The sequence below is a fragment of the Lutibacter sp. B1 genome (assembly GCF_012524075.1).
GTDB lineage: Bacteria > Bacteroidota > Bacteroidia > Flavobacteriales > Flavobacteriaceae > Lutibacter.
The window spans coordinates 1-57,671 of sequence record NZ_JAAZUI010000008.1; the positions used below are offsets into that span (position 1 = coordinate 1).

General features: G+C 30.4%; 50 protein-coding genes (1 of these 50 running past the window's edge). 27 read left to right on the forward strand and 23 right to left on the reverse strand.

Translation table 11 applies throughout. The features are described from left to right. The 6 genes from HGB55_RS06185 to mutS all read right to left on the reverse strand — a co-directional run. Positions 1-279: transposase (locus tag HGB55_RS06185; protein ID WP_211047354.1), on the reverse strand; the 279-nt coding region annotated here is incomplete at its 3' end. Between the two features lie 140 nt (positions 280-419). Then, the gene (gene alr / locus HGB55_RS06190; protein WP_168815704.1) at positions 420-1,577 is read right to left on the reverse strand and encodes an alanine racemase; all 1,158 of its coding nucleotides are present in this window, start codon (positions 1,575-1,577) and stop codon (positions 420-422) included. Continuing rightward, on the reverse strand, positions 1,577-2,728 hold the full coding sequence (locus HGB55_RS06195) for an amidohydrolase (RefSeq protein WP_168815706.1): 1,152 nt from the start codon (positions 2,726-2,728) through the stop codon (positions 1,577-1,579). The genes alr and HGB55_RS06195 overlap by 1 nt, the downstream gene beginning before the upstream one ends. 213 nt (positions 2,729-2,941) lie before the next feature. Then, the gene (locus HGB55_RS06200; RefSeq protein ID WP_168815708.1) at positions 2,942-3,511 is read right to left on the reverse strand and encodes a phosphatase PAP2 family protein; all 570 of its coding nucleotides are present in this window, start codon (positions 3,509-3,511) and stop codon (positions 2,942-2,944) included. 2 nt (positions 3,512-3,513) lie between these two features. Further along, positions 3,514-3,831, reverse strand: a complete 318-nt coding sequence (locus HGB55_RS06205) for a twin-arginine translocase TatA/TatE family subunit (protein ID WP_168815710.1) — start codon at positions 3,829-3,831, stop codon at positions 3,514-3,516. A gap of 83 nt (positions 3,832-3,914) precedes the next feature. After that, positions 3,915-6,524 carry a DNA mismatch repair protein MutS gene (mutS, locus tag HGB55_RS06210; RefSeq protein ID WP_168815712.1) on the reverse strand — a complete coding sequence of 870 codons (2,610 nt, stop codon included), beginning with the start codon at positions 6,522-6,524 and terminating at the stop codon, positions 3,915-3,917. A 277-nt stretch (positions 6,525-6,801) separates the two neighbouring features. On the opposite strand from mutS, the gene HGB55_RS06215 reads away from it, so the two are divergent. Then, the gene (locus tag HGB55_RS06215) at positions 6,802-7,332 is read left to right on the forward strand and encodes an RNA methyltransferase (protein ID WP_168815714.1); all 531 of its coding nucleotides are present in this window, start codon (positions 6,802-6,804) and stop codon (positions 7,330-7,332) included. Here HGB55_RS06215 and mgtE read toward each other — a convergent pair. Genes mgtE through HGB55_RS06235 form a run of 4 tightly spaced genes read right to left on the reverse strand, consistent with a single transcriptional unit; the run spans position 7,329 to position 11,563 of the window. Then, on the reverse strand, positions 7,329-8,681 hold the full coding sequence (gene mgtE, locus HGB55_RS06220) for a magnesium transporter (protein ID WP_168815716.1): 1,353 nt from the start codon (positions 8,679-8,681) through the stop codon (positions 7,329-7,331). The two genes, HGB55_RS06215 and mgtE, sit on opposite strands and share 4 nt — an antisense overlap. Beyond that, entirely contained in the window at positions 8,671-9,447 is a 777-nt protein-coding gene (gene rsmA, locus HGB55_RS06225; RefSeq protein ID WP_168815719.1) for a 16S rRNA (adenine(1518)-N(6)/adenine(1519)-N(6))-dimethyltransferase RsmA, read from the reverse strand. The genes mgtE and rsmA overlap by 11 nt, the downstream gene beginning before the upstream one ends. A gap of 5 nt (positions 9,448-9,452) precedes the next feature. Further along, positions 9,453-9,785, reverse strand: a complete 333-nt coding sequence (locus tag HGB55_RS06230) for a DUF4286 family protein (protein WP_168815721.1) — start codon at positions 9,783-9,785, stop codon at positions 9,453-9,455. Between the two features lie 2 nt (positions 9,786-9,787). Beyond that, positions 9,788-11,563, reverse strand: a complete 1,776-nt coding sequence (locus HGB55_RS06235) for a tetratricopeptide repeat protein (RefSeq protein WP_168815723.1) — start codon at positions 11,561-11,563, stop codon at positions 9,788-9,790. Positions 11,564-11,702: 139 nt separating this feature from the next. Between HGB55_RS06235 and HGB55_RS06240 the strand changes: the two genes are divergently transcribed. Further along, on the forward strand, positions 11,703-11,846 hold the full coding sequence (locus tag HGB55_RS06240; protein WP_168815725.1) for a hypothetical protein: 144 nt from the start codon (positions 11,703-11,705) through the stop codon (positions 11,844-11,846). Here HGB55_RS06240 and serS read toward each other — a convergent pair. The 3 genes from serS to HGB55_RS06255 are packed head-to-tail and all read right to left on the reverse strand — an operon-like array spanning position 11,829 to position 14,655. Continuing rightward, complete coding sequence (gene serS / locus HGB55_RS06245) at positions 11,829-13,109, reverse strand: serine--tRNA ligase (protein ID WP_168815727.1); 1,281 nt, start codon at positions 13,107-13,109, stop codon at positions 11,829-11,831. The genes HGB55_RS06240 and serS overlap by 18 nt on opposite strands. 54 nt (positions 13,110-13,163) lie before the next feature. Continuing rightward, on the reverse strand, positions 13,164-13,694 hold the full coding sequence (locus tag HGB55_RS06250) for a hypothetical protein (protein ID WP_168815729.1): 531 nt from the start codon (positions 13,692-13,694) through the stop codon (positions 13,164-13,166). 22 nt (positions 13,695-13,716) lie between these two features. Further along, entirely contained in the window at positions 13,717-14,655 is a 939-nt protein-coding gene (locus HGB55_RS06255) for a bifunctional riboflavin kinase/FAD synthetase (protein ID WP_168815731.1), read from the reverse strand. Positions 14,656-14,812: 157 nt separating this feature from the next. Here HGB55_RS06255 and HGB55_RS06260 point away from each other — a divergent pair, with 157 nt between their 5' ends. From HGB55_RS06260 to HGB55_RS06275, 4 genes are all read left to right on the forward strand, one after another. Next, entirely contained in the window at positions 14,813-18,646 is a 3,834-nt protein-coding gene (locus HGB55_RS06260) for a zinc-dependent metalloprotease family protein (RefSeq protein ID WP_168815733.1), read from the forward strand. A gap of 160 nt (positions 18,647-18,806) precedes the next feature. Further along, entirely contained in the window at positions 18,807-21,593 is a 2,787-nt protein-coding gene (locus HGB55_RS06265) for a TonB-dependent receptor domain-containing protein (RefSeq protein ID WP_211047355.1), read from the forward strand. A 162-nt stretch (positions 21,594-21,755) separates the two neighbouring features. After that, positions 21,756-23,267, forward strand: coding sequence for a F0F1 ATP synthase subunit beta (gene atpD, locus HGB55_RS06270; protein WP_168815735.1), 1,512 nt, complete (start codon positions 21,756-21,758; stop codon positions 23,265-23,267). Positions 23,268-23,316: 49 nt separating this feature from the next. Next, positions 23,317-23,595, forward strand: a complete 279-nt coding sequence (locus HGB55_RS06275) for a F0F1 ATP synthase subunit epsilon (protein ID WP_168815737.1) — start codon at positions 23,317-23,319, stop codon at positions 23,593-23,595. Between the two features lie 287 nt (positions 23,596-23,882). Here the strand turns inward: HGB55_RS06275 and rseP are convergent, their stop codons facing one another. After that, the gene (gene rseP, locus HGB55_RS06280) at positions 23,883-25,202 is read right to left on the reverse strand and encodes an RIP metalloprotease RseP (RefSeq protein ID WP_168815739.1); all 1,320 of its coding nucleotides are present in this window, start codon (positions 25,200-25,202) and stop codon (positions 23,883-23,885) included. 158 nt (positions 25,203-25,360) lie between these two features. Between rseP and HGB55_RS06285 the strand changes: the two genes are divergently transcribed. The 3 genes from HGB55_RS06285 (at position 25,361) to feoB (ending at position 28,452) form a co-directional block, all read left to right on the forward strand. Further along, entirely contained in the window at positions 25,361-26,041 is a 681-nt protein-coding gene (locus HGB55_RS06285; protein WP_168815741.1) for an SCO family protein, read from the forward strand. 67 nt (positions 26,042-26,108) lie between these two features. Then, positions 26,109-26,333 (forward strand): FeoA family protein, encoded by a 225-nt coding sequence (locus tag HGB55_RS06290; RefSeq protein WP_168815742.1) that lies wholly within the window; start codon positions 26,109-26,111, stop codon positions 26,331-26,333. Between the two features lie 10 nt (positions 26,334-26,343). Next, a complete protein-coding gene (feoB, locus tag HGB55_RS06295) occupies positions 26,344-28,452 on the forward strand; it encodes a ferrous iron transport protein B (RefSeq protein WP_168815743.1) in 2,109 nt (702 codons plus the stop codon). Between the two features lie 111 nt (positions 28,453-28,563). On the opposite strand, the gene HGB55_RS06305 is transcribed toward feoB, so the two are convergent. Beyond that, positions 28,564-29,385: a ZIP family metal transporter gene (locus tag HGB55_RS06305; protein WP_168815745.1), complete on the reverse strand. Its 822-nt coding sequence runs from the start codon at positions 29,383-29,385 to the stop codon at positions 28,564-28,566. A gap of 4 nt (positions 29,386-29,389) precedes the next feature. After that, entirely contained in the window at positions 29,390-30,046 is a 657-nt protein-coding gene (locus HGB55_RS06310) for a metal-dependent transcriptional regulator (RefSeq protein WP_168815746.1), read from the reverse strand. A 115-nt stretch (positions 30,047-30,161) separates the two neighbouring features. Here HGB55_RS06310 and HGB55_RS06315 point away from each other — a divergent pair, with 115 nt between their 5' ends. Beyond that, positions 30,162-31,091, forward strand: coding sequence for a ketopantoate reductase family protein (locus HGB55_RS06315; protein ID WP_168815747.1), 930 nt, complete (start codon positions 30,162-30,164; stop codon positions 31,089-31,091). Here HGB55_RS06315 and HGB55_RS06320 read toward each other — a convergent pair. Next, positions 31,083-31,997 carry a DMT family transporter gene (locus HGB55_RS06320; RefSeq protein ID WP_168815748.1) on the reverse strand — a complete coding sequence of 305 codons (915 nt, stop codon included), beginning with the start codon at positions 31,995-31,997 and terminating at the stop codon, positions 31,083-31,085. The two genes, HGB55_RS06315 and HGB55_RS06320, sit on opposite strands and share 9 nt — an antisense overlap. A gap of 108 nt (positions 31,998-32,105) precedes the next feature. Beyond that, a complete protein-coding gene (locus HGB55_RS06325; RefSeq protein WP_168815750.1) occupies positions 32,106-32,876 on the reverse strand; it encodes a patatin-like phospholipase family protein in 771 nt (256 codons plus the stop codon). A 127-nt stretch (positions 32,877-33,003) separates the two neighbouring features. Here HGB55_RS06325 and HGB55_RS06330 point away from each other — a divergent pair, with 127 nt between their 5' ends. From HGB55_RS06330 to HGB55_RS06350, 5 genes are all read left to right on the forward strand, one after another. After that, on the forward strand, positions 33,004-36,018 hold the full coding sequence (locus tag HGB55_RS06330) for a leucine--tRNA ligase (RefSeq protein WP_168815752.1): 3,015 nt from the start codon (positions 33,004-33,006) through the stop codon (positions 36,016-36,018). A gap of 98 nt (positions 36,019-36,116) precedes the next feature. Further along, positions 36,117-37,202, forward strand: coding sequence for an alanine dehydrogenase (ald, locus tag HGB55_RS06335; RefSeq protein WP_168815754.1), 1,086 nt, complete (start codon positions 36,117-36,119; stop codon positions 37,200-37,202). Between the two features lie 54 nt (positions 37,203-37,256). Next, positions 37,257-37,514 carry a SemiSWEET family sugar transporter gene (locus HGB55_RS06340; protein WP_168815756.1) on the forward strand — a complete coding sequence of 86 codons (258 nt, stop codon included), beginning with the start codon at positions 37,257-37,259 and terminating at the stop codon, positions 37,512-37,514. A gap of 69 nt (positions 37,515-37,583) precedes the next feature. Further along, positions 37,584-39,041, forward strand: coding sequence for an ATP-binding protein (locus HGB55_RS06345; protein ID WP_168815757.1), 1,458 nt, complete (start codon positions 37,584-37,586; stop codon positions 39,039-39,041). A gap of 1 nt (position 39,042) precedes the next feature. Beyond that, entirely contained in the window at positions 39,043-39,819 is a 777-nt protein-coding gene (locus HGB55_RS06350) for an enoyl-CoA hydratase/isomerase family protein (protein WP_168815759.1), read from the forward strand. A gap of 13 nt (positions 39,820-39,832) precedes the next feature. Here HGB55_RS06350 and HGB55_RS06355 read toward each other — a convergent pair whose 3' ends face one another. The 3 genes from HGB55_RS06355 to HGB55_RS06365 all read right to left on the reverse strand — a co-directional run bounded on the left by HGB55_RS06355 (position 39,833) and on the right by HGB55_RS06365 (position 41,944). Further along, the gene (locus HGB55_RS06355; protein ID WP_168815761.1) at positions 39,833-40,720 is read right to left on the reverse strand and encodes a C40 family peptidase; all 888 of its coding nucleotides are present in this window, start codon (positions 40,718-40,720) and stop codon (positions 39,833-39,835) included. A 95-nt stretch (positions 40,721-40,815) separates the two neighbouring features. Further along, the gene (locus HGB55_RS06360) at positions 40,816-41,469 is read right to left on the reverse strand and encodes an HD domain-containing protein (RefSeq protein WP_168815763.1); all 654 of its coding nucleotides are present in this window, start codon (positions 41,467-41,469) and stop codon (positions 40,816-40,818) included. Positions 41,470-41,533: 64 nt separating this feature from the next. Beyond that, a complete protein-coding gene (locus tag HGB55_RS06365; protein ID WP_168815765.1) occupies positions 41,534-41,944 on the reverse strand; it encodes a BrxA/BrxB family bacilliredoxin in 411 nt (136 codons plus the stop codon). Positions 41,945-42,090: 146 nt separating this feature from the next. On the opposite strand from HGB55_RS06365, the gene HGB55_RS06370 reads away from it, so the two are divergent. After that, positions 42,091-42,831 carry a TerB family tellurite resistance protein gene (locus HGB55_RS06370; protein ID WP_168815767.1) on the forward strand — a complete coding sequence of 247 codons (741 nt, stop codon included), beginning with the start codon at positions 42,091-42,093 and terminating at the stop codon, positions 42,829-42,831. A 283-nt stretch (positions 42,832-43,114) separates the two neighbouring features. Here HGB55_RS06370 and HGB55_RS06375 read toward each other — a convergent pair whose 3' ends face one another. Then, a complete protein-coding gene (locus HGB55_RS06375; RefSeq protein ID WP_168815769.1) occupies positions 43,115-44,005 on the reverse strand; it encodes a metallophosphoesterase in 891 nt (296 codons plus the stop codon). A gap of 147 nt (positions 44,006-44,152) precedes the next feature. Here HGB55_RS06375 and ileS point away from each other — a divergent pair, with 147 nt between their 5' ends. The 9 genes from ileS to HGB55_RS06420 all read left to right on the forward strand — a co-directional run bounded on the left by ileS (position 44,153) and on the right by HGB55_RS06420 (position 52,654). Then, a complete protein-coding gene (gene ileS / locus HGB55_RS06380) occupies positions 44,153-47,560 on the forward strand; it encodes an isoleucine--tRNA ligase (RefSeq protein ID WP_168815771.1) in 3,408 nt (1,135 codons plus the stop codon). A 3-nt stretch (positions 47,561-47,563) separates the two neighbouring features. Beyond that, positions 47,564-47,941 (forward strand): TraR/DksA C4-type zinc finger protein, encoded by a 378-nt coding sequence (locus tag HGB55_RS06385; protein ID WP_168815772.1) that lies wholly within the window; start codon positions 47,564-47,566, stop codon positions 47,939-47,941. 70 nt (positions 47,942-48,011) lie between these two features. Next, entirely contained in the window at positions 48,012-48,614 is a 603-nt protein-coding gene (locus tag HGB55_RS06390) for a lipoprotein signal peptidase (protein WP_168815903.1), read from the forward strand. 90 nt (positions 48,615-48,704) lie between these two features. After that, a complete protein-coding gene (locus HGB55_RS06395; protein WP_168815773.1) occupies positions 48,705-49,049 on the forward strand; it encodes a helix-turn-helix transcriptional regulator in 345 nt (114 codons plus the stop codon). Between the two features lies 1 nt (position 49,050). Continuing rightward, positions 49,051-49,371 (forward strand): thioredoxin family protein, encoded by a 321-nt coding sequence (locus tag HGB55_RS06400; protein ID WP_168815774.1) that lies wholly within the window; start codon positions 49,051-49,053, stop codon positions 49,369-49,371. 24 nt (positions 49,372-49,395) lie between these two features. After that, complete coding sequence (locus tag HGB55_RS06405) at positions 49,396-50,013, forward strand: low molecular weight phosphatase family protein (protein ID WP_168815775.1); 618 nt, start codon at positions 49,396-49,398, stop codon at positions 50,011-50,013. After that, positions 50,010-51,044 (forward strand): ACR3 family arsenite efflux transporter, encoded by a 1,035-nt coding sequence (gene arsB / locus HGB55_RS06410; protein ID WP_168815776.1) that lies wholly within the window; start codon positions 50,010-50,012, stop codon positions 51,042-51,044. Before HGB55_RS06405 ends, arsB begins: the two co-directional genes overlap by 4 nt. Before the next feature lie 10 nt (positions 51,045-51,054). Then, positions 51,055-51,675: a bifunctional 2-polyprenyl-6-hydroxyphenol methylase/3-demethylubiquinol 3-O-methyltransferase UbiG gene (locus HGB55_RS06415; protein WP_168815777.1), complete on the forward strand. Its 621-nt coding sequence runs from the start codon at positions 51,055-51,057 to the stop codon at positions 51,673-51,675. Between the two features lies 1 nt (position 51,676). Continuing rightward, on the forward strand, positions 51,677-52,654 hold the full coding sequence (locus HGB55_RS06420; RefSeq protein ID WP_168815778.1) for a permease: 978 nt from the start codon (positions 51,677-51,679) through the stop codon (positions 52,652-52,654). 144 nt (positions 52,655-52,798) lie between these two features. Here HGB55_RS06420 and HGB55_RS06425 read toward each other — a convergent pair whose 3' ends face one another. Then, a complete protein-coding gene (locus tag HGB55_RS06425) occupies positions 52,799-54,031 on the reverse strand; it encodes a pyridoxal-dependent decarboxylase (RefSeq protein WP_168815779.1) in 1,233 nt (410 codons plus the stop codon). A gap of 135 nt (positions 54,032-54,166) precedes the next feature. Here HGB55_RS06425 and uvrC point away from each other — a divergent pair, with 135 nt between their 5' ends. Both uvrC and HGB55_RS06435 read left to right on the forward strand, forming a co-directional pair. Continuing rightward, positions 54,167-55,951 (forward strand): excinuclease ABC subunit UvrC, encoded by a 1,785-nt coding sequence (gene uvrC / locus HGB55_RS06430; RefSeq protein WP_168815780.1) that lies wholly within the window; start codon positions 54,167-54,169, stop codon positions 55,949-55,951. Between the two features lie 6 nt (positions 55,952-55,957). Beyond that, positions 55,958-57,671, forward strand: partial view of a patatin-like phospholipase family protein gene (locus tag HGB55_RS06435; RefSeq protein WP_168815781.1) — the 5' portion only. Its footprint extends 506 nt past the window's final position; only the first 1,714 of its 2,220 coding nucleotides appear in the window; its start codon is at positions 55,958-55,960; its stop codon lies beyond the right edge, outside the window.

Here is a 57,671-nt window from a genome sequence, read left to right on the forward strand (position 1 = left end):
TTTGGGAACGATCATGGGATTAAACGAAGCGTCACGGTCTCGGGGAACCTGTATCTTGCTTTCTCCAAGAGAAGTGCGCAGCTTCTTTTCTGTAAAACCATTGCGGGCATTGGAATTGTCTGACTTCTGGTGCTTATCATAGCCTAAATGGCTGTCAAGCTCGCCTTCAAGCATCTTTTCAATACCACGTTTCTGAATCTGTTTTAGAAAATCATTGAGCTCTTCGCCCGATGTAAACTGCTTCAGAAAATCATTACTTAATAAATCTTCTTTCTTCATGACTGTATAAAAGTTTAAAATTAAACAAAAAAATATCGGGGGTTGCAACCCCCGATATTTTTATTTACACAGTTTATGAGATAGTGCTTTTAATATATTTTCTTTTTATCCACTTGGCAAGATTTTGCAAAAAAAATATACTAATCAACTACTAATCTAGGTAAATTTGAAGGTAATCTTGTAAGTAATTCATAATTTAACTGTTCACTAAATTCACTAAATGATGAAACACTTATTTCTAAATCGCCCTGTTTTCCAATTAGTACCACTTCGTCACCTTTTTTAATTGTATTTAATTGTGTAACATCAACGGTTATCATATTCATATTTACTGTACCAATTACATTCACTCGCTGACCGTTAATTAATACAATACCTTGATTGCTTAGATTTCTACTAAAACCATGACTGTAGCCAACCGGTATTGTTGCTATTTTTAAATTTGAATTGGCAAGATAAGAGGTGCCGTAACCAATAAATTCTCCAGTCTTTACTTTATTAACATCCATAACGCTGCTTTTCCAGGAAATGAGTCGTTTTAACGGATTTTCTGTTTCTTTATTTTTAGTTAAATATTCAATTAAAATTTCTTTATTGGGAAAAAATCCATATTGAATAATTCCAAATCTTACCATATCTAGTTGAAATTTTGGATAACGTAATGCTGCAGCTGAACAAGCGGTATGTTTTTGCTCAGGATTTAACCCTGCTAAAGCCACTTTTTTCACTACTTTTTTAAAAAGTTGTTGTTGCTTTTTTATTCGATAGTAATTGGCAATACTTTCTGCTCCTGCAAAATGAGTGCAAAGACCTTTAAAACACAAATGAGAACTATTATTTTTTAGAAATTGCAGTACAGCTGGAATTTGGTCAAAAGTAAATCCGGTTCTATTCATTCCAGTTTCAACTTCTATATGAAGTTTTGCTATTTTTCCAACCCTTTTGGCTGCTTGAAGTGTTTTTTCTAAACGATCAAGTTCAAATACATAAAATTCAATATTATTTTCAATGGCCCATTCCAACTGTTCATTATCAATGTAACCCATAATCATAATTGTACTTTTTTTAGTGCTTGATTTAAGAACACGTAAAGCCTCGTCTGCACTAAATACAGAAAAATGATTGATACCACAATTTTCTGCAATGGGAACAAATACTTCAAGTCCATGACCATAAGCATTTCCTTTTACGACAGAAGATATTTGCACATTACTACCTATAAAATTTTTTAAAAATTGAAGATTATGTTCTAACGCCGATTTACTTATTTCAATATATGATGTATGCAGTATTTTCATTATAAAAGATGTAAGCTAATTTGATAAAATAATTGAATTGCAGTAGGTAAAATATCATCTGGGAAATCATAATCAGGATTATGTAGTGCCGGGCTCTTTTCTCCTGAACCAATACCAAACATGGCACCTTTAAAACTTTGTGTAAATAAACCAAAATCCTCTCCCCATTTAAATGGAAATTTTCGTTCGCAAATATCAAATTTCAAATCTTTTGCCGCTTCTTTAATAATATCAACAGCAGCAGCATAATTCTGATTTGCATAAAACTCATGTGTCCATGAATAAGTAATACGTATATTATAATTGGCTGCAGTTTTTTCAATACAATCAATTACTGCTGTTGCTAATTTTTCCATAGTATATTCATCCCAAGCACGAATAGTTAGTCTAACTTCACCATAACCTGCAGAGATTCCATAAGCAATTTCACCCATTTCAATATGCACAGGAGTTATTAATGTAAAATCATCTCTGTTGGGATCATTATTTGAAAGTTTGGCAGTTTCCTTTAAAATATCTGCAATTGCGAGTGCCGGATTTAAACCATTTTCGGGCTCTGCAGCATGCGCAGTTTTACCGTTAATTTTAATGATAATACTTTTTACAGCGGCAGTAAATGAATTGTTTTTTACAACAATTTGATTTAAAGGATATCCGGGAAGGTTGTGAAAAGCAAAAATATAATCGGGTTTTAGAGTTTTAAATTTAGGATCTGAAAAAATTGCTTTTGCGCCTTCTCCGTCTTCTTCAGCAGGTTGAAATAATAAAAATATTTTTCCGTTTTTGGGTTTTTGTTCAGATAATAATTTGGCTAATCCCAGTAAAACAGTAGTATGCCCATCATGTCCACATTTGTGTGATATGCCATTAATTTTTGAGCGATGTTGAAAAGTGTTTATTTCTTGAATTGGAAGAGCATCTAATTCAGCCCTAAACATAACTGATTTTCCTGGTTTTTCGCTGTCAAAAACAGCCACAATTCCAGTTCCTCCAATATTTTCTACTATTTTGGTTGGAGAGCAGGTTTTTAAAAATTGAGTAACATTGCTGGCAGTATTGTACTCTTTTCCTGAAACTTCAGGGTTTGCATGGAGCATTTTACGAAATGCAATGAGTTTATTTAATAATTCCTTATTGATAAGTTTTGGCATATATTTTAAATATTTAAAATATGATTATTAAGTATAAACCTTAAAAGTAAAAAATTAGATCGGAAAATGTTTTTTATAGAGGACTAAAAGAAAAAAAATTTGAAATAAGATAAGTAATTTGTTGATTTACAGTTTTAAGAGCTTAAAAAAGAGAACTATTTTTAATGTTTATTATTTCAATTCCAATTTGTGAGGGTTTGTCAATTACCAGAGTTAAGTAGTTTTTTGTTTCAGAATCAATTTTTTAATTAACCGGTAAAAAATGAATGCAAAAATATAACCTAAAAGCATTCCAACTAAAATATCTATAGGATAATGAGCTGCTAAATAAATTCTACTGTAAGCAAAAAGAATTGGAAATAAGAAAATTAAAAAAGCATATTTATAATTTTTTTTCAATATCCAAAATGAAATAAAAGCAATTGTAAAAGAAACTGTTGAATGTCCGGAAACAAAGCTAAAATCGTTTTGTTCAATTAAAATTCGAAGAGTTTCATTTATTGATTCATCATTAATAGGCCTTTTTCTTTGGATAAAGTTTTTGATGATATTTACAGTTGTTAATGATAAAAATCCTGCAATAAAGGTTAATAAACATATAAAAAATGTTTTTTTGAAATCATAGATGGTGTACACTAAATAAAAAAGTAAAAAGAACAGCGGAATCCAATTTAAAGGATTTGTTATAAAAAGCCAAAAAATATCCCAGGTTACAGATCCTTTTGAGTGTAAAAAAAGGAGTAATTGTTTATCGTATTCAATAAGTGAATGCAAAAATTCCAAAACTATTTGTTTCTCTTAACAGGTCCGGTTATTTCATCAATAACAGTGTTTTTTATTTTTTTAACAGGATCAGTAATTTCTTCAAAGTTATCTTTTACTTTGCTGAGCTCGTCTCTTACCTTAGCAGCAACATCAACATCAATATCATTTTTTTCGGCGCTATTTTTTATTTCTCGTTTAATATCGTTGGTAGCATCTTTAATTTGACGCATTCCTTTTCCTAAACCGCGAGCAATTTCAGGTAATTTATCAGCACCAAAAAGCATTACTGTAATTACCAGTACTACAAAAATTTCAGGACCACTAATAAATAAAAACATAAGTAAATTATTTAGAGTACAAAGATAATTAAAAAAGCATCATTACTAATATTGATTGTTTTTTTAACTTTAATTTCAGAAAATTAGCTTTTTTTAGTAAGCATCCGCTTAATCTCATTCAATTTCATTAAGGCTTCGATTGGCGTTAGAGTATCAATATTTGTGGTAAGAATTTCTTCTTTTATATCTTCCAATAGCGGATCGTCCAATTTAAAAAAGCTCAGTTGCATTTCTTCTTCCTGCGCATTTTTTAAAGTTTCTTTTACATCGGTGTTTGTATGATTTTTCTCTAACTGCTTTAGCATTTTCGATGCTCTATGAACAACCGAAGTTGGCATGCCGGCTAATTTTGCTACATAAATTCCAAAGCTGTGTTCACTACCACCGGGCACTAATTTTCGTAAAAAAATAACCTTATTTTTTAATTCTTTTACCGCAACGTTAAAGTTTTTAATACGCTCAAAAGTATTGGTCATATCATTTAATTCGTGGTAATGTGTAGCAAACAATGTTTTTGATTTTGAAGGATGTTCGTGTAAATATTCAGCAATAGCCCAAGCAATTGAAATACCATCATACGTACTTGTTCCTCGACCAATTTCATCCAGCAACACTAAACTTCTTTCAGAAATATTATTTAAAATACTTGCAGTTTCGTTCATTTCAACCATAAAAGTTGATTCTCCCATAGAAATATTATCACTGGCACCAACACGCGTAAATATTTTATCAACTATTCCGATTCGAGCATTTTGAGCTGGCACATAACTTCCCATTTGGGCTAGTAGAACAATTAAAGCTGTTTGGCGTAAAATAGCCGATTTACCACTCATATTAGGACCGGTAATCATAATAATTTGCTGTTGATTTCGGTTTAAAACCAAATCGTTGGCAATGTATTCTTCGCCAATTGGCAATTGTTTTTCAATAACAGGATGGCGTCCGTTTTTAATTTCTAAATCGGTTGTTTCATCCAATTGCGGACGCACGTAATTGTTGTTTTTAGCAACTTCGGCAAAAGAGCACAAGCAATCAATTTGAGCAATTAATTGTGCATTTAATTGAATAGGTTGAATATAATCCAACAAAGAGCTAATCAATTCAGCAAAAAGTTCATTTTCTAGGGAAGAAATTTTTTCTTCGGCACCTAAAATTTTGGTTTCGTATTCTTTTAATTCTTCAGTAATATATCGTTCAGCACTTACCAATGTTTGCTTACGAATCCAATCTGAAGGAACTTTGTTTTTATGTGTATTTCTAACTTCAATATAGTAGCCAAAAACGTTGTTAAAAGCTATTTTTAATGATGATATTCCAGTACGTTCCGTTTCACGAGCCAACATACTGTCTAAATACTCTTTTCCTGAAGTTGAAATAGCACGAAGCTCATCTAATTCGTTAGAAATACCATTTGAAATCGTATTTCCTTTATTGATATTTACCGGGGCATCTTCGTTTAACGTTTTGGTAATTTTTTCGCGAAGTGTGATACAACTTTGCAGTTGTTCGCCAATTAATTTTAACGATTCATTATCACTATTTTCCGCAGCTTCTTTTATAGGAATGATGGCGTTCAGTGAATTTTTTAACAAAACAACTTCTCGTGGATTTACCTTTCCTGTGGCAACTTTTGATACCAAACGTTCAATATCGCTAATTTGCTTAATTTGATAGGTTGCCAATTCAAAAAAGGCATCATTATCAATTAAATATTTAACTATATCGTGTCTATTTTTTATACGATTGATATCTTTTAAAGGTAATGCCAACCAACGTTTTAGCATCCTTCCGCCCATAGGCGAAATGGTTTTATCAATAACATCTAAAAGTGTTACTGCATTTACTGAAGTTGAATTGTATAATTCAAGATTTCTAACGGTAAACCTGTCCATCCACACATAATTATCTTCTGCAATTCGGTTAATTACTGAAATATGCTCTAATTGATTGTGTTGTGTTTCAGAAAGATAATACAATACAGCTCCGGAAGCTATAATGCCTTCATTTAAATCATCAACTCCAAAACCTTTTAGTGTTTTTACTTTAAAATGACTGGTAAGTGTTTCGTAGGCATATTCCGATTGAAAAAGCCAATCTTCTAAATAAAAAGTATAAAAGCGATCACCAAATAATTCAGAAAATTTCGATTTGTATTGTTTCTGAACTAAAACTTCACTCGGGTTAAAGTTTTGCAGTAATTTATCAATATGTTCACTATTTCCTTGAGCGGTTAAAAATTCACCTGTTGAAACATCTAAAAATGAAATCCCGATTTGTTTTTTACCAAAGTGGATTGCTGCTAAAAAGTTATTGGTTTTCGATTGTAAAACTTCATCATTTAAAGCAACTCCGGGAGTTACTAATTCTGTTACACCACGTTTTACAATGGTTTTTGTCATTTTTGGATCTTCTAACTGATCGCAAATAGCAACACGCATACCGGCTTTTACCAGCTTTGGCAAATAGGTATTTAACGAATGATGAGGGAAACCGGCCAAAGCAGTTTCGGTTTCACTTCCGGCACCGCGTTTGGTTAAAATGATTCCTAAAACTTGTGCTGCTTTTTTGGCATCTTCACCAAAAGTTTCGTAAAAATCTCCTACTCTAAATAATAACATTGCATCAGGATATTTTACCTTAATTGCATTATATTGTTTCATTAAAGGAGTTACTTTCTTGGTTTTTGCTGCCAATTTTTTAGGAAATTAAGTTAGTTTTGCGAAGTTACATTTTATATTGAAAGATTGAAAAAATTAATGATTGAAAGATTTAACAGTTATACCTTTCAACAATTAGGCAATAATTATGAGAAAATTAAAGAATAATAGTAGAATATCAGTAATTAGTAATAATTAAATTATCGTCATGCTGAACTTGTTTCAGCATCTCATAATGTTAAAATTAATGCGACCCTGAAACAAGTTCAGGGTGACGTTTACTTTATGTTTTATTGCGGATATATAAAAAATAATGAGAAAATTAAAGAATAGCGAATTAGGCAGGTTAAATGTTGAAGAGTTTAAGCAAACTGATAAAATTCCATTAATTGTTGTGCTTGATAATATTAGAAGTTTAAACAATATTGGTTCGGTTTTTAGAACAAGTGATGCTTTTTTAATAGAAAAGATTTATTTGTGTGGAATTACAGCGCAACCGCCACATAAAGAAATTCATAAAACAGCTTTGGGCGCCACAGAATCTGTTGATTGGGAATATGTAGAAGATACGGTAGCTTTAGTTGAAAAGTTAAAAGTTGAAAAGTTAAAAGTTATTGCGATAGAACAAGCTGATAACAGTACAATGTTGCAAGATTTTAAGATTCAACCTAATCAAAAATATGCAGTTGTTTTTGGAAATGAAGTTAAAGGTGTTCAGCAAAAAGTAGTTTCAGCTTCAGATTATTGTATTGAAATTCCACAATTTGGCACAAAACATTCTTTAAATATTTCAGTAAGTGCAGGTGTTGTACTTTGGGATTTGTTTAAAAAATTCAACTATTAAAATCCTAAAATTAATTTAGCGATTAAAAAATAAATCAATATTCCAAAAATATCATTGCTTGTTGTAATAAATGGTCCGGTAGCTAATGCAGGATCAATACCTCTTTTATCTAAAATTATTGGTACAAAAGTGCCAATAATGGATGCTATGATGATTACGGCTATTAAAGCTAAGGCAATGGTTAACCCAAGTTTATAATCAAAACCTAAAAAATACATACCAATAGACATTAAAATAGCGGAAAGTACTAATCCGTTTAATAAACTTAAAGAAACTTCTTTTAAAAGCCGTTTCCATAAAGAACCTCTTAAACTGTCATTTGCTAAACCTTGAACAACAATTGCTGATGATTGTACACCAACATTTCCTGCCATAGCAGCAATTAATGGGGTGAAATAAAAAAGTTCAGGAAATTTCTCCATTGCAGTTTCAAATCCTCCTAAGATAGAAACACTTACAAAACCACCAAATAGCGCTAAAATTAACCAAGGTAAACGCGCTTTAGTAAGTTCCCAAATGGTATCATCGGCTTCAACGTCTTGCGAAATACCTGCAGCCAGTTGGTAATCTTTTTCAGCTTCTTCCTTAATTACATCAACAATATCATCAATAGTAATTCTTCCTACTAAACGTCCCATTTCATCAACCACAGGGATAGCTTCAAGGTCGTACTTTTGCATTACTCTGGCTACATCTTCTGCTTTATCGTGTACATTTACATAATCTACCTGTTTAATAAAAACATCTTTAATTGCTGTTCTTGTTGAGGTAGTAAGTAAATCTTTTAATGACAATCTTCCTTTTAATTTTTCATTATCATCAACAACATAAATTGAATGTACTCTTGTAACTTCTTCTGCCTGAGCTCTCATTTCTTTAACACAAGTTAGTACATTCCAATTTTCATTTACTTTCACCAATTCTTTTGCCATTAAACCACCGGCAGTATCTTCATCATAACGTAAAAGTTCTACAATTTCTTTGGCGTGTTCAACATCTTCTATGTGAGAAATTACTTCTTCTTTCTGTTCTTCAGAAAGTTCAGCAATAATATCGGCAGCGTCATCGGTGTCTAATTCATTTAACTCATCGGCAATTTCTTTTGATGAAAGTCCTTTTAAAATTTTTTCACGAGTATCTTCATCCAGCTCTGTAATTACGTCAGAGGTTTTATCACTATCTAATAATTTAATTAAATAGATACCTTCTTCAGTTTCAAGATCTTCAATAATTTCAGCAATATCAGCATAATGAACCTCTTCCAATAAATCTAAAATAGCTTTATTGTTAGATTGTTCTATAAATTCCTGAATTTCTTGAATGTATTCTTTGGTAATTTCAAATGGCATCCTTTTCTATTTTAGCTGTAAGATTAATGAATTCTGTTACCGATAATTGTTCCGGACGTTTCGCAAAGATAGTATCTTCTCTTAAATTATCGGATAAATTCAATGTTTTTAAACTGTTACGCAATGTTTTTCTACGTTGATTAAAAGCGGTTTTTACAACTTTATAAAATAATTTTTCATCAACAGGTAAGGTGTAATTTTTTTTTCTGATTAACCGTATAACGCCAGAATCTACTTTAGGAGGTGGATTGAATACTGTTGGTGGAACGGTAAATAGATATTCTACATTATAAAAAGCCTGAGTGAGAACTGATAAAATTCCGTAGGTTTTACTGCCTTCCTTTTCGGCTATGCGCATAGCAACTTCTTTTTGGAACATTCCTGAAAATTCAGGAATTTGATCTCTGTTTTCCAGAGTTTTAAATACAATTTGAGAAGAAATATTATAGGGAAAATTTCCAATAATTGCAATGGGTTCATCATCAAAATAATCGGTAAGGTTTATTTTTAAAAAATCTTTTGAAATTATTCTGTCTGCTAAATTTAAATAATGTGCTTTTAAATAATCAACAGATTCTGTATCTATTTCAATGACATAGGTTTTAAGATTTTTTTTAAGCAAATATTTAGTTAAAACACCCATTCCCGGTCCAATTTCCAATACATTTTTATAGCCATTTTCAGTTAAACTATCCGCAATTTTTTGTGCAATTAATTCATCTTTTAAAAAATGTTGTCCAAGGTGTTTTTTTGCTTTTACGCTCATATATTTTAATTTTTCGAAGCCATACTAAATTGTTCGCTAATTACTTTTAATTCGGTGTTAAAAACAACAAATTTATCTTTAAAAAGAAGTAAACTTTCTTCCTGTAATTTTTTAGCATCTTCTAAATAATATTGTTGTAAAGTTTCAATACTGTCGGTTGTGTATTGTACGGAATATGTTATGCCTCCCATTTCTTCATTTACCAGTACCTGACTCATTTTAGCTTTGCTAAATTTACCTGTTGAAAGCATATTTGGTATATGTTTTTCTTTCATCCATTTTAGCCATACTTTATGTACAGATTCGTCGATATTTATAGTTTCATTATAGATATACATAATTAATTTATTAAATCTCCTCTAAGTTTTCTGTATTTTTTACGAGCATCAACCAAATAAATACTTGATGGATATTCGAATATTATTTTTTGATAGTATTCTTTTGCTTTTTCTGTATTATTGAACTTGTTTACATACAATTCTGCTAAACAATAAATAGCATCATCAACCAAAATATCATCTTTATTAATTTTTACGATTTGTAAATAGTTATATTCGGCTTTTTCAAAAGCGTTCATTTTTTCAAATAATTGAGCTTGTTTAAAAAGAGCTTCATCTTCAATTGGATGACCTTTAAATTTGTTTAAAATAAGTTGTAATGTATCAATTGCTTGCTGATTTTTATTTTGATACGAAAGTAAATCGGCAACGGCATATTTTTTTAAGGCAGTTTTTAGGCTGTCTTTTACAACATTGTCAGTTATAAGTAAATTTAAATCTAAAGCATCGTTAGCAATAAGTTGCGATGTAGAATTTTTTAATACTTTGAGTTGAGATTGCGCCCAATCAAAGTCTCCTTTAAAATAAGATGTTTGTGCAATTTTAAATCGAGCAGTTTGCCCAATAGTGTGATTTTTTAAATTATTTTGAACTTGTGTGTAATAAATTAAAGCACTGCTAAATTTGTTTGTAAACACCAAAATATCAGCAAGTTTAGTTTTTAAATAGCCATTTTGAAATTCGTTAACAGGTAATTTTAGGGCGTTTTTTAAAATTGAAATCGCTTTTTCGGGATCATTTTTTTTGAAGGCTAAAAATTCCGCATAAATAGCCTGAATAGTTATAGTATTTTTATTTATACCATATTGATCAAACAATTGTTGAAATTGATTTTCAAGAAGTGAAACATCGGCATTGTTTTTAATATCAATTTCAAGTAAATATAATTTTGCTTTTAATAAAATTTCAATATTATTAGTGTTTTCAATAATATAATTAAAACAATTTTTGGTTGTTATAAAATCGTTGTTTTCAAAAGCAATTTCACCTAATTCAATTAAACCTGTTAAATCGTTTAAATTGCGTTTATACAATGCTTTTTCTTGAATTAACGCTTTGTCGTATTCTTTTTGTTGAATAAATAACCAGCTTAATAAATTATTCCAACTATTTTTAGGATTGTTTAGAGAACGTTTTATAAGTAATTTTTTAAGTAAAATATTATTTTCATTTTCAGAATCATCAGTAATATACCTTCCTATATAAGTTTTAATTGCTGAAAGATAATTGTCATTTATTTCAACCATATCCAAATAAGTATTTAGCATATTATCAATTTCTGATTTTTCGCCATATATATAAGCAATTTGAAGATTGTAATTAGAGTTAGGCTTTAGTTCCATTGTTTTTTTATAAGCCAAAATTGCATAATCAAGTAAGTGATTATCTTGAAAAGTTTTTCCTATTAAATAACCTATATTTGAACTGTTATCAATGGCTTTTAGTGCTTTTTCATAATAAGGAATGGCTTTTTCTTTTTGGTGTTGCAGTTGAAAGTTATAACCCAATTCAATATATAATTGTTTTTGTTCAGGATATTCTTCTAATTGTTTTTGTATTAATGTTTCTACTTCTGTATATTTTTCTAATTGCTGATAACAATCTATTAAATAGCTTAAATAAGAGGTGTTGTAAGAATGCTTTTGAAATAAACTTTCATAAATAGATGCTGCTTTTTTGTATTCTCCATTTCTAAAATATTGATATGCCAATTGAGCTTCTTGAGCACAGATATTTAAAGAAAAAAAGCAAAGTACTATGAAAATAAATTTTTTCATTTTTTCATTTTTAATGCTATCAAATATAGCTAAACAAGTGTTAAAGTTTTTATAAATAAAGTTTATTTTGAAACAAGTGCTGTTACAAAATGGCACACAATTTGTCTTAACATTATAAAAACAACTAAATTTTACTAAAATGAAAGAGCTAATTAAACAATACGAAACTGCAAAAAAGAAATCATTAAAGTTTATGCAAAACGGTCAGTTACATGCTTATTTTGATGCTTTGATTGAAATGAATTATTACAAAAAACAAATGCAATTAGTTATTGCTAATTAATTCAAAACCACAATACGGCACTAAAACTTCAGGAATTTTAATTCCTTCAGGTGTTTGGCAATTTTCCAATAAACCGGCAAGTACTCTTGGTAATGCTAATGAGCTTCCGTTAAGTGTATGTGCCAATTCGGTTTTTCCTTCACTATTTTTAAACCGAAGTTTTAATCGGTTTGCCTGAAATGTTTCGAAGTTAGAAACAGAACTAATTTCTAACCAACGATCTTGTGCAGTTGAAAACACTTCAAAATCGTATGTTAGGGCAGAGGTAAAACCTATATCGCCGCCACATAAACGTAAAATTCTGTAAGGTAATTTTAATTCTTGTAAAATTCCTTTAACGTGATTTACCATACTATCTAAAGCAGCATAAGAATTATTAGGGTGTTCTATACGCACAATTTCAACTTTATCAAACTGGTGTAAACGATTTAAACCTCGCACATGCGCTCCATAAGAACCTGCTTCGCGTCTAAAACAAGGTGTATAACCTGTTTTACAAATAGGGAAGTCATTTTCTTGTAAAATAACATCGCGGTAAATATTAGTTACAGGAACTTCTGCAGTTGGAATTAAATATAAGTTATCTTCAGTAACATGATACATTTGTCCTTCTTTATCGGGTAATTGCCCGGTACCGTAACCAGATTCCTCATTAACCATTAAAGGAACTTGTACTTCATCATAACCTGCAGATGTATTTTTATCTAAAAAATAATTGATTAAAGCTCTTTGTAATTTTGCTCCTTTACCTTTGTAAACAGGAAAACCTGCTCCGGTTATTTTATTGCCAAGTTCAAAATCAATAATATCATATTTTTTTGCGAGTTCCCAATGTGGTAAAGCACCTTCGTGTAATACAGGAATGTCTCCTTCTTGATAAACAGTTTCGTTATCTTCTTCAGAAGAACCTGCAGGTACAATCTCATTAGGTACGTTCGGAATTTGATATAACAGTTCTTGTAATTCAGCAGCTTTATTTTGAAGACTCTCAGTTAAATCTTTTGATTTTTCTTTTAACTGAAGTGTTTTTTGTTTTAAAATTTGAGCTTTTTGAGTTTCACCAGACTTGAATAACTGACCAATATCTTTCGATAATTTATTAGATTCAGCCAAAATAGTATCCAATTCTGTTTGAATTGCCCTTCTTTCTTCATCAGCCAAAAGCGTATTACTTACAACTTCTTCGGCATTTTTAAAATTCCGTTTTGCTAAACCTTTTAAAACAGTTTCTTTATTTTCTCTAATAAACGCTACTTGTAACATTGTTTGTTATCCTTTAGTTAATGGGCAAATTTAATAAATTGCGGTTAAAAGAAGCTAATTACTTTGGGTTGATTTTAATAAAAAGGTTTCATTTATTTTGGATACAATTTGGGGAACTTCTTTAATTTTAAAATCGAAATTAATTTCTACAGTATTTTTTGAAGGTTTTGTAAGTTTAAGTTTCCCATTTTTTATAGGAAAATAACCTGTTTCGCCTTTGCAATAACATAAACGACCAAAGTATAATTTAATATTTTGCAGTTGCTCGTTAATTAATTCAATTTCAGTAATTTCTTTGTCAAATTCAGCATAAATCAGTTCAGTATAATTACTATCTTCAGTATTATTTACAGGATTTTTTTTATAAGTGTATTTTAAAATCGTTTTTCCGCCTTCAATAATTTCAGGATATGCAATTCCAAATTTATCTTTTTTAAAACTTATAGATTTATTTGGAATTAACTCAATTGTACAGTTGCCATTTTCCGGACAACTATTACTGTTTTTAAAAATAGGTTCGCTAACCATAAAAGGCGATTTACAAGAGATAAAAAATATAAACAAAAGAAATATTAATTTTTTCATATGCTGAATTTACGTTTTTTTATCATTCAAAAGAAATGCCATTTATAAATTCTATCGATTTTAATTTATCTTTACTTAATTGATTTTTTAAATCGTTAATAGATTTAAATTTTTGTTCTTCACGTAAAAAATGAAGCACGTCAATCTGAATTTCTTTACCATATAAGTTTTTATTGAAATCAAAAAAATGAATTTCAATAGTTTGATGGTTTCCACTTACTGTAGGTCTGTAACCAATGTTCATCATCCCAAAAATAGTTTTATTGTCAATTTCAGATTTAACAATATAAGCACCTGTTTTTGGTATTAATTTATAGGCTTCTTTTATAAATAAATTAGCTGTAGGAAATCCTATTTTTTCACCTAAATTTTTACCTTTAACCACATTTCCGGTAAGCATAAAATAGTAACCTAAATAACTGTTGGCTTTCTCAATTTCTCCATTTTCAACAGCTTTTCTAATTTTGGTTGAACTTACGGCAATATTGTTAATGTCTTGTTTCGAAATTTCTTCAACCGTAAAATCGTATGTATGTCCATAATCTTCCAATTGTTCAAAATTACCTTCTCTATTTTTACCAAAATGATGATCGTATCCAATAATTAATCTTGAAACATTTAATTTATTTACTAAAATATTTCTAACAAAGTCTAAAGCAGATTGTTTTGCGAATTCTTCATTAAATTCATGGATTACAAGTGTTTCAACTCCGGTTTTTTTAAGTAATTTAATACGTTCGTCAATAGTATTTATGAGTTTAATTTCAACATCTTTCTGTAACACCATTCTTGGATGTGGAAAAAAAGTTAACAACACTGAAGTAGCGCTGTTTTTATTTGCACTTTGTATTAGATTTTGAATTACTTTTTGATGTCCAATATGAACACCGTCAAAAGTACCAATAGTTATAAAGGTACCATTGTTTGATTTATAGTTGGATAAGTTGGTATAAATTTTCAAAATTGAAAATATTACTTGGTTCAATTAATGGGCAAAAATACTTTTTTTAATTAAAACTAAGTTGATGATTAATTAATTAATAATGGTATTATAATTGTAAAGAAAATTTTATAATATATATTTGTGATATTAACAACATTCAACAGTTATGTAATTTATGAGGTTGTACTGTAAAAAATATTTCGCTTTTAGCCTGTTTTTATTTTCAATAATTTTATCTGTAAACGCACAAAAGGAAGATGAATTTTGGAAAAAATCAGATGCTTATGAGAAAAATTCTCCAAAAAAAATCAAAAGAAAAACAACACCTGATAAATTTGAAATATTTCATTTAAACCTCAATTCTTTTAAAAATAAGTTAAAAAATGCTCCTTTAAGAAATAATGGTAAATCATTTAAATCAGGAACTGTATTAACTTTTCCTAATGAAGAAGGTGTTTTAGAAAAATACCAAATTTTTGAAGCTTCAATTATGGAGGAAAGCCTTCAGAAAAAATATCCAAATATTAGATCTTACGTTGGGAAAGGTATTGACAATCCAAGTTCTGTAATTAGATTTAGTGTTACTTCATTAGGGTTACACGCTATGGTTTTACAAAGTTCTAAAGGAACGGTTTATATTGATCCATATACCGAAAGCAAAGAATCTTACATAATTTACTCAAAGAAAAATTTGCCTTTAACAGAACCTTTTGAATGTAAGTTTGATGAAATAAATACTTCCGAAACTACAAAAACAAATAGTACAAATGTAAGTGAAAGAGCAGGAGATGTTAATGATGGAAAATTAAGAAAGTTTAGATTGGCCATTGCTACAACTGGAGAATATTCACAATATCATTTGTCTTATCAAGGAGTTAACGCAACAGCAACTGATGCAGTTAAAAAAGCCGCTGTATTATCGGCTATAAATGTAACTATGACCAGAGTTAATGGTATTTATGAAAGAGATCTTTCCATAACAATGGAATTGGTAGCTAACAATACAGATATAATTTTTTTAAATGCCGATACTGATGGTTTTACAAATGACGATGGCGAAGTGTTAATTGATGAAAGCCAAACAGTTATTGATACATATATTGGTTTTTCAAATTATGATATTGGACATACATTTAGTACCGGAGGAGGAGGTTTAGCTCAAATAAATTCTCCTTGTACTAATGGTAAAGCAAGAGGAATTACAGGCTCAAGTAATCCTATAGGAGATGCATATGATATTGATTATGTTGCACACGAAATGGGACACCAATTTGGAGCCCATCACACTTTTAACGGAGATGCCGGAAATTGTGGCGGAGGTAACAGGAATGATGCAACCGCAGTTGAACCGGGTAGTGGCTCAACATTAATGGCTTATGCAGGTATTTGTTCTCCACAAAACGTACAAATACAATCAGATGATTATTTTCATTTAGTTAGTATAAAAGAAATATGGACAAACATTACATTAGGAAGCGGTACCTGTGGAGCAATAACTACTACAGGAAATAATGCTCCAACGGTTAACACATTGCCTAATTATACAATTCCAATTTCTACACCATTTGTTTTAGAAGCTACAGCATCAGATGTTAATGGAGATGATTTAACATATACTTGGGAGCAGTTAGATACCGAGATAACTCCAGTACCTTTAGTTTCAACTGCTACTGAAGGACCAGCATTTAGATCGGTATTGCCCACGGTATCGCCAAAAAGATATTTTCCTAGTTTGAACACTGTAATTGCAGGAAAATTAACTGATGAGTGGGAAGTTTTGCCTTCAGTAGGAAGAACAATGTCTTTTGGAGTAACTGTTAGAGACAATAATTCTGAAGGTGGACAAACCGCAAGTGAAGAAACTCTATTAACTTTTGTAGCCAATGCGGGACCATTTAAAGTAACTTCACAAAACACAACTGAAACCTGGGATGCCGGAACAGCAAAAACAATAACTTGGGATGTTGCAAATACAAACACATCTCCTATTAATTGTTCGTATGTAAATATCCTTTTTTCTACAGATGGAGGGGAAACTTTTCCGATAGTTTTAGCTTCAAATGTTTCAAATGATGGTTCTCATGAGATTGTTGTGCCTAATAATACTACAAATTCAGGAAGAATTAAAATAGAAAGTGTGGGTAATATTTTTTATTCAATGAATTTAACAAATATTGATGTTCAAGCATCAGAATTTATAATGAATTTTGATGTAAGTAATCAAAAAGTATGTACTCCAAATACCGTAAACTATTCTTTTACATACAATACGTTTTTAGAGTTTAATGAACAGACGGCATTTTCAGCTACAGGAAATCCTACAGGTACAACAGTAACATTCAATCCAACAACTGCAACTAGCAATAACACGAATGTTGTAATGACAATTTCCGGAATAACGGATTCTAATGTTGGAGAATATAATGTTTCTATTACAGGTACTTCAGCAACCACAACTAAAACTACTGTGGTTGGGTTAAATGTTTACTCGTCAAATATTAATGCGCCAAATTTGGTTTCACCGGAAAATAATGCGACAAATATTCTAAAACCTTATACGCTTGCTTGGGATGAAGATGTTAATGCAGAAGAGTACGAAATACAAATAGCTGCTGAAAATACTTTTTCAAATATTACAGAAGCATCAAAAATAAGTGTAAACTATTATGAACCGGAAATGTTACAGCCAAATACAAATTATTTTTGGAGAGTGAAAGCAATTAATAGTTGTGGAGAAAGCGCTTATTCTAATGTGTTTAATTTTACAACCGAAAATGAAACGTGTGATGTTAATTCATCAGCCGATACACCATTAAATATTCCCGATAATAATTCAGCAGGGATAAATTCTAAAATTAATATTACAAATAATAAAACGGTAACTGATATTGATCTAACTGTAAATATAAGCCATACTTGGTTAGAAGATTTGATGTTAACATTAACAAGTCCGCAAGGAACAACAATAATTTTAGCTTCAAATATTGGTGGAGATGGTGATAATTATACAAATACGGTTTTTGATGATAGTGGTACAACTCAAATTAATTTAGGAGTTCCTCCATATACAGGAACTTTTTCTCCTCAAGGCAAATTGTCAAATTTTATTGGTGAAGAATCTTATGGAGAGTGGATACTGAAAGTTGTAGACTCTCAATTAGAAGATACAGGTCAAATAGTTAATTGGAGTATTGATATATGTGGAATTCCGGTAATTAGTGATGATGATGATAAAGATGGTGTTACGAATGATGTTGATTTATGTCCAAATACAAAATTAGGCAGTATTGTAGATGCAACTGGTTGCCCATTATTTAGTTTACCACAAGATAACTTCAATATTGAGGTAATAAGCGAAACCTGTCCTGATAAAAATAATGGTCAAATTATTATTACAGCGAGTGAATCATACAATTATACAGCTACAATTTCCGGTTCAAATTATGATTTTACAGATAGTTTAACTATTGATAATTTACAGCCGAGTACGTATAATTTATGCATTCAAGTTCTTTCTGAAGAATATGAACAATGTTATGTAGTTGAAATTGGTGAAGGAACAACTGTATCGGGTAAAGCTGAAATAATATCAAACAAAGCATCTATTGAAATATCTAAAGGCACATCGCCTTATTATGTGTATGTAAATGGTAATTTAGTTTTAGAAACAAATTCTTCTTTATTTAGTGTCGATGTTAGTCATGGAGATTTAGTAGAAGTTAAAACTGCAATTGATTGTGAAGGAGTTTTCTCAAAATCTATCGAATTATTTGATGAAGTTACGGCTTATCCAAACCCTACAAATGGCAATTTTGAAATAACATTACCTGTTTCAACAAAAGAGGTAGTAATTGAACTGTATAATATGCATTCGCAATTAATTTCTTCTAAAAAACATACAGTTATTTATGGTAAAGTACAATTGAGTTTATCAAATCAGCCAATCGGTATATACATTGCAAAAATACATTTAGATAAACCGGTATCTTTAAAAATAATAAAACAATAATTTAAAAAATTTCATTTAAAAGTTAATAAGCGCTTAATTAAGAAAACTTAATAATTCAACTAGTTTATTTAGTATAAAATCAATTTTGACACCTCATTTTTATGATAATTGAAAAAAAATTGTATTTTGCATAATATTAATTAAAACTAACAAGAATATTATGAAAAAATTATTAAGTGTTGTTTTTGCGCTTTTTATAACTTCTGCAATGGTTGCCCAAACCACAGTTTCCGGCTCTGTTAAAGAAGCAAGAACTGGCCTGCCAATTCCTGGAGCCAATATTAAAATTATTGGAAAATCTATAGGAACTACAACAGATTTTGATGGCAATTTTGCATTAAAAGTAATTCAAAACCCACCTTTTATAATAGAGGTTTCTTTAATTGGTTATTCTTCAACAAAAGTTGAAATATCTCAAAATAACCAAACATTAAATATATCTCTTGATGAGTCGGCAACAGCATTAGACGAAGTAGTTGTTTCTGCTTCAAGAACTCCGGAACGTATTTTAGAATCTCCTGTTACAATTGAAAGAATGGATGTTAAGGAAATTAAAAATACATCTTCACCTTCTTTTTATGACGGACTGGAAAACTTAAAAGGTGTTGATATAAATACAAGTAGTTTTACATTTAAATCGGTTAATACACGTGGTTTTGCAACTATTGCAAATTCACGTTTTATGCAATTGGTTGACGGTATGGATAATTCATCTCCAGCGCTAAACTTTAATCTTGGTAATTTATTGGGAATGTCAGAGCTTGATGTGAATACGGTAGAATTACTTCCGGGAGCTTCTTCAGCTTTGTATGGAGCAAATGCTTTTAACGGAATATTATTTATGACAAGTAAAAATCCTTTTGATTCTGAAGGTGTAAGTGTTTACGTAAAAACAGGTTTGACTTCTCAAAAAGCAGCCGGAGATAACGAATTTGTTGACACAGGTATTAGAATGGCGTATAAATTCAGTGATAAATTTGCAGCAAAAGCATCTTTTTCATTTTTAAAAGGAACTGAATGGCACGCAAATGATTATAAAGATTATGAAAATCCGGGATTTGATAGAACTAATCCGGCTTATGATGGTTTAAATGTATATGGAGATGAGGTTTCTACAATGCTGGATTTTGATGCTCTTAGCGGATTGCCGGAAGGCACTTTAGGTTCGGCAACAGTTTCAAGAACTGGTTATAATGAAGAAGATTTAATGGATTATGATGCCCAAAGTGTTAAGGCAGATATAGCTTTACATTACAGACCTCTTGCAAATGATTTTGAAATAATTTATAATGCAAAATTTGGTAAAGGAAGTACTATATACCAAGGTGCAAATAGATATACGCTTCAAAACTTTTTTATGCAACAGCATAAATTAGAATTTAGAAATGATAATTTCTTCATTAGAGGATATATTACAGGTGAAGACGCAGGGGATTCATACGATAGTCGTTTTGCAGCTATTAATGTAGGCAGAAGCTGGAAGTCAGACTCACAGTGGTTTACAGAATATGCTCAAACATACATCGGAGGGCGTTTAGGTCTTATACCGGGTTTACCTGCTTTAGATGATGCAACAGCACATTCTGTAGCACGTCAAGCAGCACAAACAGGGGCTTTGGTTCCGGGAACTGCAGCTTTTAAGAATGCTTTTAATGAAGTAATTTCTGACCCTAATTTAGCTACTGGTGCTAAGTTTCAAGATAATACAAAAATTTACCATTCAGATGCTAATTACAATTTTGCAGAATTAATTGATTTTGCTGAAATTCAAATTGGAGGTTCTTGGAGACAGTACTCATTAGATTCTCAGGGAACTATTTTTACAGATTATGATGGAACAATTGATTATGATGAATACGGTGCATATATGCAAATTCAAAAAAAGTTTGTTGATGACAGATTGAAATTTACAGGATCTATTCGTTATGATAAAGCTAAAAATTTTGATGGTAATTATTCTCCAAGAATATCATTATCTTATTCATTAGGACAAGGAAAAACACGTAATTTAAGAGCTTCATTTCAAACCGGATTTAGAAATCCAACTACACAAGATCAGTACATAGGTTTAGATGCTGGTTCAGCTATTTTAGTAGGTTCAGCACCTGATAATTTAGACAGGTATTTATCTTCTCCAATAGATGTTAGTGCAACCGGGCAATCATTAGGTGTTCCAAGTACAGTTCAACTATCCGGTAGATTAGCTTATGAAAATGCATTTTCTTTATCATCTGTATTGGCAGGAAATCCGGAAAAATCAGATTTTGATTATGTAAAACCAGAGAAAGTAACTGCTTATGAAGTTGGATATAGAGCCGGTTTTGGTAAACTATCAATAGATGTTAGTGCATATTATAATGATTATGAAGATTTTATTGGAGGTAAAACTGTGTTAGTGCCACTTTATGGGCAAGCAGATTTTTCTGATTTTGATCCTAATACAATGCCTGCTCCACCGGCAGCAATAGCATTAAGCCAAGGAGATTATAAACCATTCTCAGTTTATACAAATTCATCAGCAGATATCTCATCGTATGGAGGAAGTTTAGGTATTTCAACAAGTATTTTAGGTAACTATAACCTAGGGTTAAATTATACTTATGCTAAACTTGATTTTGATCAAAGTACTGACCCTGATTATGAAGCAGGATTTAACACGCCGGAACATAAAATAAAAGTTTCATTTGGAAATACGGATGTTATAGAAAACTTAGGGTTTAATATAAACTATAGATGGAGTGATGAATTTTTATGGGAATCATCATTTGTTGATACTATGGTAGATTCACGTTCAGTTGTTGATGCTCAAATTAATTATACAATTCCAAAATGGAAATCATTAATTAAAATTGGAGGTGCAAATATTGCAGGAAAAGAATATTATAGTGTGCCTGGTGTAGGGAAAATAGGTTCTCAGTATTATATTTCTTGGACATTAAATCCATAAAACAATATATTTATTTTGGAAACGCTCTAAATTTTAGGGCGTTTCTTTTTTAAAAAAAATGCTATTTCTTTTTAAAAATTAAATCAAAAAACTATCTTTGCTCCTTAAAAATTGAGACTTATCTCAAAAGATTAAACACCTAAAAAATAAATAGTTAAAGTAATGACAAAAGTTACAGGTAAAGTTGCACAGGTTATTGGTCCTGTTATAGATGTTGAATTTGAATCAGGAGCAGAACTTCCTAAAATATACGATTCTTTAGAAATTACCAGAGAAGATGGTTCAATATTAGTATTAGAAGTACAACAACATATTGGTGAAGATACAGTACGAACTATTGCAATGGATTCAACAGATGGTTTAAGCAGAGGGTATGAAGTTGTTGCAACAAAAACCCAAATTCAGATGCCTGTTGGGAAAGATATCTACGGACGTTTATTTAATGTGATTGGAGATGCAATTGACGGATTGGATAATTTACCAAAAGAAGGAGACAACGGATTGCCAATTCACCGTAAAGCTCCAAAATTTGAAGATTTATCTACTTCTACTGAAGTTTTATTTACAGGTATTAAAGTAGTTGACTTAATTGAGCCTTATGCAAAAGGTGGTAAAATTGGATTATTTGGTGGTGCCGGTGTAGGTAAAACAGTATTAATTCAAGAGTTAATTAATAATATAGCAAAAGGTCACGGTGGTTTATCTGTATTTGCAGGTGTTGGTGAAAGAACGCGTGAAGGAAATGATCTTTTAAGAGAAATGTTAGAGTCTGGAATTATCAAATATGGAGATGAATTTATGCATTCTATGGAAAATGGTGGTTGGGATTTATCGAAAGTTGATAAAAAGGCGTTGAAAGAATCTAAATTAACCTTTGTTTTCGGACAAATGAATGAACCTCCAGGAGCACGTGCGCGTGTTGCTTTATCAGGTTTAACCATTGCTGAATATTTCCGTGATGGAGCCGGTGATGGACAAGGTAAAGATATCCTTTTCTTTATTGATAATATTTTCCGTTTTACACAAGCAGGATCTGAGGTGTCTGCCTTATTAGGGCGTATGCCATCTGCTGTAGGTTATCAACCTACATTAGCAACGGAGATGGGAGAATTACAAGAGCGTATTACATCAACTAAAAATGGATCAATTACATCAGTACAAGCGGTTTATGTGCCTGCGGATGATTTAACAGACCCTGCTCCTGCTACAACATTTGCTCACTTAGATGCAACAACGGTATTATCTCGTAAAATTGCTGAGTTAGGTATTTATCCTGCAGTTGATCCGTTAGATTCTACTTCAAGAATTTTAACTCCTGAAATATTAGGTAAAGAACATTATGAATGTGCTCAAAATGTAAAAGAATTATTACAACGTTATAAAGAGTTACAAGATATTATTGCTATTTTGGGTATGGAAGAATTATCTGAAGAAGATAAGTTAGTTGTACATAGAGCCCGTAGAGCTCAACGTTTCTTATCTCAACCTTTCCACGTGGCAGAACAATTTACAGGTATTCCTGGAGTTTTAGTTGATATTAAAGATACTATTAAAGGGTTTAATATGATTATGGATGGTGAGTTAGATAAATACCCAGAAGCTGCATTTAACTTACGTGGATCAATTCAAGACGCCATTGATGCTGGAGAAAAAATGTTGGCTGAAGCTGAATAAATTTATATCTTAATCTTGTTTTTAAGGCAGGAATTACAATTAAAATAGTATGATTTTAGAAATAGTAACACCAGAAGCAACTTTGGTTAACACAGAAGTAGATTCAGTATTAGTTCCCGGAATTAATGGAGAATTTCAAATGTTAAATAATCACGCTCCTATTGTTTCATTGTTAGTTAATGGTAATGTAAAATTCAAAGGTTCTAAAATAAAAATTAAAGAGCAATTTGAAGATAAATTTAAAAACAATAAAGGTGAATTTATTTTACCAATAAAAAGTGGCACTATTGAAATGAAAGGAAATAAAGTAATTATACTTGCCGATTAGTTTCTGAAAATAAAAGTTATCTAAAAAAAATCCTCGTATCATACGAGGATTTTTTTTTAAGATATTTCACTTTTTGAAAGTATTTATAAGCGTGAGTTTGATTAGAACAGTTAATTCTATTATTTTTTGTCATTACTGAGAAGGCAAATCTTTTAAAATATAAAGGATTAGATTCCTGCTTTCGCAGGAATACCAGGTTCTTAACCAACCAAAAATATGTCTAATTAATTATCAGATATATTTAAATTGAATGGGTTCATGTTATAACTAATTATATCTTACAATTACTATTTAGTAAATAGTTTTACAATATCATTACCATTAGCTAAAATAAGTAAGGCAATTAATATGATAAAGCCTGTTATTTGAGCATATTCTAAAAATTTGTCATTAGGTTTTCTTCCGGTAACCATTTCATATAAAGTAAATACAACATGTCCGCCATCTAAAGCAGGAATCGGTAATAAATTCATAAATCCTAACATAATAGATAAAAAGGCTGTGATACTCCAAAAAGCTCTCCAACTCCATGAAGGTGGAAAAATATTTCCAATTGCTATAAAACCTCCGATACTTTTAGCTCCTTTTTTGGTAAAAACATATTTAAATTGTGTAATATAATCTTTTAGTGTCCATATTGCTAAAGAATTTCCTATAGTGATACTTTCTAAAAATGTATATTGTTTATGTTGAATATTTAAATCATTTTCTTTATTAGGGGCAACACCAATTTTTTTATCGTTTCCTGCTTTAAGAGTGATATTTTTATTTTCATTACCTCTGTTTAAGGTAATAGTAAACTCTTTATCGTTTGAATTAACTACAGAAGATGTAAATTCATGCCAGTAAGAAATAGGTTTATTATTAAAAGCTACTATTTTGTCATTTTTTAATAAGCCTGCTTTTTCTGCAGGTGAATTGGTAACAACGGTATCAATTACAGGGCTCACTCTTGGTATAAAAGGCTCCATTATACCATTTTGCCACATAATCTCGCCAATATTTTCAGGAATATTAATTGTTTCAACAGTTCCATCTTCATGTAAAACTTCTAATGAATTGATATCTCTTAGAAATAAATATTTATTGATATCGGTAACATCTTCAGGTTCTTCACCATTAAATTTTAAAATTTTATCACCGTCTTTAAAACCATATTCTTTAAAAGTTTCGTTTACTGCAAATCCATTTTTTACATCGTTCGGTTTTACAAAATTAATTCCCCAAACAAAGGTTATCATTATGTAAATTAAAATACCTAAAATAAAATTCACAGTAACACCACCTAACATAATAATTAATCGTTGCCAAGCGGGTTTAGATCTAAATTCCCATGGTTGCGCCGGTTGTTTCAATTGTTCGGTATCCATACTTTCGTCAATCATACCGGCAATTTTCACATAACCACCTAACGGTATCCATCCAATACCATAAACAGTTTCACCTATTTTCTTTTTAAATAAAGAGAATTTATAATCAAAAAATAAGTAGAATTTTTCAACACGTGTTTTAAATATTTTTGCAGGTATAAAATGCCCTAATTCATGCAGTACAATTAAAAATGATAAACTTAAAATGAACTGAGATGCCTTTATTAAAATTTCCATATATTTCTTTTCAAAAAACTAAAATCGCACAAATGTACGGTTTTAATAACAGTTGTAAAAACCAAACAATTAAGTTACTACTGGTTTTAACAAAGTTTTAATGGACATACTTAACTATAACAGCTAATTATACTAAATTTGTGTTTTAATTTATCAAAATGGATTTAAAATTTTTTAAAAAATCAGCTCCAACATTAATCATCATGGGTATTTTCTCTGTGATTATGATTTATGCAATTTATACGTTATTAACTCCACAAAAAAAATTACCTGTTTATAATCCGGCAGATGTGAACCCTAAATTGGTAGATGAAAGTATAGTACATATTAGAAGAAATCATAAAGTAGCTGATTTTAAATTGATCAATCAAAATGGCGATACCATTACCCAAGAAAACTATAAAGACAAAATTTATGTGGCAGATTTCTTTTTCACAAGATGCCTAACTATTTGTCCGGTTATGACCAATAATATTGGAAAACTACAAGAAGTTTTTAAAAATGATGATGATGTGATGTTTTTATCTCATTCGGTTACACCTGTAATAGACAGTGTATCAGTTTTAAGAGCGTATGCTAATGTTAAAGGTGTAATTGATCAAAAATGGAATATTACAACAGGTGATAAAAAACATATATATAATTTGGCAAGAAAAAGCTATTTTGCAGTTTTAGATGAAGGAGATGGCGGATTACAAGATTTTATACATACAGAAAATTTTGTATTGGTAGATAAAAAACGTCAAATAAGAGGTTTTTATGACGGTACTGATAATGAAGATATTAAGCGTTTAATTACTGATATTCGTATTTTGCAAAATGAATCTAAAGATAAATGATATTTATCATAGTTTAGAATCATTCTAATTTACTATATTTGCTCATTATTTATAATTATTCTTAATAATGAGTGATACAATAGCTAGTTTACAAATTGGAGAAAAAGGTTTTATTGAACACCTTTGCTTAGAAAATATTCCATTAAAATTACTTGAAATGGGGTGTTTACCAGGAATTGAAGTTCAATTAATTCAAAAAGCGCCAATGAAAGATCCGTTATATATTAAAGTTAATGGTAGCCATTTAGCTATTAGAAAAGAAACTGCCGAAAAAATAACTATCGTAAAATAATTGAAAAGTAATGAGTCATGACAAGGTCGTAAAAGTTGCTTTAATTGGAAATCCGAATACCGGAAAAACATCATTGTTTAATCAGCTTACAGGTTTAAAACAAAAAGTAGGAAATTATCCGGGAATTACTGTTGACAAAAAGCAAGGAAAATGCAAAATTTCTGAAAATTTAACAGCAGAAATAACTGATTTACCGGGTACATATAGTATCAATCCAACTTCTTTAGACGAAACAATAGTAATAGATACATTATTAGATGAAGAAAATGAATTATATCCTGATTTAATTATTGTTGTTGCAGAAGTTGAAAATTTAAAACGAAATTTACTTTTATTCTCTCAAATTAAAGATTTAAAAATTCCTACAATATTGGTTATCAATATGGTTGACCAAATGGAAAGAAAAGGAATTAATATTGATATAAAACAACTTGAAGAAAAACTAAATACAAAAGTTGTTTTAATAAGCGCAAGAAAAAATACCGGAATTGATCAATTGAAATCTATCATTTCAGATTATCAAAAATTAGATACTACACCGGTAGTCAACATTTCAGAAAAAATAGATAAAGATTATTTTACCAAATTAAAAAGTGCTTTTAAAGAATTTCCTTTATATAAATCGTGGTTATTAATTACTCAAAATAAAGAATATGAGTTTTTAAACGATGATCAAAAACAATTGGTTTTAAAATTTAGGGAAGATGTTAATTGTATAAAAAGATATCAGCATAAAGAAACTATTTTTCGATATCAAGTAATTCATGAAATTTTAAAAGAAACTTATAAGGTTGACAAAAGTCAAGCAACCGACCTGCGTTCAAAACTTGATAAAATTTTAACTCATAAAATATTTGGATACATCATATTTGCAGCTATAATGCTGCTTATTTTTCAGGCAATTTTTGAATGGGCAAGTTTGCCAATGGATTTAATTGATGGTGTTTTTGCCAATTTAAGTGAGTTTGTTAAAAATAATATGGCGCCTGGTGCTTTTACCAATTTAATTGCTGAAGGAATTATTCCCGGTATTGGTGGTGTTGTTATATTTATTCCGCAGATAGCAATTTTGTTTTTATTTATTTCCATATTAGAAGAAACGGGTTATATGAGTCGTGTGGTATTTTTAATGGATAAAATAATGAGAAGATTTGGAATGAGCGGTAAAAGTATTATTCCATTAATTTCAGGAACAGCTTGTGCTATACCTGCTATTATGGCTTCTCGAAATATTAGTAGTTGGAAAGAGCGCTTAATAACTATTTTAGTTGTTCCGTTTACAACCTGCTCTGCTCGTTTACCGGTTTATGCTATTTTAATTGCATTAATTATTCCTGCAAAACGGGTATGGGGTATTTTTAATTTACAAGGCTTAACCTTAATGGCGTTGTATTTACTAGGTTTTACCGCAGCAATAATGTCTGCAATTTTGTTAAATAATGTATTAAAAATAAAAAATAAAAGTTTGTTTGTAATTGAAATGCCAAATTATAAATTACCTTCTTTAAAAAATATATTTTATGAAGTTGTAGAAAAAACAAAAGCATTTATTTTTGGAGCCGGTAAAATAATTTTAGCACTTTCAATAGTATTATGGTTTTTAGCTTCAAACGGTTCATCAAATTATACAAATGCCGAAAAAATAGTTACTTCCACTAAAGAGAATCAAAATTTATCGGAACAAGCTCTTCAAAAAAAGATTGTCGCTTTTAAATTAGAAAATTCTTATATTGGAGTAATGGGTAAAACTATAGAGCCTGTTATAAAACCTTTGGGTTATGATTGGAAAATAGGAATTGCTTTAATTAGTTCTTTTGCTGCGCGTGAAGTTTTTGTAGGTGCATTGGCAACTATATATAGTGTTGGAAGTGATGAAGATACAGGAACTATTAAGCAGCGAATGGCTGCTGAGGTAAATTCTGAAACCGGTGAAAAACGCTTTAATTTGGCAACAGGAATGTCTTTATTAATGTTTTATGCTTTTGCAATGCAATGTATTGGAACATTGGCAATTGTTAAAAGAGAAACTAAAAGTTGGAAATGGCCTATTTTACAATTGGTAGGTATGGGAATTTTGGCATATATTTCAGCGTACATAACTTTTATAATTTTTAAGTGATGCAACAAATTTTAGTATACATAGCATTGGTGATTGCAATTATATTTTTAGTAAAAAAGTACTTTTTTACTAAAAAGAAAGGTAGTTGTGGTACAAATTGTAATTGTTAAATTATCCTAAACCAACATCTAAAGACATCATAATTATAAAGCCACCAATAAAGCCAAGAGTTGCCACATCGGTATATTTATCTTGCTGAGTTTCAGGAATAACCTCTTCAACTACAACAAATAACATGGCTCCGGCAGCAAAAGCTAACGCATAAGGTAAAATAGGTTGAAAAGCAATAACTGCCCATGCACCTATAACGGCAGCAATAGGTTCTACAATAGCTGAAGCTTGTCCATACATAAAACTTTTAAATCTGCTAACCCCTTGTCTTCTAATAGGCATGGAAACAGCAAATCCTTCAGGAAAATTTTGTAAGCCAATACCAATAGCAAGTGCAACAGCACCACCAATAGTGGCTCCATCAAAACCGGCAGCTACACCTCCAAAAAGCACTCCAACGGCTAAACCTTCCGGTATATTGTGTAAGGTAATAGCTAGTACCAATAACGTAGTTCTATGCCAAGGTGTTTTTACACCTTCTTTTTCTGATTCTTTAAAATTTAAATGTAAATGAGGTAAAATTTTGTCTAATCCAAATAGAAATAATGCTCCAAGAGAGAACCCTACTACAGCAGGAATTACTTTTGTAAACCCTTCTCCCGGACTCATTTCTATTCCGGGAGCTAATAAGCTCCAAAAGCTGGCAGCTACCATAACACCACCTGTAAAACCTAGCATTCCATCTAAAAGTGCTCTGTTCATCCCTTTAAATAAAAATACAAGAGCAGCACCTAATGCTGTTAATCCCCATGTAAATAAAGTAGCGTAAAATGCTGCTAAAATTGGATTTATACTTTCAAAATAGTTAATTATTTGCTCCATAACATTATATTTTTTTTACATATAAATTTTTTGAGGTTTGATGTGATATTGAAAAAGAATTTTGATTGCTCTCTATAACCATTGAACTGTCAAATTCTTCTTTTGAAATTATTTTTACGGTACTTCCTATTTTAAGATTTACACTGTCTAAAAGTTTTAAAAATGCTGAAGATGAATCTTTTACTCCAATAATTACATAATTATTATTTATAGCTACTGAAGAAAGCATGTTATTTTTATGATGCGTAATATCTCCGTCCTTATTCGGAATAGGATCACCATGAGGGTCAAATTCAGGATAATTTAAAAATGCTTCTAACTTATCAGTTAAAGTGTCCGATTTTATATGCTCTAATTGTTCGGCCAATTCATGAACTTGATCCCAATTATAATGAAGTTTATTCACCAAAAAAACTTCCCATAACCTATGTCTTCTAATAATTTTTACGGCAATATTTTTACCGTTTAACGTTAATTTTACTCCTTGATACTTTTTATAATTAACCAAATCTTTATCAGCTAATTTTTTAAGCATATCTGTAACAGAAGAGGCTCTGGTTTTAAGCTCTTTTGCAATTAATGTAGTATTTACATTTTTAGAATGTAACAATTCTAAACTATAAATAGTTTTTAAATAGTTTTCTTCTGTTTTAGTTAACATTAAATAAATATTTAGACAAATATAAATAAATATTTAGACTTGTCTAAATATTAAAAAACTTAATTTTATAGGAAGCTGTAAAAAATGTATTTTTGGTATTTAAAATTATTCAAAAATGAATATAGTAATTTATGGAACAGGCGGTGTTGGTGGTTATTTTGGAGCACGTTTAGCGCAGGCAGGTAATAATGTTACTTTTATTGCCAGAGGAAAACATTTAGAAGCAATAAAAGAGAAAGGACTGCGGCTAAAAAGTTTTAAAGGCGATTATAAAGTTTACCCTGCTAATGTTACTTCCAATATTTCTGAAGTTGCTGATATTGATCTTATTTTAGTTTGTGTGAAAACATGGCAATTAGTAGATGTAGCTAAAGAAATAAAACCTGTATTATTACCTGAAACTATGGTGATTTCATTATTAAATGGTGTTGAAAACGCAGATGTTCTATGCACTTCAATTGATAAAAAACATGTGTTAGGAGGTTTATGTAAGATAATTAGTTTTATAGAAGATTATGGTGTTATTAATCACGTTTCTTATGAACCTACTATAGTTTTTGGAGAATTGAATAATAAGAAAACTAAAAGAGCACTACAATTAGAACAACTTTTTTTAAATGCAGGTTTTACAACGAAATTAGCTGAAAACATTCAGCAAGAAATTTGGACAAAATTCTTATATATCTCAACGGTAAGTGCTATTGGAGCTTTAACTAGAGCTACTATTGGAGAAATGATTGCAATTCCTCAAATAAAAGAAATAATGTACCAAACAGCTAGAGAAATTATAAGTATAGCTAAAGCAAAAGGTGTTAATTTGCCAGAAGATACTATTGATAAGCAATTTCAAATAATAGAATCACAGCCATATAATGCTACATCATCTTTACAACGAGGTGTGTTGGAAGGAAAACCATCAGAATTAGAAGCTCAAAACGGTACAATTGTAAAAATGGGAATTAAACTGGGTATTCCTACTCCTGTAAATTCATTTATTTATAATTGTTTATTGCCTCAAGAAAATAAAGCAAGAGGATTAAGCTAGTTTGACTTTAGGTTTTTTACTTATCATATAAACACCAATAATAACCAATAAGCAACTTAATATTTTAACACTATTTATATCCTGAATATATTCTGCGTGACCTAAAGCGTAAGCATATACACTCACCATAATAAAACTTATTACAGGTTGTAAATAAATATAGCTTCCGTTAACTGAAGGAGAAACTTTAGTAAGTGCATAAATATTAAGTAAATAAGTAAAAAAAGTGGTTCCAATTATAACAAAGGCAACAGTTAAATAAGTATTTAAAGTAAAGGCAGCATAATTAGTGGTTAAAGCATCTTTGATTCCTATTGGAAACATAAAAATAAATCCGAATAAAAATACCCAGCTAACAACTGTAAACGGATTGTATTTTTTCATAAGCGGTTTTATCAGCACTAAATAAGTAGCGTAAGAACAAGCGTTTATAAAAATAAATGTATTCCCTAAAACTGAACTTGTACCACCAGATTTTTTGCTGAATAAAATTAAAAGTACAGCGCCAATTGCTCCAACGCTAATACCTATAATTTTATACGTTGTTATTTTTTCTTTTAAAACAATTGCTCCAAAAATTAAAACCATAACAGGTACAGAAGTCATAATTATAGATGCATCAATAGGTGAAGTTAAACTTAAACCATGAAAAAATAATAACATATTAATAGTAATACCAAAAAGACCACAAACGATCAATATAAAAAAGTCTTTTTTTTCTACTTTTTCTTTTATAAAAGACTTCACAATCCAAAATAAGATTCCTGCAATTAAAACTCGTAAAAAAACAAAAGCTGAAGGGCCAATTTTATGTGGCATAACACCTTTAGCTATTAAATGGTTTACGCCATAAATTATATTGGCTCCTAAAAGAGCTAAATGAGCTTTGTAATTACTTTTATCCAAATTATACCTGTTTTTTAAATGAATTTTGAAAAGTACAAATTTCAAATAAACAATAGTCTTTTAGATATCAATAATTTTTATTGAAATAAATAAAAAAGAGAAGTTTTCTTATTTCAAAGAAGCTATAATTTTTTTCAATTCAGATTTGGCGTAATTATAACCTAAAGCATAAGCTTTATCAATAGATTTTGTGTCTAAAACACCAATTTTATTAATTCCTAAAGGTGCAAAAACGTAAGCACATTGTTTAAATTTTTTAATATTATTTGCATCTAAACCAATATGATAAACCCTATACAATAGTTTTAAAGAAGAATTAATTTCCGATTTATCAATAGCGTAAATAGGATTTACAAAGCTTCCTATAATTTTATCGCACCGTTTCATTAAAGGTTCAATAGGAAAATTATTTAAAATACCACCGTCAGAATATAAGCTGCCATTAATTTCAATAGGAGAAAAAACAGGAGGTAAGGCAGACGAAGCAATTAATGGTTTTATTAATTCTCCCTTTTCAAAATAATCTAATCTGCCGGTTAATAAATTGGTAGCAGTAACAGTTAAAGGGTATTTTAAACTTTCAAAAGAATCGTCAGGAAAATATTTGTTAAAAATAAGCGAGTACTTATCACTATCAAGTATTCCTGGTTTATTTACAGCATATAAAGAAAATTTCAATAAAGGCGTTTGTTTAAAAAACACGATCATTTCTTCGGTAGAATAACCTGCGGCATATAAAGCTGATACTAAAGCACCGCCACTGGTACCTGAAACTATTTGTGGAACAATATTGTTTTCTAGTAAAACTTGAATAAGTCCTACATGAGCTAACGCTTTTACACCTCCGCCCGAAAGAACTAATCCTATTTTTGATTCCATTTTAGTAGTTGTATATTCTCAAATGTACAAATTTTAGCAAAAAAACACTAAAAAGTAACTACAAAATAGGCTTTATTGTTTTCTATATAAAGTGTAACTTTGCGCTTTTAAAAGTTGAAAATTAAGGATGGAATACAATTTTAGAGAAATAGAAGCCAATTGGCAAAAATATTGGGCAGAAAATGAAACCTTTAAAGCTGAAAACCCTGCGCTGAGTAGAGCCGAAGGGGAATTAAATAAGCCAAAATTTTATGTGTTGGATATGTTTCCTTATCCGTCTGGAGCAGGTTTGCATGTTGGGCATCCGCTTGGGTATATAGCTTCTGATATTTATGCGCGTTACAAACGCCATAAAGGTTTTAATGTGTTGCATCCGCAAGGGTATGATTCTTTTGGATTACCGGCAGAGCAATATGCTATTCAAACAGGGCAACATCCTGCAATTACTACCGAGGCAAATATTGCTACTTATAGGAAGCAATTAGATAAAATTGGTTTTTCTTTCGATTGGTCTCGCGAAGTGCGTACTTCCGATCCTAAATATTATAAATGGACTCAGTGGATTTTCATTCAATTATTCAATTCTTATTATTGTAAAGATGCCGATCAGGCTCGTTCTATTTCTGAATTAGAAGAGGTTTTTACCGCAGAAGGAAATACTCGAATTAATGCAGCGTGTGATGATGATGTTCAGACTTTTACTGCCGAAGATTGGAACAGTTTTTCAGAAGAGGAAAAACAAAAAATACTTTTAAAATATCGTTTAACGTATTTATCTGAAACAGAAGTAAACTGGTGTCCGGATTTAGGGACGGTTTTAGCGAATGATGAAATTGTAAATGGTGTTTCAGAACGTGGAGGACATCCTGTTGTCAGAAAAAAAATGAAGCAATGGAGTATGAGAATTACTGCGTATGCACAACGTTTGTTAGATGGTTTAAATAAAATTGATTGGCCACAACCTTTAAAAGATTCTCAAACTTATTGGATTGGACGTTCGGAAGGTGCGATGGTTTCTTTCCCTGTCATTCCTGCGGAGGCAGGAATCTCATCAAGAGAAAATATTTCGGTATTCACCACTCGCCCCGACACTATTTTTGGTGTAAGTTTTATGACTTTAGCTCCGGAGCACGAATTGGTTTCAAAAATTACAACTGAAGCTCAAAAAGCTGAGGTTGAAGCTTATGTTAAAGCAACTGCAAAACGAAGTGAGTTGGACCGTATGGCTGATGTAAAAACCATTTCAGGTGTATTTACAGGTGCGTATGCTTTGCATCCTTTTACAGGTGAAAAAGTGCAGATTTGGATTGGAGATTATGTGTTGGCAAGCTATGGAACAGGTGCTGTAATGGCTGTACCTTGTGGTGACCAGCGTGATTATGATTTTGCGAAGCATTTTGGATTAGAAATTCCTAATATTTTTCAAGATGTTGATATTTCAGAAGAAGCAAATGCAGATAAAGACAATTCAATAATTGCAAATTCCGATTTTTTAAACGGATTGCCGTACAAAAAGGCAATGAAGCGTATTATTTATGAAATTGAGCAACGTGGTTTTGGGTACGGAAAAATAAATTACCGTTTGCGCGATGCTGTTTTTAGCCGTCAGCGTTATTGGGGAGAGCCGTTTCCTGTGTATTATAAAAACGGATTACCTCAAATGATTGACGAAAAATATTTACCGCTTGAATTGCCGGAAGTTGAAAAATACTTACCTACTGAAGACGGTAAACCACCTTTAGGAAATGCAACTGTTTGGGCTTGGGACACTGTTAAAAATGAAGTTGTTTCAAATGAAAAAATAAATAATGAAACGGTATTTCCTTTAGAATTAAATACAATGCCGGGTTGGGCAGGAAGTTCGCAGTATTTTAATCGTTATATGGATTCACAAAATGAGGATGAAATATTTTCGCAAGAAGCGGTGAATTATTGGCAAGATGTTGATTTGTATATTGGAGGTAGCGAACACGCAACCGGACATTTATTATACTCTCGTTTTTGGCAAAAATTTATGTTTGATAGAGGTTTTGTACCAAAAGATGAATATGCTAAAAAGTTGATTAACCAAGGAATGATTACCGGAACGAGTGCTTTTGTAAAAAGATTAGATGCTCAATTGCATAAATATGAAGATGGAAAACTAAAATCTGCTGAAGGGTTAAGTGGAATACCAGCAATTTTTATTTCTGAAAATAAAAAAATACAAGACTATCAAGAATATATTGTAAATCATATAAAAAAATATGTAAGCGAGGAGATTTTAGAGGAATTCAATAATACAAACAATTTAAGATTTAATGTAGGGCAATCAAAAATTCATTCAGATGTTTCATTTGTAAATTCACATGATGAATTAGATATTGAAGCTTTTAAAAACTGGAGGTCAGAATTTAAAAATGCTGAATTTATTTTAGAAGAAGATGGAACATTCAAGGTTTCTCGCGAGGTTGAAAAAATGTCGAAATCTAAATACAATGTTGTAAATCCTGACCAAATTTGTGAAGAATACGGTGCCGATAGTTTGCGTTTATTCGAGATGTTTTTAGGTCCGTTAGAGCAATCTAAACCTTGGAAAACTTCCGGTATTTCGGGAGTTTATTCCTTCTTAAAAAAATTATGGAAATTGTACCATTCCGGTGAAAACGGCGCTTTTTTTGTTTCAGATGATGAGCCAACAAAAGACGAGTTCAAAGTTTTACATAAAACCATTAAAAAAGTTGAAGACGATATAGAGAATTTTTCTTTCAATACGTCGGTTTCAACATTTATGATTGCGGTTAATGAACTTACAGCTTTAAAATGCAATAAACGTACAATTTTAGAACCTTTAGCCATAATTATTGAACCGTATGCACCACATATTGCTGAAGAATTATGGTCAAAATTAGGACATACTACATCAATTTCAACCGTTGATTTTCCAGTATTTGAACCTAAATATTTGGTAGAAAGCAGTAAAGAATACCCGGTTTCATTTAATGGTAAAATGCGTTTTAAAATTGAATTACCATTAGATTTAACTAAAGAAGAAATTGAAGCTGCTGTAATGGCTCACGAAAAAACTAAAGAACAATTACAAGGGCGCATACCTAAAAAGGTTATTGTTGTACCAGGTAAAATTGTGAATGTTGTTGGGTAGTGTTGAAAACCTATTGATAAAAAAATATTTTTAAAACGTAAATTGGATTAGCGATTTTGGTTTTAAGGTTACATTTACAAAACCTTAAAACCAAAAAAATGATAATCGGACTTCCAAAAGAAATCAAAAATAACGAAAATCGCGTTGCAATTACTCCTGCCGGAGTGTATGAATTAACAAAAAATAAGCATACAGTTTACGTTCAGCAAAACGCAGGTGCGCATAGTGGTTTTGATAATAACGATTATATAGAAGCTGGAGCTGTTATATTGCCTTCTATTGAAGAAGTATATTCAATTAGTGATATGATTGTTAAGGTTAAAGAACCTATTGAACAAGAGTATGATTTAGCTAAAGAAGGGCAGATAATTTTCACCTATTTTCATTTTGCTTCAAGTGAAAAGTTAACCAAAGCAATGATTAAAAGTAAAGCAATTTGTATTGCTTACGAAACTGTTGAGGATAAAAATGGCACTTTGCCGTTACTTACTCCAATGTCTGAAGTTGCAGGAAGAATGGCTGTACAGCAAGGTGCAAAATATTTAGAAAAACCGATTAAAGGAAAAGGTATTTTATTAGGAGGAGTTCCGGGAGTTCAACCAGGAAAAGTGTTGATTTTAGGTGCCGGTGTTGTTGGAGTTCAGGCAGCAAAAATGGCTTCGGGTTTAGGAGCTCATGTCACTATTTTAGATGTTAGCATGGATCGTTTAAGATACGTTAACGATATTTTACCTAGTAATGTTATTACTGAATTTTCTAATGAATATAATATCAGAAAGCATATAAAAACACACGATTTAATTATTGGTGGAGTTTTAATTAAAGGCGCAAAAGCACCAAAATTAATATCCAGAGATATGCTGAAAGATATGCATCCGGGAACTGTTTTAGTTGATGTTGCGGTAGATCAAGGTGGATGTATGGAAACTACAAAACCAACTACGCATGAAAACCCTACTTATATTATAGATGATGTTGTACATTATTGTGTGGCTAATATGCCGGGTGCTGTACCATATACTTCTACCATAGCTTTAACAAATGTAACACTACCATACGTAATAGATATAGCAAATAAAGGTTGGGAAAAGGCTTGCGAAGATAATATAGGTTTACAAAAAGGCGTAAATATTGTTAATGGAGAAGTTATTTATAAAGAAATTTCTGAAACATTTCACATGTAAAAGAACGGTTTTAGTAAAAATAAGATTTAACTATTTTTTTGAATCATACAGCAAATGGTAAATACATTTGAAATAATAGGTTTTATAGCAGCAGTTTTAACAACATTGGCGTATGTTCCGCAAGTATATAAAACTTGGAAAACAAAATCGGCAGGTAACATTTCGCTCACAATGTATATTGTTATGTTTACCGGTATTATGCTATGGTTATTGTACGGTATTCATTTAAATAGTTTACCAATGATTTTAGCCAATGCTGTTTCGGGTATTTTAACGTTAACAATTGTTTTCTTCAAAATAAGGTATAAATAATTTTCTTGGTACATTTATTGTGGATAGTAAGGCTGTAAAATAATCAGTATATTTACTTCAAATAATAACATGAAAATTAAGCAGACTTCATTACGTATTCGCATATTTTTGTCAATGATATTCTTGGTATTATTGGCTTCTGTATTAATTGCAACGGTTACTGTTTATCAATATAAAGAACAAACAGATGAATATAACCAAGGAAGGTTAGAGCGTAAAGAAGAATCGGTTAAAGCAGCCGTAAATTATTGGTTAAACAGCGGCAACACATTTCCATTAGAAGAAAAAAACTTACCCTATATTTTTAAAGATAAAATCTACGAAATTTCTGATATTGAAAAGCTTGAAATAAATATTTATGATTTATCAGGAAACTTAACAATAAGTTCTTACTCGGGATTTGTTAAAAATGATGCGTCTATTATTTTATCCGATACAATTTTAAATGAAATTGATAATAGTTACAGGCATCATTATGTAAGTACAAAAACTATCGAAGGAAGTAGTTTTCAATCTTCTTATACCTACATAACCGACAGTAAATTTAAACCTTTTGGTATTTTAAACATTCGTTATTTACAAGATAATACAGCCCAGGATAAAGATTTAGAAGAATTTTTATTCCGTTTATGTATTGTTTATATTGTAATGTTTGCATTAGCTATTTTATTAGCTTTTATTTTATCGAGTTATATTACAAAGTCTATTAAAGAAATAGCCGATAAAATAAGTAGAACAGCATTAAATAAGCGGAATGAAAAGTTTTCGGTAAAAAATGCCAGTACTGAAATTTTTACACTGGTAAATGCTTATAATGAAATGGTAGACGAGTTGGAACAAAGTGCTATTAAATTGGCAAAAAGCGAACGAGAGCAAGCGTGGAGAGAAATGGCAAAACAAGTAGCACACGAGATTAAAAATCCGCTTACACCTATGCGTTTAACTGTTCAAAATTTCCAAAGAAAATTTGATGTAAACGATCCAAAAGCTTACGATAAAATTAATGAATTCAGTAAAACAATTATACAACAAATAGATACCATGAGTTCAATTGCTTCGGCTTTTTCTAATTTTGCTAAAATGCCAACTCAGAATAGGGAAGAATTAAATGTTGTTGAAGTTGTTAAACACGCATTAGATATATTTTCTGAAGATTATATATCATTTTTCCCAAAAAAAGAAGCAATTATCGCCAAATTTGATAAAATCCAACTTATTAGAATAGTAACCAATTTGGTAAAAAATGCAACACAAGCATTAACAGAAAAGGAAAATAAAAAAATTGAAGTTACCGTTAATGAAGATAAAGATAATATCATGATAATTGTAGCTGATAATGGTAAAGGTATTTCTGAAGAAGATAAAGAAAAGGTTTTTGAACCTAAATTTACAACCAAAACAAGCGGCATGGGTTTAGGTTTAGCTATGGTTAAAAATATAGTTGAGGCATATAATGGTAAAATATCATTCACATCTCAAATTAATAAAGGAACAGTTTTTAAAGTAATATTACCTAAAAAACAATAATATGAAATTCGAAAATATATTAGTAGATAAAAAAGAAGGATTGGCTGTTGTAACAATTAACAGACCTTCAAAATTAAATGCGCTTAATAAAAGTACTATTGAAGAACTTCATAAGGCTTTTAAAGCTTTAGATTCAGATAAGTTTATTAAAGTAATTATAATTACAGGCAGTGGCGAAAAGGCTTTTGTTGCAGGTGCTGATATTTCTGAATTTTCCGATTTTTCAGTAATTGAAGGAACAGAGTTAGCTCGTAAAGGGCAAGAAATTTTATTCGATTTTATTCAAAATTTAAGTACACCTGTTATTGCAGCAATAAACGGTTTTGCTTTAGGAGGAGGTTTAGAATTGGCTATGGCAGCACACTTTAGAGTTGCCGGTACAAATGCTAAAATGGGATTGCCGGAAGTATCTTTAGGAGTAATTCCTGGTTATGGTGGTACACAGCGTTTACCGCAATTAGTTGGAAAAGGAAAAGCATTGGAAATGATAATGAGTGCAAGTATGATCTCTGCAGAAGAAGCAAAAGATTGGGGTTTGGTAAATTATGTTGTTACACAAGAAGAATTATTGCCAACTTGTGAAAAATTAGCCAGTAAAATAATGCGTAACTCATCAGTTGCCATTGCAGCGGCAATTAAAGCTGTAAATGCAAACTTTACAGATGGTATTAATGGTTATAATATTGAAATTGAACAGTTTGGAAAAAGTTTTGGAACTAATGATTTTAAAGAAGGAACTACAGCTTTTTTAGAAAAACGCAAACCTAATTTTGAGTAAAAAAGACGAAGTTTTATAAAATCCTGTTTATTTGAACAAACCTTTTTGAATAATAGGGTTCTTTGGTTGATGAAATAATGACGCCTAATTGTACCGAAGCATGTATAAATTTTATTTCATTTTTAAGAACTTCAGTAATAATGCCTACATGATTAATTGTTCCTTTACCATTGGTTGTAAAAAATATTAAATCGCCTTTTTGAGCTTGAGACTGCTCTATTTTAGTGCCGGTTTTAGCTTGTAAGTTAGACGATTTTGGTAATGTGATATTAATTTCTTTAAAAATGGTAAATATTAATCCGGAACAGTCAAAACCTTTATTATTTGTGCCGCCTCTTTTATATTTTGTACCCAATTTTTTTGATGCAGCATCTATTAAAATAGTTGTTTTAGAGGGTTCTAAAGTAACCTTCTCTTCAGAAGATTCATCTGCTAAGTTTGGTTCAACTTTAGTTTCAACCTCTAAAGAAGAACTTTCGATAGAAGGAATTTCTTCCTTAAGAATTAATAAATAGCCAGTAGGAAGTATTTTTTTAACTTTCGGATTTAAACGCTTTAGCTCTTGAATGGTTGTTCCGTATTTTTTAGAAATTTTATACAAAGTTTCTCCTGCAGCAACTATATGTGTTTGAACTTGAGATGAGTCTTTATGTAAAGTTATTTTATTATTTTCTTTAATAGTATTTTGGTTGTTTGGAATTTCTAAAATAGTATTCAATTGTAATAATTTGCCTTTAACATTTGGATTAAGTTGATAAATAGCAGCTTCTTTAACATTGTATTTTTTAGCAATGGCATAAATACTTTCGCCTTTAATTACGGTATGTTTAATAGTAGTTTGAGAAAACACTATTGTATTGGTTAATAAAATAATGAATGTAAAAAGTTTATAGATATTCATTTGATTAAATATTAGTATGCAATAACTTCAATTCAATTAAAATTTTGATGAAAGCTATAAAAACCTTTAATTAGTATAAGCTTTTAAAAAAAAATTCACATTCTTCCTTCCCATTCATCATAAAACTGTTGAAGGAAGGTTTCCATATATTGATGTCTTTCTGTAGCAATTTTTTTACCTGTTTTGGTGTTCATTTTGTCTTTTAACAACAATAATTTTTCGTAAAAGTGATTGATGGTTGGAGCAGTTGAATTTTTATATTCTTCTTTAGTTTGGTTAAGTTTTGGAGGAATTTCAGGGTTGTACAAAATACGATTTTTAAAACCACCATAGTTAAAACAACGTGCAATACCAATAGCGCCAATAGCATCTAATCTGTCTGCATCTTGTAGAACATCAAGTTCAGGAGAAGTGAATTTTTGTTCAAAATTTCCACCTTTAAACGATATATTTAAAATGATGCTTTCAATATGTTTTATAATTTCTTCTTCAACTTGCTGTTTTTCTAAAAATTCACGAGCTATTTTAGGACCAATAGTTTCATTCCCATTATGAAATTTAGAATCAGCGATATCATGTAGTAAAGCGCCAAGTTCAATAATAAATACGTCAACATCTTCATTTTTTGCAATTAGTTTGGCATTATTCCAAACACGTAAAATATGAAACCAGTCGTGACCGCCTTCGGCATCTTTTAAAGTTTCTTTTACAAAATCAGCTGTATTGGTAATTATTTGTTGTTTATTCATTTTTTAAAAATAAAAAATCCGCCTTAATTTAAAGCGGATTTAAAAGGTTTTAATTTGAAAAATATTAACAATACTCGTCGTAAGCTGCAGCTAAATTTGAAGCTATAACTTCAGCAGGTCTTCCTTCAATATGATGGCGCTCAAGCATGTGAACTAATTGACCATCTTTAAATAATGCAATTGCCGGAGATGATGGAGGAAACGGCACCATAAAGTCACGTGCTTTTTCAGTAGCTTCTTTATCAACACCTGCAAAAACTGTAACTAAGTTGTTTGGCACTTTTTCAGACTGTAAAGATAATATTGCTCCAGGGCGTGCTGTACCTGCAGCGCAACCACAAACCGAATTAACAACTATTAAAGTTGTACCTTCTTTTTTAAATATATCTTCAACTTCTTGTGCTGTCTCTAATGATATAAAACCTGCATTTTCTAATTCTTCCTGCATAGGTTTTACTATTTCTAATGGATACATATTTTTGATTTTTTAGTTATACGTAATTAAGCAGCAAATATAATATATTAAAGATTAAAAGTTTAGTTTTATTTTAACGCCTCTAGATATTTAATAATTTAATAATAAAAATAAATCAATGTATCTTTGTAGCAATTATAGATGGTATGGGAAATTTTGCAAAATGGTTAGGAGCCGGTTTAGGATTTACGCTAGGAGGAACTATAGGTAGTATTATTGGTTTTACTTTAGGTAGTTTTATAGATGGTTTAACAGTTGAAGATATTCAACAAGAAAGAGATTATAGAGCGGCGGCTGCAAACACACAAGCCGGTGATTTTGAAATAAGTCTTTTAATTTTAGCGTCAATAGTTATAAAATCTGATGGGAAAGTTGATGAGCGTGAGTTAAATTATGTGCGTACTCATTTTAAAAGAATGTATGGTGAGCAACGAGCAAATCAAGCATTTAAATTATTTAAAGGTTTTATTAAAAACAATAAAGTTTCTACGTATCAGGTTTGCGTTCAAATTCGTCAAAATATGACGCATGCTTCTCGTTTACAGTTGATTCATTTTTTGTTTGGTATCGCCAAAGCCGATGGATATGTGAATGAATATGAGGTAAATTCAATAAAAACTATTGCAGGGTATTTATATATCAATCAGTATGATTTTGAATCAATTAAAGCAATGTTTTATGATAGTACAGACAGTGCTTATCAAATTTTAGAAATTGAAAAATCTGCTACGGATGACGAAGTAAAAAAAGCCTACAGAAAAATGGTTAAAAAATATCATCCTGATAAACTGCAACATTTGGGAGAAGAACACTTAAAAGGAGCTGAAGAAAAATTCAGAGAAGTTCAAAAAGCCTATGAACATATACAAAAAGAACGAGGAATATAATTTTTTTCACATTGAATGTGACCTAATTATAAAACAGGTGTCATATATATAAATGTTAGATAGGGTAAATATTTGGCCCCAAAAGTTAAAACACCCCTAATTAAGCGCTTCTTTTTGGAGGCGCTTTTTATTTTTAAAGAGATAAAAATATATTTTTTTGTGACCAATTTAAAAATAGTGTGTCATAAGAATAATTAGTATGAAAAGGAAAAGGAAATACTTGTACCCAAAGGCTAATTACCCCAAAGGTTAAGTTGAGCGTCTCAAATTTGAGACGCTTTTTTTATTTTAAATACAACGCAATACTTTGTGGTCCTTCTAAAATTGTTTTAACAATTTGCATTGTACCATCATTGTGAGAAATAATATGCCATTTTATTAAAGAGATTTGCATGTTTTCTATTTCAATACCCGTTATTGATCTTGGATGTATACAGCTACCATCATTAAAATAAGGTAATTCATTTGGATTAGGAAAACGTGGGCGGTGCGTGTGTCCGGCAATAATCATTTGATTATTGTTAGCTAAAATCCATTTTTTCAATCTTCTTTCAACTTTAATTAATTCAATAAAATTTTTAGCAGGACTTGTAGGGTCTTTAATTCCTATTATTTGAAGAGGTTTCCATAAAAATCGAACTAAAAATCGACTCCATTTCCATAAAACATAATTAAAAAAATCTGCTTGGTGTCCATGTATAAGTAGTATATTTTTGTCTAAACCTTCAGGTTCTAATAGTATACTTTCTTCAAATGAGATTCCTTTTAAAAAATCTTTTTCAGTAGCAGAAATTTTATCAAAGTAGGTGTCAAATAAATTACTTGCTGTTTTTGGGTTATTTAAAATCATATCATGATTTCCCCAAAGCATATGCAATCTGTTTTCCAAATGAAACTCACGCAATAGCATAAAAATATCTTTATGCGCATAAAAAATTTCATTAAAATTTCTATTTTCCCAAAGTTCAACGCCATCACCTAGTTCTATATATGTATATCCTTTTTCGAAATAATTACGTAAAGCGTGGTAATAAATATTTCTGTTTTTTACAAAATCATCGGCAAAGCTGTTGTCGCCTCTATGGCAATCACTAAATAAAATATATTTTGATTGCTTGTTTAAAGGTAACTTTTTTGCTTTTTTAAAAGAATTAGATATAATTTGTTGAACCATATTTTTAGGTAAAAAATAATTCTGATTTTTTATTGAAAGTAAAACTACAAATTTAAGCGTTTTCTCATAGTTATTTTTTTGCAATTTATGAAATGATATTTTCAATAAAATATGTAATTTCGCAAACTAATTGAATTATGGGTAAAAATGAGTAAGAAATTTAGAGAATATAAGGGTTTGAATCTCACTAAAGTAGCAGAAGAAACTTTAGAGTTTTGGGAAACTTCAACTATTTTCGAAAAAAGTATCACATCAAGAAAAAAAAACAAACCTTACGTATTTTTTGAAGGACCACCTTCAGCAAACGGTTTGCCGGGTATACATCACGTAATGGCACGTGCTATTAAAGATATCTTTTGTCGTTATAAAACATTGCAAGGATACCAAGTAAAACGTAAAGCAGGTTGGGATACACATGGTTTACCTGTAGAATTAGGTGTTGAAAAAGAATTGGATATTACCAAAGAAGATATTGGTAAAAAAATTACTGTAGAAGAGTATAACGAAGCTTGTAAAACTGCTGTAATGCGTTATACTGATGTTTGGAATGATTTAACAAGAAAAGTGGGTTACTGGGTTGATATGGAAGATCCGTATGTTACTTACAAGCCAAAATATATGGAAACTGTTTGGTGGTTGTTAGCTCAATTATACAAAAAAGGGTTAATTTATAAAGGATATACTATTCAGCCATATTCACCAAAAGCAGGTACAGGATTAAGTTCTCATGAGCTAAATCAGCCGGGAACGTATCAAGATGTAACTGATACTACAGCTGTAGCACAGTTTAAAGCTATAAAAAATACATTGCCTGAATTTTTACAAGAAGTTGATGGTGACATTCACTTTTTAGCTTGGACAACAACTCCTTGGACACTTCCTTCAAATACAGCACTTACTGTTGGTAAAAAGATTGAGTATGTTTTAGTTAAATCATTCAATCAATACACGTTTGAACCAATAAGCGTGATTTTAGCTAAAAATTTAGTAGGAAAACAATTTACTAAAAAATTCTTTGTTGTTGAAAACGAAGTTGAATTAGCAAATTATAAAGCCGACGATAAAAAAATACCATATATTATTGTAAAAGAATTTAAAGGAGCGGATATTTTAGAATCAAAATACGAGCAATTATTGCCGTATGCTTTGCCTTATCAAAATCCTGAAAATGCTTTTAGAGTAATTGCGGGTGATTTTGTAACTACTGAAGATGGTACAGGAATTGTACATACAGCCCCAACTTTTGGAGCTGATGATGCCATGGTTGCAAAACAAGCAATACCCGAAGTGCCACCAATGTTAGTGTTGGATGATAATGGAAATCCTGTTCCATTAGTAGATTTACAAGGTAAATTCACCAAGCATATGGGCGAATTTGCAGGAAAGTATGTGAAGAATGAATATTACAATGAAGGAGAAGCTCCGGAACGTTCACTAGATGTAGAGATTTCTATAAAATTAAAAGAAGAAAATAAAGCATTTCATGTAGAAAAATACCGCCACAGTTATCCACATTGTTGGAGAACAGACAAACCGGTATTGTACTATCCGTTAGATTCTTGGTTTATTAAAGTTACTGAGAAGCGCAACAGAATGTTTGAATTGAATGAAACGATAAACTGGAAACCAAAATCTACCGGAGAAGGGCGTTTTGGAAACTGGTTAAAAAATGCGAATGATTGGAATTTATCACGTTCGCGTTATTGGGGAATTCCATTACCAATTTGGAGAACTGAAGATGGAACTGAAGAACTTATAATTGGTTCGGTTGAAGAGCTGAAAGTTGAAATGAAAAAAGCGGTTGAAGCTGGATTAATGAAAGCTGATATTTTTGCTGATTTTGAAGTTGGAAATATGAGTGAGGAAAATTATGATAAAATCGATTTACACAAAAATGTAGTTGATAAAATTATATTAGTTTCTCCTTCAGGACAACCGATGAAGCGTGAAGCAGATTTAATTGATGTTTGGTTTGATTCCGGTTCTATGCCTTATGCGCAATGGCATTATCCTTTTGAAAATAAAGAGTTGATTGATGAAAAGAAATTCTTTCCAGCAGATTTTATTGCTGAAGGTGTAGATCAAACAAGAGGCTGGTTTTATACATTGCATGCTATAGGAAGTATGGTTTTTGATTCTGTTGCTTATAAAAATGTGGTATCGAACGGCTTGGTTTTAGATAAAGAAGGAAAAAAAATGTCAAAACGTTTAGGCAATGCTATTGATCCGTTCAAAACAATGGAAAAATATGGTGCAGATGCTACGCGTTGGTACATGATTTCAAATGCAAATCCGTGGGATAATTTAAAATTTGATGTTGAAGGTGTAGATGAGGTACGTCGTAAATTCTTTGGAACTTTATACAACACCTATTCATTCTTTTCATTGTATGCTAATTTAGACAACTTCACCTACGCTGAAAATGAAATTGCAATTAATGAAAGACCAGAAATTGATCGTTGGATTTTATCAGAATTAAACACGTTGATTAAAAATGTTGAAAGTTATTATGAAGACTACGAACCAACAAAAGCAGCACGAGCAATACAAGATTTTGTTACCGAAAATTTAAGTAATTGGTTTGTGCGTTTAAGCAGAAGACGTTTTTGGAAAGGAGACTATCAACAAGATAAAATTTCAGCATACCAAACATTGTATACTTGCATGGTAACTGTGGCCAAATTAGGTTCGCCAATTGCACCATTTTTTATGGATAATCTTTACAAAGATTTAACAAGTGTTACAGGTAAAGAGAACTTTGAATCGGTACATTTGGGCGAATTTCCAAAATACAACGAAAGCTTGGTTGATTATAAGTTAGAGCATAAAATGCAGCAAGCACAAAAAATATCATCTATGGTATTATCATTACGAAAAAAAGAAATGATAAAAGTGCGTCAGCCATTACAACGTATTATGATTCCTGTTTTAGATGAAGAAGACCGTGAAGAGATTTTAGCTGTTGAAAACTTAATAAAATCGGAAGTAAATGTGAAAGAAATTGAACTTATTGACGATGCTTCAGGAATTTTGGTAAAGACTATAAAACCTAATTTTAAAGTATTAGGACCTAAGTTTGGTAAGGATATGAGATTTGTAACTCAGGCAATTCAAAATTTAACACAAGAAGATATTGCAATTGTTGAAAAACAAGGTGAAATTTCATTAAAAATAAATGAAAAAGATGTAAATTTAGCTTTTAGCGAAGTTGAAATTACTTCGCAAGATATTGAAGGTTGGTTAGTAGCAAATCAAGGAGGTTTAACAGTAGCTTTAGATGTTACCATAACAGATGATTTAAAGAAAGAAGGTAATGCGAGAGAACTGGTAAATAGAGTACAAAATTTACGTAAAGAATCCGGCCTTGATGTAACAGATAAAATTAAGTTAATTGTTCAAAAAAATGTTATATTAGAACAAGCAATTGCCGCAAATGAACAATATATTAAAACGGAAACATTAACCAATAAATTGGTTTTTGAAGAGGTTTTAGAAAAAGGCATAGAAATTGCTTTTGACGATGTGAATACAAAAATATTAATTGAAAAAATGTGAGATATGAGCGAAAATAATAGATACTCCGATAAAGACTTAGCTGAATTTAAAGAAATAATTTTAAAAAAAATTCAAAATGCTGAAGAAGACTTAGCTTTATTAAAAAGCAGTTTTAAAAACGACAGTAATAATGGTACTGATGATACATCTCCTACATTTAAAGCTTTTGAAGAAGGTTCAGAAACTATGTCAAAAGAAGCAAATGTTCAGTTGGCAATTCGTCAGGAAAAATTCATACGAGATTTAAAAAACGCTTTAATACGTATTGAAAATAAAACGTATGGTGTTTGTCGTGTTACTGGAAAATTAATACAAAAAGAACGTTTAAAATTAGTTCCTCATGCTACATTAAGTATTGAAGCTAAAAACATGCAACAATAATTAATAATTGTCCTATAAAATAAGCTTCCTTATTTGGGGGCTTTATCTTTTAATATATCTCGTAAAATAAATAAAGTTGAAGAAAGCCGTATTAATCATAATACTTGTATTGATAATTGATCAGATTAGTAAAATTTACATAAAAACTAATTTTTTATATGGAGAAGAGGTTGTAGTATTTGATTGGTTTCGAATACATTTTATTGAAAATAACGGTATGGCTTGGGGAGCAGAATTTGGTGGAAGAACAGGAAAGTTATTTTTAACAGTTTTTAGATTAGCAGCAATTACCGGAATTGGTTATTGGTTATATGCATCGGTAAAAAAGAATGCTCATACTATTCTAATTGTGGCAGTTTCGTTAATTTTTGCCGGTGCAATGGGTAATATTATTGATTCTGTATTTTATGGAGTTATTTTTGATTCTCCGTTAAATTCAACCGCAACTTTATTTGCCGAAAAGCCTTATGGTGATTTGTTTCACGGAAAAGTAGTTGATATGTTATACTTTCCAATTTGGAATGGAATTTTACCTGAATGGATTCCTTTTTATGGAGGCAAACCATTTACTTTTTTCAATGCCATTTTTAATATAGCAGATTCGGCAATTTCAATAGGCGTAGCGTTATTAATTCTTTTCAATAAAAAAGCTTTTCCTAAAGAGTTACATTAAATTATTGTAAAATTCCTGTCATCAATTTTAAATATAATAATATTAATCGTATATTTGCGATATACTTTTAAATTTAAAGTAACTGGACAGATGAAAAGATCAAAAGAAAATATAATTTATTTAGAAGAAACTGAAGAGTTGGCAAGGTTTGCTAAAGCCTTAGGGCATCCAACACGTATTGAAATTATCAATTATTTAGACAGTCAATCTTGTTGCTATACAGGCGATTTATGTGATGTATTGCCTTTAGCGCAATCAACCATATCTCAACATTTAAAAGAATTAAAAGATGCCGGTTTAATTAAAGGAGAAGTAAATCCTCCTAAAATAAAATATTGTATCCATCAAAAAAATTGGGATAAAGCAAAAATACTATTTACTGATTTTTTTAATAAAAATACCTTAAACATATCTTGTAAAACAAAAGAAGAATAAAATGAAAACAATTAAAATTTTAGGCACAGGTTGCCCAAGTTGTGTAAGTACTCAAAAAGTGGTTGAGGAAGTTATAAACGAATTAAAAATAGAAGCAACACTACTAAAAGTTGATGATATTCAGCAAATAATGGCGTATGATATTTTAAGTACTCCGGCAGTTGTAATAGATGAAAAAGTAGTAATTAAAGGAAAAGTGCCAAGTAAAGAAGAAGTAACAGCACTTTTAGCTGATAATTTTGCTAATAATGCTTGTTGTTCTGATGATAATACAGATTCATCTTGCTGCTCTTCAGAAGAAAAAGAATCAGGTTGTTGTTAACAATTAAAATCAACTAAAAAAATAATGGTATTTCAAGAAATAAACAACACCATTGATTTGTTGAAAAACGTAAAAATTTCAGCAGAAAGAATAACTGAATTACAGCCACTTGTAGATTATATTCAATCTAAAGTTGATAGTAATAGAAGTATTAATTTGAATTTTATTTGTACGCATAATTCAAGAAGAAGTCATTTGTCACAAATTTGGGCGCAAGTTTCAGCTCATTATTTTGATATTAAAAATGTATTTTGTTATTCCGGCGGCACAGAAGCTACTGCTATGTTTCCAATGGTTGGAAAAACATTAGTAAAACAAGGTTTCAAAATCACAAAACTGGCTGAATCTGAAAACTCGGTTTACAGTATTAAATACAATGATAATACGCATCCGGTTATTGCATTTTCAAAAAAATATGATAATGATTTTAATCCCAAAAGTGAGTTTGCCGCAATAATGACTTGCTCTCAAGCCGATGAAGGTTGTCCTTTTATTTTTGGTTGTGAAACTCGAATTCCTGTGAAGTATAATGATCCAAAAGTGTTTGATAATACACCTCAACAAGAGGAGAAGTATTTAGAAAGAAGTAAAGAAATTGCTTCAGAAATGATATACGTATTCTCTCAAATTAAAAAACAATGAAAAAACGACTTAAATTTTTAGATAGGTTTTTAACCTTATGGATTTTTTTGGCAATGGCAGTTGGAGTTGGCTTAGGCTATTTTTTTCCGCAAATAGCAACTGTTACAGATTCTCTATCGGTTGGTACCACTAATATTCCGTTGGCAATTGGGTTAATTTTAATGATGTATCCTCCACTTGCGAAAGTAGATTACAGTTTAATACCATCGGTTTTTAAAGACACTAAATTAATGACAATGTCTTTAGTTTTAAATTGGATTGTTGGTCCAATTTTAATGTTTGTATTGGCAGTTATTTTTTTAAGAGATGAGCCTGGTTATATGTCAGGTTTAATTTTAATTGGTTTGGCACGTTGTATAGCAATGGTAATTGTTTGGAACGATTTGGCAGGAGCCAGCAGAGAATACGCCGCCACCTTGGTTGCTTTAAATAGTGTATTTCAAATAATTACATATAGTTTTTATGCCTGGATATTTATTACAGTTTTACCAGATTACTTAGGCTTAGAGGGTTTTGATGTTGATATTTCTATAGCTGAAGTAGCAAAAAGTGTTTTAATTTATTTGGGAATTCCATTTGTAGCCGGTTTTTTAAGCCGTAAATATTTGGTAAAATACAAAGGCGAAAATTGGTATAATCGAAAATTTATTCCTTTTATTTCACCAATAACTTTAATAGCATTATTGGCAACTATCGTATTAATGTTTAGTTTAAAAGGCGATTTAATTGTTGAAATTCCTCTAGATGTTTTAAAAATAGCCATTCCTTTAGTTATTTATTTTATACTGATGTTTTTTGTGAGCTTTTTTACCGGTAAAGCTATGGGTATAGATTACAAACGTAATGCAGCTGTTGCTTTTACAGCTACAGGAAACAATTTTGAATTGGCTATTGCAGTAGCTATCGCAGTTTTCGGATTGAATTCTCCACAAGCCTTTACAGGTGTTATTGGTCCGTTAGTTGAAGTTCCTGTTTTAATTGGCTTAGTAAATGTTGCCTTATATTTAAAAAAGAAGTTTTATACAAATTAATTTTTAAAAGATGAAAGAATTTTGGGACGAACGATATAAGCAGGAAATCTTTGTTTATGGCGAACAGCCAAATGTATTCTTTAAAGAAGTTTTAGAAAAATTACAGCCAAAAGGAACTATTTTATTACCTGCTGAAGGCGAAGGACGTAATGCTGTTTTTGCAGCCAAATCCGGATTAAAAGTTACGTGTTTTGACATAAGTGAACAAGGCAAAATAAAAGCTTTAAAACTGGCAAAATCAGAGAATGTTATTATCGATTACTTGGTTCAAAATGTAGCCGATTTACAATTTAAAGAAAACTCATTTGATGTAATTGCCTTTATTTATGCTCATTTTTCAGTTGAATTAAAGCAGCAATATTATAAAGAATTAACTAAGTATTTAAAACCAAACGGACTGGTAATTTTTGAATGTTTTAGTAAAAAACAACTTCAACTAAATAAAGAAAATGAATCTTCTTTCGGTCCTAAAAATATAGAAATGTTGTTCTCTAAAGAAGAGGTTGCTTCATATTTTTCAGATTTTGATATTCTTCAATTAGAAGAAGTAATTATTGAACTTGAAGAAGGCGATTATCATAAAGGGAAAGGTTCAGTTATCCGATTTGTAGGAAGAAAAAAAGCAATTTAAAATGTTTGATTGGGTACAACAACTTGCCGATTTTATAGTTTTTGAGGTTCTAAATTTAAAACAAGGAAATCAATTAGCAGAAGCATTAAACTTTTTTATTTACGACAGTATTAAAATCTTACTGCTTGTTATCATTATTATTTTTTTAATGGGAATTGTAAACAGTTATTTTCCTGTTGAAAAAGTTAAAAATTACCTTTCTCGTAAAAAATTATATGGGTTGGAATACTTAATGGCTTCTTTATTTGGAGTTGTAACACCGTTTTGTTCTTGTTCTTCAGTACCTTTATTTATTGGTTTTGTAAAAGGAGGCATTCCTTTGGGAGTTACATTTTCTTTTTTAGTAACATCACCTTTGGTAAATGAAGTGGCAATAGGATTGTTTATTGGGTTATTCGGAATAAAAACAACTGTTATTTATGTAATTAGCGGTATTTTATTAGGTACAATTTCAGGTGTAATCCTTCAAAAATTAAAATTGGAAAAATACTTAACGCCTTGGGTACAACAGGTCCTTGCCAATTCTCAAAAAGAAACGGATAAATTTATTGGAGAAAAGTTCTTTTTAAAAGACAGATTGCCTCTTATTTGGAATGATACCAAAATCATTTTAAAAGGTATTGTACCGTATGTTTTGGTTGGTATTGCCATTGGCGGTTTAATGCACGGTTATATTCCTGAAGGTTTTTTTGAAGAATATTTAAGTAAAGACAATTGGTTTGCTGTTCCAATTGCAACAGTTTTAGCGGTGCCAATGTATTCGGGAGCTTCTGCAGTTTTACCGATTGTACAAGTGTTGGTTGCTAAAGGAATTCCGTTAGGAACAGCTATTGCTTTTATGATGGCAGTTGTAGGATTATCCTTGCCGGAAGCAATGCTCTTAAAAAAAGTTATGACTATTAAATTAATAGCCATTTTCTTTTCTGTTGTTACAGTATGTATTATAATTTCAGGATATGTATTTAATGTAATTTTCTAAGTAAATAAAAACATAATTATAGAAAAAAGAAATAAACGGAATTTAAAAATTGTATTAATTATAGTTGTTTATTTGATTTTTAGAAAAATTTTTTCTGATTGGGGAAATTTTAAAGAAGGTATTATGACAGCTTTTTAATTAAAGTTATCTATCCTCTTTTAACGCTTCAACAAACTTCATTAAATCACCAATTTCAACATGACTCATCATAATAACTTTATACCATCTGTTATCACCGTTATGAGTGTCTGGAACTAAGCCGAATTTTTGAGCAATATATTTAGGAATAAATTGAGATTGTATGGTAACAATATTCATAAAAGGATCTCTAAAATACTTAATATTTAATTCATCTAATTGCTCACAAAGCCAATCGGTTCTAATAATCAGTGTATTTATTTTTTCAAACCAGTTGTAATAACCATAACTAAATAAAATTAACCAAACAGCAATTGCATTTGCTCCGGAGCGGCTTCCTACAATGGTTAAATCCATTCCGTCAACATATTGAGCTTCTTTGGTAAGTGCATTTTCTATCAAGCCTTTTCGGCATAAAAAAACACCTGTTCCATAAGGAGCTTGCAGCATTTTGTGTGCATCAATGGTTATTGATGAGACGTTTGGATTTTTAAAATTACTGTTCGAAAGTTTATTGGTAATAGGGTAAATAAATCCGCCAAAAGCACCATCAACGTGAATTTTAAATTCAACTTGGTGTTTTTTTAAAACATCAGCATATATATCAGGATTGTCAACCGATCCAAACATAGTAGTAGCCATGTTTGAAATTACCATAAAGTATTTTTTCCCTTCGGAAATTAGATTTTGTACAATTTTTTCTAATTCTTCAACAATAATTTCACGAGAATTGAAATCAACAGGAATGCTAACAGCATCAACACTCAACAAATTGGAGCCTTTATAAACAGAATAATGAGTGTCTTCAGACGATAAAATTACCATTTCATTCAATGATGCATTGAATGTTTTTTTAAACAGATTTCTGTAGATCCATAATGCTTGAATATTAGCCTCAGTTCCACCTGTTGCAATATATCCGTCATATTCATCATCTTCACTTTTAAAAATATCAACAGCTAACACTTTAACAGCTTCTTTTTCTAATTCTTGAGAGCCCTTGAAAGCTTCTTCAGATTTTCCTAAAGTATGACAACCAATATTGTTTGGATTGGCAATGTATGATTTTAATAAAGGAGAATCATTTAAAAATGAACCGGTTGTGGTAAACACATTTTCATCTAATTTTGATACGGGATATCCTAAATATTTACAATCTTGAAAATCTACAACAGACTTTAAAGCCTCATCAATACGTTGGTTTATTTGCGTTTTAGAATATTTTTTCCAGTATTTCATAAATCAAATAGTTAAGTTTTTAAAGTTGCGCAAAAATATACTTTTTTATCGGCAAAAATATTTTAATTAACTTCTTTTAACAAACCATTGCATAAATAAAAAAAGTAGTATTTTTATTTTTTAATCAGCACTTTATTGGACTTAGAATTACAAATAAAAACGTTGCCATCTTCACCCGGCGTTTATCAGTACTATGATAAAAGCGGAAAAATTTTATATGTTGGTAAAGCAAAAAATTTAAAAAAAAGAGTTTCTTCTTACTTTACAAAAAACCACGAATATGGAAAAACAAAGGTTTTAGTAAAAAAAATTGCAGCTATTGAACATATAGTTGTAAATACCGAAGCAGATGCTTTATTACTTGAAAATAACCTGATTAAAAAATACCAGCCACGTTATAACGTGATGCTGAAAGATGATAAAACCTATCCTTGGATTTGTATTAAAAATGAACAATTCCCTCGTGTTTTTCTTACAAGAAATGTAATAAAAGACGGCTCGGAATATTACGGTCCGTATACTTCGGTAAGAACAGCCAGAGCCTTACTCGATCTAATTAAAGAATTATATCATTTACGTTCATGTAATTATGATTTAAGTGAAAAAAATATCGAAAATAAAAAGTATAAAGTTTGTTTAGATTATCATATAGGTAATTGCAAAGGGCCTTGTGAAAATTTGCAAACGGAAGAAAGTTATGATATTGACGTTTTAGCTATTCGAAATATAATTAAAGGGAATTTTAAAGAAGCTATAAAATCATTTCAAGAATTAATGTTTCGTTTTGCCGATGAAATGGAGTTTGAAGAAGCACAAAAAATAAAAGAGAAAATTGATTTGTTGGCTAATTATCAAGCAAAATCCACAGTGGTAAATCCTTTAATAACAAATGTTGATGTTTTTTCAATTATTTCAGATGAAAGTTACAGCTATGTAAACTTCTTTAAAATAGCTAATGGAGCAATTATTCAATCACATACATCAGAAATTAAGAAAAAATTAGACGAATCGGATAAAGATTTATTAGAATTATTTATTGTTGAAATACGGCAGCGTTTTCATTCGCAATCTAAAGAAATTTATGTTCCTTTTCAGGTCGATTTGGGTAAAAATATAAAAGTAACAATTCCAAAACTGGGTGATAAAAAGCGAATTGTTGAGTTAAGTTTGCGGAATGCCAAATATTTTAGGCAGGAACGTTTTAAACAAATTAAAATTGTAGATCCCGATAGGCATGTAAACAGAATTATGGCACAAATGAAAAAGGATTTACGTTTAAAAGTAGAACCTCGCCATATAGAATGTTTCGATAATTCAAACATACAAGGCACAAATCCTGTTGCTGCATGTGTTGTATTTAAAAACGGAAAACCAAGTAAAAATGATTACCGACATTTTAACATTAAAACTGTTGATGGACCCGATGATTTTGCCTCTATGGAAGAAGTTGTTTTTAGGCGTTACAAACGATTGCAAGAGGAAGGTGAAGATTTACCTCAACTTATAGTTATTGATGGTGGTAAAGGGCAACTTTCTTCAGCATTAAAAAGTTTAGATGTATTAGGTTTAAGAAATAAGATTGCTATTATTGGAATTGCAAAGCGTTTGGAAGAAATTTATTACCCAAATGATTCTGTCCCTTTATATTTAGATAAAAAATCTGAGAGCTTAAAAATTATTCAGCAATTAAGAAATGAAGCTCATAGGTTTGGGATTACACACCATCGAAATAAAAGAAGTAAAAATGCACTTCAAAACGAATTGGAACAAATATCAGGCATTGGTAAGCAAACAGTTGTATCTTTATTGAAACATTTTAAATCGGCAAAAAGGGTTGCTTTAGCTTCATTTGAAGATTTAGAAAAGGTTATTGGAAAAACAAGAGCCTTAAAAATTTATAATTATTATAATAATAAATAAATAATAATGAAAAAGATAGTACTACTGGTCTTTATTTTTTCCGTAATCTTCGGGTATTCTCAAGAACCCAAAAAGGAAGATGTTAAAGTTGGTCTTGTTTTAAGCGGAGGCGGAGCAAAAGGGTTTGCACATATATCAGCTATAAAAGCTATTGAAAAAGCAGGTGTTAGGGTTGATTATATTGGAGGAACCAGTATGGGTGCAATTATTGGAGCATTGTACGCTTCGGGTTATACAGGAGAACAGCTGGATTCTATTGTAAGGACTATAGATTTTATGAAGGTTATTGCTGATAATTTACCTAGAAAATCAATACCTTTTTACGAAAAAGAATATGGAGAAAAATATGCAATTACCTTGCCTATTAAAAATAAAAAGGTGGGTATACCATTAGGGTTAACATATGGGCAGGGAGTTCAAAATTTAATTACAAATCTAACACAGCATGTTAGTAATATTGAAGATTTCAGGAAATTACCCATACCTTTTATATGTATAACTACCAATATGGAAACAGGGGAGCAAGAAATTATGGATAAAGGTTTTTTACCGGAAGCTGTAAACGCTAGTGGTGCATTTCCTACATTATTTTCACCTATTGAAGTTGATGGAAAGCTATTAACCGATGGAGGTGTTGTAAATAATTTTCCGGTAGATGAAGTAAGAGCTATGGGAGCTGATGTAATAATTGGAGTAGATATTCAAAGCGGTTTGGAAAAGAAAGAAAATTTAGATTCTGCTGTAAAGGTTATGAATCAAATAGTTGGTTTTCAAATGTATAATACTTTAGAGGAAAAAAGAAATAAAGTAGATGTGTTAATTAAACCGGATACAAAAGGTTATAATGTTGTTTCTTTTGACAAGGTTGAAGAAATATTAGCCTTAGGAGAAGAAGCGTCTTTAGAAAAACAACAAGAGCTTGAAGAAATTGCTAAAAGACAAAATCAGAACAATAAAAAAGTAATTGATGTAAAACCCACCGAATTAAAAAAATTTCACCTTACTAGATATGAAATTGATGGGAATGAAAATTATACACGTGCTTATATTTTAGGAAAACTTAATTTAAAGGAGGAAGATTCTACAAGCTATACAAAACTTATTGAAAGTATTGATAATTTATCTGCTACAAAAAACTTTGAAAATATACAGTATAAAATTGTAAATCAGAAAGGTGGTAATGTGTTGAAATTGAAAGTCAAAGAAAGTAAAATAAATCAATTTTTACAGTTTGGAGTTCACTATGATAAATTATATAAAACAGGAATTTTAATAAATACTACATCAAAGCATATATTTTCTAAAAACGATATATTATCAGCAGATTTAATTTTAGGCGATAATATAAGATATAATTTTAACTTTTTTATAGATAATGGTTATTATTGGAGTTTCGGATTAAAATCACGTTACAATAATTTTGATGCAGATGTAAACTTTGATAGTGAAAATGTTAATAAAATTAATTTACAATATAAAGATTTAACCAGTCAAATATATGTGCAAACGGTTTTTAAAAGAAAATTTGCTGTGGGTGTTGGTTTTGAACACAAGCATCTAAAAGCATATACTGAAACCATTTCTTCTATAAATAATACTGATCAAACAAATAATGAAAAACGATTATATTTCGATAAATCTCATTATTTTAATTTAAATTCATACTTGAAATTAGATACCTATGATAAAAAATATTTTCAGAATAAAGGAGCTTATATAA

Excerpts from the sequence above, each read along its gene's own strand:
- alr (WP_168815704.1), bottom strand. The coding sequence starts at position 1,577 with ATGAAAATACTGCATACATCATATATTGAAATAAGTAAATCGGCGTTA.
- HGB55_RS06195 (WP_168815706.1), bottom strand. The coding sequence starts at position 2,728 with ATGCCAAAACTTATCAATAAGGAATTATTAAATAAACTCATTGCATTT.
- HGB55_RS06205 (WP_168815710.1), bottom strand. The coding sequence starts at position 3,831 with ATGTTTTTATTTATTAGTGGTCCTGAAATTTTTGTAGTACTGGTAATT.
- HGB55_RS06215 (WP_168815714.1), top strand. The coding sequence starts at position 6,802 with ATGAGAAAATTAAAGAATAGCGAATTAGGCAGGTTAAATGTTGAAGAG.
- mgtE (WP_168815716.1), bottom strand. The coding sequence starts at position 8,681 with ATGCCATTTGAAATTACCAAAGAATACATTCAAGAAATTCAGGAATTT.
- rsmA (WP_168815719.1), bottom strand. The coding sequence starts at position 9,447 with ATGAGCGTAAAAGCAAAAAAACACCTTGGACAACATTTTTTAAAAGAT.
- HGB55_RS06230 (WP_168815721.1), bottom strand. The coding sequence starts at position 9,785 with ATGTATATCTATAATGAAACTATAAATATCGACGAATCTGTACATAAA.
- HGB55_RS06235 (WP_168815723.1), bottom strand. The coding sequence starts at position 11,563 with ATGAAAAAATTTATTTTCATAGTACTTTGCTTTTTTTCTTTAAATATC.
- HGB55_RS06240 (WP_168815725.1), top strand. The coding sequence starts at position 11,703 with ATGAAAGAGCTAATTAAACAATACGAAACTGCAAAAAAGAAATCATTA.
- serS (WP_168815727.1), bottom strand. The coding sequence starts at position 13,109 with ATGTTACAAGTAGCGTTTATTAGAGAAAATAAAGAAACTGTTTTAAAA.
- HGB55_RS06250 (WP_168815729.1), bottom strand. The coding sequence starts at position 13,694 with ATGAAAAAATTAATATTTCTTTTGTTTATATTTTTTATCTCTTGTAAA.
- HGB55_RS06260 (WP_168815733.1), top strand. The coding sequence starts at position 14,813 with ATGAGGTTGTACTGTAAAAAATATTTCGCTTTTAGCCTGTTTTTATTT.
- HGB55_RS06265 (WP_211047355.1), top strand. The coding sequence starts at position 18,807 with ATGAAAAAATTATTAAGTGTTGTTTTTGCGCTTTTTATAACTTCTGCA.
- atpD (WP_168815735.1), top strand. The coding sequence starts at position 21,756 with ATGACAAAAGTTACAGGTAAAGTTGCACAGGTTATTGGTCCTGTTATA.
- HGB55_RS06275 (WP_168815737.1), top strand. The coding sequence starts at position 23,317 with ATGATTTTAGAAATAGTAACACCAGAAGCAACTTTGGTTAACACAGAA.
- rseP (WP_168815739.1), bottom strand. The coding sequence starts at position 25,202 with ATGGAAATTTTAATAAAGGCATCTCAGTTCATTTTAAGTTTATCATTT.
- HGB55_RS06285 (WP_168815741.1), top strand. The coding sequence starts at position 25,361 with ATGGATTTAAAATTTTTTAAAAAATCAGCTCCAACATTAATCATCATG.
- HGB55_RS06290 (WP_168815742.1), top strand. The coding sequence starts at position 26,109 with ATGAGTGATACAATAGCTAGTTTACAAATTGGAGAAAAAGGTTTTATT.
- feoB (WP_168815743.1), top strand. The coding sequence starts at position 26,344 with ATGAGTCATGACAAGGTCGTAAAAGTTGCTTTAATTGGAAATCCGAAT.
- HGB55_RS06305 (WP_168815745.1), bottom strand. The coding sequence starts at position 29,385 with ATGGAGCAAATAATTAACTATTTTGAAAGTATAAATCCAATTTTAGCA.
- HGB55_RS06310 (WP_168815746.1), bottom strand. The coding sequence starts at position 30,046 with ATGTTAACTAAAACAGAAGAAAACTATTTAAAAACTATTTATAGTTTA.
- HGB55_RS06315 (WP_168815747.1), top strand. The coding sequence starts at position 30,162 with ATGAATATAGTAATTTATGGAACAGGCGGTGTTGGTGGTTATTTTGGA.
- HGB55_RS06325 (WP_168815750.1), bottom strand. The coding sequence starts at position 32,876 with ATGGAATCAAAAATAGGATTAGTTCTTTCGGGCGGAGGTGTAAAAGCG.
- HGB55_RS06330 (WP_168815752.1), top strand. The coding sequence starts at position 33,004 with ATGGAATACAATTTTAGAGAAATAGAAGCCAATTGGCAAAAATATTGG.
- ald (WP_168815754.1), top strand. The coding sequence starts at position 36,117 with ATGATAATCGGACTTCCAAAAGAAATCAAAAATAACGAAAATCGCGTT.
- HGB55_RS06340 (WP_168815756.1), top strand. The coding sequence starts at position 37,257 with ATGGTAAATACATTTGAAATAATAGGTTTTATAGCAGCAGTTTTAACA.
- HGB55_RS06345 (WP_168815757.1), top strand. The coding sequence starts at position 37,584 with ATGAAAATTAAGCAGACTTCATTACGTATTCGCATATTTTTGTCAATG.
- HGB55_RS06350 (WP_168815759.1), top strand. The coding sequence starts at position 39,043 with ATGAAATTCGAAAATATATTAGTAGATAAAAAAGAAGGATTGGCTGTT.
- HGB55_RS06355 (WP_168815761.1), bottom strand. The coding sequence starts at position 40,720 with ATGAATATCTATAAACTTTTTACATTCATTATTTTATTAACCAATACA.
- HGB55_RS06360 (WP_168815763.1), bottom strand. The coding sequence starts at position 41,469 with ATGAATAAACAACAAATAATTACCAATACAGCTGATTTTGTAAAAGAA.
- HGB55_RS06365 (WP_168815765.1), bottom strand. The coding sequence starts at position 41,944 with ATGTATCCATTAGAAATAGTAAAACCTATGCAGGAAGAATTAGAAAAT.
- HGB55_RS06370 (WP_168815767.1), top strand. The coding sequence starts at position 42,091 with ATGGGAAATTTTGCAAAATGGTTAGGAGCCGGTTTAGGATTTACGCTA.
- HGB55_RS06375 (WP_168815769.1), bottom strand. The coding sequence starts at position 44,005 with ATGGTTCAACAAATTATATCTAATTCTTTTAAAAAAGCAAAAAAGTTA.
- ileS (WP_168815771.1), top strand. The coding sequence starts at position 44,153 with ATGAGTAAGAAATTTAGAGAATATAAGGGTTTGAATCTCACTAAAGTA.
- HGB55_RS06385 (WP_168815772.1), top strand. The coding sequence starts at position 47,564 with ATGAGCGAAAATAATAGATACTCCGATAAAGACTTAGCTGAATTTAAA.
- HGB55_RS06395 (WP_168815773.1), top strand. The coding sequence starts at position 48,705 with ATGAAAAGATCAAAAGAAAATATAATTTATTTAGAAGAAACTGAAGAG.
- HGB55_RS06400 (WP_168815774.1), top strand. The coding sequence starts at position 49,051 with ATGAAAACAATTAAAATTTTAGGCACAGGTTGCCCAAGTTGTGTAAGT.
- HGB55_RS06405 (WP_168815775.1), top strand. The coding sequence starts at position 49,396 with ATGGTATTTCAAGAAATAAACAACACCATTGATTTGTTGAAAAACGTA.
- arsB (WP_168815776.1), top strand. The coding sequence starts at position 50,010 with ATGAAAAAACGACTTAAATTTTTAGATAGGTTTTTAACCTTATGGATT.
- HGB55_RS06415 (WP_168815777.1), top strand. The coding sequence starts at position 51,055 with ATGAAAGAATTTTGGGACGAACGATATAAGCAGGAAATCTTTGTTTAT.
- HGB55_RS06420 (WP_168815778.1), top strand. The coding sequence starts at position 51,677 with ATGTTTGATTGGGTACAACAACTTGCCGATTTTATAGTTTTTGAGGTT.
- HGB55_RS06425 (WP_168815779.1), bottom strand. The coding sequence starts at position 54,031 with ATGAAATACTGGAAAAAATATTCTAAAACGCAAATAAACCAACGTATT.